At 59.9% G+C, this 54,985-nt stretch carries 60 protein-coding genes (1 of these 60 only partly in view); 23 read left to right on the top strand and 37 right to left on the bottom strand.

Annotated elements, in window-relative coordinates:
- Nucleotides 1-21: 21 nt before the first annotated feature.
- Both RE418_RS23495 and dps read right to left on the bottom strand, forming a co-directional pair.
- A complete protein-coding gene (locus RE418_RS23495; protein ID WP_049208895.1) occupies nt 22-288 on the bottom strand; it encodes a DksA/TraR family C4-type zinc finger protein in 267 nt (88 codons plus the stop codon).
- A gap of 142 nt (nt 289-430) precedes the next feature.
- A complete protein-coding gene (gene dps, locus RE418_RS23490) occupies nt 431-934 on the bottom strand; it encodes a DNA starvation/stationary phase protection protein Dps (protein ID WP_025302086.1) in 504 nt (167 codons plus the stop codon).
- Between the two features lie 356 nt (nt 935-1,290).
- On the opposite strand from dps, the gene RE418_RS23485 reads away from it, so the two are divergent.
- Nucleotides 1,291-1,842 carry an AAA family ATPase gene (locus RE418_RS23485; RefSeq protein ID WP_025302087.1) on the top strand — a complete coding sequence of 184 codons (552 nt, stop codon included), beginning with the start codon at nt 1,291-1,293 and terminating at the stop codon, nt 1,840-1,842.
- On the opposite strand, the gene nanQ is transcribed toward RE418_RS23485, so the two are convergent.
- Nucleotides 1,824-2,291, bottom strand: a complete 468-nt coding sequence (nanQ, locus tag RE418_RS23480; RefSeq protein WP_060432710.1) for an N-acetylneuraminate anomerase — start codon at nt 2,289-2,291, stop codon at nt 1,824-1,826. The genes RE418_RS23485 and nanQ overlap by 19 nt on opposite strands.
- 132 nt (nt 2,292-2,423) lie before the next feature.
- Nucleotides 2,424-3,311 carry a threonine/homoserine exporter RhtA gene (rhtA, locus tag RE418_RS23475; protein ID WP_025302089.1) on the bottom strand — a complete coding sequence of 296 codons (888 nt, stop codon included), beginning with the start codon at nt 3,309-3,311 and terminating at the stop codon, nt 2,424-2,426.
- Between the two features lie 399 nt (nt 3,312-3,710).
- Between rhtA and ompX the strand changes: the two genes are divergently transcribed.
- Nucleotides 3,711-4,229 (top strand): outer membrane protein OmpX, encoded by a 519-nt coding sequence (gene ompX, locus RE418_RS23470; RefSeq protein WP_019454480.1) that lies wholly within the window; start codon nt 3,711-3,713, stop codon nt 4,227-4,229.
- An 86-nt stretch (nt 4,230-4,315) separates the two neighbouring features.
- On the opposite strand, the gene RE418_RS23465 is transcribed toward ompX, so the two are convergent.
- Entirely contained in the window at nt 4,316-5,299 is a 984-nt protein-coding gene (locus RE418_RS23465; protein WP_089180682.1) for a nitrilase family protein, read from the bottom strand.
- 91 nt (nt 5,300-5,390) lie between these two features.
- Here RE418_RS23465 and RE418_RS23460 point away from each other — a divergent pair, with 91 nt between their 5' ends.
- A complete protein-coding gene (locus RE418_RS23460) occupies nt 5,391-6,263 on the top strand; it encodes a LysR family transcriptional regulator (protein WP_089180683.1) in 873 nt (290 codons plus the stop codon).
- A gap of 4 nt (nt 6,264-6,267) precedes the next feature.
- Here RE418_RS23460 and RE418_RS23455 read toward each other — a convergent pair whose 3' ends face one another.
- The 6 genes from RE418_RS23455 to ltnD all read right to left on the bottom strand — a co-directional run bounded on the left by RE418_RS23455 (nt 6,268) and on the right by ltnD (nt 11,920).
- Nucleotides 6,268-6,798 (bottom strand): GNAT family N-acetyltransferase, encoded by a 531-nt coding sequence (locus RE418_RS23455; protein WP_025302092.1) that lies wholly within the window; start codon nt 6,796-6,798, stop codon nt 6,268-6,270.
- A gap of 63 nt (nt 6,799-6,861) precedes the next feature.
- A complete protein-coding gene (locus tag RE418_RS23450; protein WP_048795956.1) occupies nt 6,862-8,232 on the bottom strand; it encodes a GntP family transporter in 1,371 nt (456 codons plus the stop codon).
- 105 nt (nt 8,233-8,337) lie between these two features.
- A complete protein-coding gene (otnI, locus tag RE418_RS23445; protein ID WP_025302094.1) occupies nt 8,338-9,114 on the bottom strand; it encodes a 2-oxo-tetronate isomerase in 777 nt (258 codons plus the stop codon).
- Nucleotides 9,115-9,117: 3 nt separating this feature from the next.
- Nucleotides 9,118-9,750, bottom strand: coding sequence for an aldolase (locus tag RE418_RS23440; protein WP_399675609.1), 633 nt, complete (start codon nt 9,748-9,750; stop codon nt 9,118-9,120).
- Nucleotides 9,747-11,006, bottom strand: a complete 1,260-nt coding sequence (gene otnK, locus RE418_RS23435) for a 3-oxo-tetronate kinase (protein ID WP_089180684.1) — start codon at nt 11,004-11,006, stop codon at nt 9,747-9,749. The genes RE418_RS23440 and otnK overlap by 4 nt, the downstream gene beginning before the upstream one ends.
- Nucleotides 11,006-11,920, bottom strand: coding sequence for an L-threonate dehydrogenase (ltnD, locus tag RE418_RS23430; protein WP_089180685.1), 915 nt, complete (start codon nt 11,918-11,920; stop codon nt 11,006-11,008). The genes otnK and ltnD overlap by 1 nt, the downstream gene beginning before the upstream one ends.
- 283 nt (nt 11,921-12,203) lie before the next feature.
- Between ltnD and ygbI the strand changes: the two genes are divergently transcribed.
- A complete protein-coding gene (gene ygbI, locus RE418_RS23425) occupies nt 12,204-12,974 on the top strand; it encodes a DNA-binding transcriptional repressor YgbI (RefSeq protein ID WP_025302098.1) in 771 nt (256 codons plus the stop codon).
- Between the two features lie 13 nt (nt 12,975-12,987).
- Here ygbI and RE418_RS23420 read toward each other — a convergent pair whose 3' ends face one another.
- The 4 genes from RE418_RS23420 to RE418_RS23405 form a co-directional block, all read right to left on the bottom strand.
- Nucleotides 12,988-13,182 (bottom strand): hypothetical protein, encoded by a 195-nt coding sequence (locus RE418_RS23420; RefSeq protein WP_154219752.1) that lies wholly within the window; start codon nt 13,180-13,182, stop codon nt 12,988-12,990.
- Between the two features lie 179 nt (nt 13,183-13,361).
- Entirely contained in the window at nt 13,362-14,129 is a 768-nt protein-coding gene (locus RE418_RS23415; protein WP_025302099.1) for a molybdopterin-dependent oxidoreductase, read from the bottom strand.
- On the bottom strand, nt 14,122-14,727 hold the full coding sequence (locus RE418_RS23410; protein WP_049203409.1) for a cytochrome b/b6 domain-containing protein: 606 nt from the start codon (nt 14,725-14,727) through the stop codon (nt 14,122-14,124). Before RE418_RS23410 ends, RE418_RS23415 begins: the two co-directional genes overlap by 8 nt.
- 13 nt (nt 14,728-14,740) lie before the next feature.
- Complete coding sequence (locus RE418_RS23405) at nt 14,741-15,367, bottom strand: hypothetical protein (RefSeq protein WP_089180686.1); 627 nt, start codon at nt 15,365-15,367, stop codon at nt 14,741-14,743.
- Between the two features lie 140 nt (nt 15,368-15,507).
- Between RE418_RS23405 and RE418_RS23400 the strand changes: the two genes are divergently transcribed.
- Nucleotides 15,508-16,179, top strand: coding sequence for a heavy metal response regulator transcription factor (locus tag RE418_RS23400; RefSeq protein ID WP_021504273.1), 672 nt, complete (start codon nt 15,508-15,510; stop codon nt 16,177-16,179).
- A complete protein-coding gene (locus RE418_RS23395; protein ID WP_089180687.1) occupies nt 16,176-17,594 on the top strand; it encodes a heavy metal sensor histidine kinase in 1,419 nt (472 codons plus the stop codon). The genes RE418_RS23400 and RE418_RS23395 overlap by 4 nt, the downstream gene beginning before the upstream one ends.
- Nucleotides 17,595-17,607: 13 nt before the next feature.
- On the opposite strand, the gene RE418_RS23390 is transcribed toward RE418_RS23395, so the two are convergent.
- Both RE418_RS23390 and RE418_RS23385 read right to left on the bottom strand, forming a co-directional pair.
- Entirely contained in the window at nt 17,608-19,074 is a 1,467-nt protein-coding gene (locus RE418_RS23390; protein ID WP_089180688.1) for an ATP-binding protein, read from the bottom strand.
- Nucleotides 19,075-19,077: 3 nt separating this feature from the next.
- Nucleotides 19,078-19,791, bottom strand: a complete 714-nt coding sequence (locus tag RE418_RS23385; RefSeq protein ID WP_043137136.1) for a response regulator transcription factor — start codon at nt 19,789-19,791, stop codon at nt 19,078-19,080.
- A 150-nt stretch (nt 19,792-19,941) separates the two neighbouring features.
- Between RE418_RS23385 and RE418_RS23380 the strand changes: the two genes are divergently transcribed.
- The 4 genes from RE418_RS23380 (at nt 19,942) to RE418_RS23365 (ending at nt 22,225) form a co-directional block, all read left to right on the top strand.
- Nucleotides 19,942-20,553, top strand: coding sequence for a cytochrome b/b6 domain-containing protein (locus tag RE418_RS23380; RefSeq protein WP_089180689.1), 612 nt, complete (start codon nt 19,942-19,944; stop codon nt 20,551-20,553).
- Nucleotides 20,554-20,563: 10 nt separating this feature from the next.
- Entirely contained in the window at nt 20,564-21,340 is a 777-nt protein-coding gene (locus RE418_RS23375; RefSeq protein ID WP_089180690.1) for a molybdopterin-dependent oxidoreductase, read from the top strand.
- Between the two features lie 59 nt (nt 21,341-21,399).
- Complete coding sequence (locus tag RE418_RS23370) at nt 21,400-21,690, top strand: pentapeptide MXKDX repeat protein (protein WP_025302107.1); 291 nt, start codon at nt 21,400-21,402, stop codon at nt 21,688-21,690.
- Between the two features lie 64 nt (nt 21,691-21,754).
- The gene (locus RE418_RS23365; RefSeq protein ID WP_004939115.1) at nt 21,755-22,225 is read left to right on the top strand and encodes a YkgB family protein; all 471 of its coding nucleotides are present in this window, start codon (nt 21,755-21,757) and stop codon (nt 22,223-22,225) included.
- A 44-nt stretch (nt 22,226-22,269) separates the two neighbouring features.
- Here the strand turns inward: RE418_RS23365 and RE418_RS23360 are convergent, their stop codons facing one another.
- Nucleotides 22,270-24,309, bottom strand: a complete 2,040-nt coding sequence (locus RE418_RS23360) for a choline transporter (protein ID WP_004939112.1) — start codon at nt 24,307-24,309, stop codon at nt 22,270-22,272.
- Between the two features lie 400 nt (nt 24,310-24,709).
- Between RE418_RS23360 and betI the strand changes: the two genes are divergently transcribed.
- The 3 genes from betI to betA all read left to right on the top strand — a co-directional run bounded on the left by betI (nt 24,710) and on the right by betA (nt 28,601).
- On the top strand, nt 24,710-25,312 hold the full coding sequence (gene betI, locus RE418_RS23355; RefSeq protein WP_025302109.1) for a transcriptional regulator BetI: 603 nt from the start codon (nt 24,710-24,712) through the stop codon (nt 25,310-25,312).
- A gap of 14 nt (nt 25,313-25,326) precedes the next feature.
- Nucleotides 25,327-26,799, top strand: coding sequence for a betaine-aldehyde dehydrogenase (gene betB / locus RE418_RS23350; protein ID WP_025302110.1), 1,473 nt, complete (start codon nt 25,327-25,329; stop codon nt 26,797-26,799).
- 134 nt (nt 26,800-26,933) lie between these two features.
- Nucleotides 26,934-28,601, top strand: a complete 1,668-nt coding sequence (gene betA / locus RE418_RS23345) for a choline dehydrogenase (protein WP_049295261.1) — start codon at nt 26,934-26,936, stop codon at nt 28,599-28,601.
- A 109-nt stretch (nt 28,602-28,710) separates the two neighbouring features.
- Here the strand turns inward: betA and RE418_RS23340 are convergent, their stop codons facing one another.
- The 3 genes from RE418_RS23340 to RE418_RS23330 form a co-directional block, all read right to left on the bottom strand.
- Nucleotides 28,711-30,336 carry an FMN-binding glutamate synthase family protein gene (locus tag RE418_RS23340; protein WP_089180692.1) on the bottom strand — a complete coding sequence of 542 codons (1,626 nt, stop codon included), beginning with the start codon at nt 30,334-30,336 and terminating at the stop codon, nt 28,711-28,713.
- Nucleotides 30,337-30,521: 185 nt separating this feature from the next.
- Nucleotides 30,522-31,112, bottom strand: a complete 591-nt coding sequence (locus RE418_RS23335) for a LuxR family transcriptional regulator (protein ID WP_004939094.1) — start codon at nt 31,110-31,112, stop codon at nt 30,522-30,524.
- A 21-nt stretch (nt 31,113-31,133) separates the two neighbouring features.
- The gene (locus RE418_RS23330) at nt 31,134-31,850 is read right to left on the bottom strand and encodes an EAL domain-containing protein (RefSeq protein WP_016928483.1); all 717 of its coding nucleotides are present in this window, start codon (nt 31,848-31,850) and stop codon (nt 31,134-31,136) included.
- Nucleotides 31,851-32,364: 514 nt separating this feature from the next.
- On the opposite strand from RE418_RS23330, the gene RE418_RS23325 reads away from it, so the two are divergent.
- Genes RE418_RS23325 through RE418_RS23310 form a run of 4 tightly spaced genes read left to right on the top strand, consistent with a single transcriptional unit; the run spans nt 32,365 to nt 37,331 of the window.
- On the top strand, nt 32,365-32,907 hold the full coding sequence (locus tag RE418_RS23325; protein WP_033647475.1) for a fimbrial protein: 543 nt from the start codon (nt 32,365-32,367) through the stop codon (nt 32,905-32,907).
- Between the two features lie 48 nt (nt 32,908-32,955).
- Nucleotides 32,956-33,642 carry a molecular chaperone gene (locus tag RE418_RS23320; RefSeq protein ID WP_033650575.1) on the top strand — a complete coding sequence of 229 codons (687 nt, stop codon included), beginning with the start codon at nt 32,956-32,958 and terminating at the stop codon, nt 33,640-33,642.
- Between the two features lie 12 nt (nt 33,643-33,654).
- A complete protein-coding gene (locus RE418_RS23315; RefSeq protein WP_043137171.1) occupies nt 33,655-36,249 on the top strand; it encodes a fimbria/pilus outer membrane usher protein in 2,595 nt (864 codons plus the stop codon).
- A gap of 14 nt (nt 36,250-36,263) precedes the next feature.
- On the top strand, nt 36,264-37,331 hold the full coding sequence (locus RE418_RS23310; protein ID WP_043137216.1) for a fimbrial protein: 1,068 nt from the start codon (nt 36,264-36,266) through the stop codon (nt 37,329-37,331).
- Nucleotides 37,332-37,406: 75 nt separating this feature from the next.
- Here the strand turns inward: RE418_RS23310 and RE418_RS23305 are convergent, their stop codons facing one another.
- The 5 genes from RE418_RS23305 to RE418_RS23285 all read right to left on the bottom strand — a co-directional run bounded on the left by RE418_RS23305 (nt 37,407) and on the right by RE418_RS23285 (nt 43,136).
- Complete coding sequence (locus tag RE418_RS23305) at nt 37,407-37,865, bottom strand: helix-turn-helix domain-containing protein (protein ID WP_025302117.1); 459 nt, start codon at nt 37,863-37,865, stop codon at nt 37,407-37,409.
- Nucleotides 37,866-38,070: 205 nt separating this feature from the next.
- Complete coding sequence (gene mqo / locus RE418_RS23300; protein WP_049203423.1) at nt 38,071-39,651, bottom strand: malate dehydrogenase (quinone); 1,581 nt, start codon at nt 39,649-39,651, stop codon at nt 38,071-38,073.
- Nucleotides 39,652-40,112: 461 nt separating this feature from the next.
- Entirely contained in the window at nt 40,113-41,540 is a 1,428-nt protein-coding gene (phoA, locus tag RE418_RS23295; RefSeq protein WP_089180693.1) for an alkaline phosphatase, read from the bottom strand.
- A 130-nt stretch (nt 41,541-41,670) separates the two neighbouring features.
- Nucleotides 41,671-42,378 carry a glutathione S-transferase N-terminal domain-containing protein gene (locus RE418_RS23290; protein ID WP_089180694.1) on the bottom strand — a complete coding sequence of 236 codons (708 nt, stop codon included), beginning with the start codon at nt 42,376-42,378 and terminating at the stop codon, nt 41,671-41,673.
- A gap of 74 nt (nt 42,379-42,452) precedes the next feature.
- Entirely contained in the window at nt 42,453-43,136 is a 684-nt protein-coding gene (locus RE418_RS23285) for a helix-turn-helix transcriptional regulator (protein ID WP_089180695.1), read from the bottom strand.
- Nucleotides 43,137-43,310: 174 nt separating this feature from the next.
- Here RE418_RS23285 and RE418_RS23280 point away from each other — a divergent pair, with 174 nt between their 5' ends.
- Nucleotides 43,311-43,658, top strand: coding sequence for an antibiotic biosynthesis monooxygenase (locus RE418_RS23280; RefSeq protein ID WP_025302122.1), 348 nt, complete (start codon nt 43,311-43,313; stop codon nt 43,656-43,658).
- 32 nt (nt 43,659-43,690) lie between these two features.
- On the opposite strand, the gene RE418_RS23275 is transcribed toward RE418_RS23280, so the two are convergent.
- Nucleotides 43,691-44,422, bottom strand: a complete 732-nt coding sequence (locus RE418_RS23275; RefSeq protein ID WP_025302123.1) for an isochorismatase family protein — start codon at nt 44,420-44,422, stop codon at nt 43,691-43,693.
- A 132-nt stretch (nt 44,423-44,554) separates the two neighbouring features.
- On the opposite strand from RE418_RS23275, the gene RE418_RS23270 reads away from it, so the two are divergent.
- Nucleotides 44,555-45,451 (top strand): LysR family transcriptional regulator, encoded by an 897-nt coding sequence (locus tag RE418_RS23270; protein WP_025302124.1) that lies wholly within the window; start codon nt 44,555-44,557, stop codon nt 45,449-45,451.
- A gap of 168 nt (nt 45,452-45,619) precedes the next feature.
- Entirely contained in the window at nt 45,620-46,117 is a 498-nt protein-coding gene (locus RE418_RS23265; protein WP_089180696.1) for an ATP-binding protein, read from the top strand.
- 32 nt (nt 46,118-46,149) lie between these two features.
- Here RE418_RS23265 and RE418_RS23260 read toward each other — a convergent pair whose 3' ends face one another.
- The 4 genes from RE418_RS23260 to RE418_RS23245 form a co-directional block, all read right to left on the bottom strand.
- Nucleotides 46,150-46,656: a GNAT family N-acetyltransferase gene (locus RE418_RS23260; protein ID WP_049208880.1), complete on the bottom strand. Its 507-nt coding sequence runs from the start codon at nt 46,654-46,656 to the stop codon at nt 46,150-46,152.
- Between the two features lie 62 nt (nt 46,657-46,718).
- Entirely contained in the window at nt 46,719-46,976 is a 258-nt protein-coding gene (locus RE418_RS23255; protein WP_004939031.1) for a YjhX family toxin, read from the bottom strand.
- Between the two features lie 233 nt (nt 46,977-47,209).
- Nucleotides 47,210-47,680: a cyanase gene (cynS, locus tag RE418_RS23250; RefSeq protein ID WP_043143404.1), complete on the bottom strand. Its 471-nt coding sequence runs from the start codon at nt 47,678-47,680 to the stop codon at nt 47,210-47,212.
- 19 nt (nt 47,681-47,699) lie between these two features.
- The gene (locus RE418_RS23245) at nt 47,700-48,353 is read right to left on the bottom strand and encodes a carbonic anhydrase (protein ID WP_049203432.1); all 654 of its coding nucleotides are present in this window, start codon (nt 48,351-48,353) and stop codon (nt 47,700-47,702) included.
- Between the two features lie 114 nt (nt 48,354-48,467).
- Here RE418_RS23245 and cynR point away from each other — a divergent pair, with 114 nt between their 5' ends.
- Nucleotides 48,468-49,418, top strand: a complete 951-nt coding sequence (cynR, locus tag RE418_RS23240) for a transcriptional regulator CynR (protein WP_043143408.1) — start codon at nt 48,468-48,470, stop codon at nt 49,416-49,418.
- Here cynR and RE418_RS23235 read toward each other — a convergent pair.
- A complete protein-coding gene (locus RE418_RS23235; RefSeq protein WP_089180697.1) occupies nt 49,342-49,773 on the bottom strand; it encodes a hypothetical protein in 432 nt (143 codons plus the stop codon). The two genes, cynR and RE418_RS23235, sit on opposite strands and share 77 nt — an antisense overlap.
- A gap of 91 nt (nt 49,774-49,864) precedes the next feature.
- Here RE418_RS23235 and RE418_RS23230 point away from each other — a divergent pair, with 91 nt between their 5' ends.
- Complete coding sequence (locus RE418_RS23230; RefSeq protein WP_072269809.1) at nt 49,865-50,776, top strand: S9 family peptidase; 912 nt, start codon at nt 49,865-49,867, stop codon at nt 50,774-50,776.
- Between the two features lie 86 nt (nt 50,777-50,862).
- Here RE418_RS23230 and RE418_RS23225 read toward each other — a convergent pair whose 3' ends face one another.
- The 3 genes from RE418_RS23225 to RE418_RS23215 are packed head-to-tail and all read right to left on the bottom strand — an operon-like array spanning nt 50,863 to nt 51,720.
- Nucleotides 50,863-51,078, bottom strand: a complete 216-nt coding sequence (locus tag RE418_RS23225) for a hypothetical protein (RefSeq protein ID WP_025302132.1) — start codon at nt 51,076-51,078, stop codon at nt 50,863-50,865.
- Entirely contained in the window at nt 51,075-51,494 is a 420-nt protein-coding gene (locus tag RE418_RS23220) for a hypothetical protein (protein WP_226905737.1), read from the bottom strand. The genes RE418_RS23225 and RE418_RS23220 overlap by 4 nt, the downstream gene beginning before the upstream one ends.
- Before the next feature lie 16 nt (nt 51,495-51,510).
- Nucleotides 51,511-51,720 carry a hypothetical protein gene (locus RE418_RS23215; RefSeq protein ID WP_226905738.1) on the bottom strand — a complete coding sequence of 70 codons (210 nt, stop codon included), beginning with the start codon at nt 51,718-51,720 and terminating at the stop codon, nt 51,511-51,513.
- 181 nt (nt 51,721-51,901) lie between these two features.
- Here RE418_RS23215 and RE418_RS23210 point away from each other — a divergent pair, with 181 nt between their 5' ends.
- Nucleotides 51,902-53,494: an ABC-F family ATPase gene (locus RE418_RS23210; protein WP_025302134.1), complete on the top strand. Its 1,593-nt coding sequence runs from the start codon at nt 51,902-51,904 to the stop codon at nt 53,492-53,494.
- Nucleotides 53,495-53,545: 51 nt separating this feature from the next.
- Here RE418_RS23210 and moeB read toward each other — a convergent pair whose 3' ends face one another.
- Both moeB and moeA read right to left on the bottom strand, forming a co-directional pair.
- A complete protein-coding gene (gene moeB / locus RE418_RS23205) occupies nt 53,546-54,301 on the bottom strand; it encodes a molybdopterin-synthase adenylyltransferase MoeB (protein ID WP_049295269.1) in 756 nt (251 codons plus the stop codon).
- Between the two features lie 2 nt (nt 54,302-54,303).
- On the bottom strand, nt 54,304-54,985 hold the 3' portion of the coding sequence (gene moeA, locus RE418_RS23200) for a molybdopterin molybdotransferase MoeA (RefSeq protein ID WP_089180698.1). The gene runs 557 nt beyond the window's last position; the window shows 682 of its 1,239 coding nt (coding positions 558-1,239); its start codon lies off the right edge, out of view; the stop codon is at nt 54,304-54,306.

Below are 54,985 nucleotides of genomic sequence, written 5' to 3'. Positions count from 1 at the left end.
GAAAAAGGGGAGCAGATAATGCTAACGCAACTGGCTGTCTTTGCTGCCGCGCCGGTTGTACAGGCTATTGGCCGCGTGTTTTTTGTCTTGTTCTGCCTGGCAGGCGAGACAAAAACGCACGCCTGTTAACGCCTTGCGGCGCGCCTCGGGGATCGGTTCTCCGCATTCCTGGCAATAGCGTTCGCTCTCGCCATGCCCGAGCGCATCACGCGCACGCTGCACCGCATCGTCGACGGTGGAGTCAATCTGATCTTGTACGGCGCCATCTGCCGCCCAGCCGCTGGCCATCATCACCTCCTAACAAGGGAACCCTACCGTTTAATATGGGCCGTTTTTTGCACAATTCAACGACCGCGCAAAAGAAAAAAGGCCGGGCGAAGCCCAGCCTGTTCTGCCCGGCACGACGGGCGGTCTGCAACGCGTTGCGGCGTTATTCGATATTGGATTCGATGAACCACAGGAACTTGTCCAGATCGCGCGATGCGGCGGTGAACATGTCGGCGGTGTCTTCATCTTCCACTTCGGTAATGGCCTTACGGATGTCATTCGCCACCGCGCCGTAGCGATCGGCCAGCGCTTTCAGGTGTTCTTGCACGCTGTGGATATTGGTCGGATAGCTTTTCAGCGGCGTCTGATCGTTAACGACCTGTACGGTGCCCAGCGCCACGCCGCCCAGTTGCACTACGCGCTCGGCGAAGGTGTCCTGATGCTCGATGATGGCGGTGCGGAAGCCGTCCAGCATTTCATGAACCGCGATGAAGTTCGCACCGCGCATGTTCCAGTGCGCCTGTTTGGTGATCAACGAAAGATCGATAAATTGCACGACCTGATGGTTCAGCGCCTTGATGGCGGCCAGTTTGACTTTTTCGTCCAGATCGTTACGGGTATACAGCAGATCAGAAGATTTCGTTTTCACCAGTTTAGCGGTACTCATATCAGATATCCTCTTGATTAGTCGTTGTCCTATTTCGTTACGGGATCAATTATAGCAGGGGTATTTATTTTTGCCGTACGAAAATGGCTATTGCACAAATAGGCTTGGTCTAATGTCAATATTTTAATTTGGTTTGTGTTTCTATGTAATGCAATGAATTTAATTGCTATTTTTATTTTTTTGTTATTGTTTTGGTTAGTGACGATTTATCCCTGTTATCTTATTTTCTGCGGATAGGCTGATTCGACTAAATATCCATATTGTTATCGTGCTGTTAATTGTAAGCCTATTCAGATTGATAGCCGTAATTGATGCGGTTAAAGTAAGGGAATTATCCCAGTTTTTATTGGCGAGTGATGAAAATTAACGTCGTCGGCACCAGCGGCAGCGGTAAAAGCACCCTGGCGCGTCAACTGGCGGAACGGCTTGACGTTCCCTATATCGAGATGGACAGCCTGTATTGGCGGCCCGAGTGGCAGGGTACGCCCGATGACGCGTTCCTGGCACGGTTAGAGCAGACGCTGGCCGAAGCGGGAGGAGGCTGGGTGCTGGACGGCAACTACAGCCGCACGCAACCGATTAAGTGGCGCGAAGTCGATTATATCCTGTGGTTGGACTACGGCTTCTGCCGCACGCTGTGGCAGGCCGTGCGCCGGGCGTGCCGACGCGCGGCCAGCAAACGTGAGCTGTGGCCGGGCACCGGCAATCGTGAAAGTTTCCGCCGTTCTTTCTTCAGCCGTGAGTCGATCGTGCTCTGGACGATCCGCACTTACTCGAAGAACCGGCGAAAATACCTGGCGGAGATGGCCCGTACCGATGTAGGGCGCCATTTCAAGCGCTTGCGCTCTCCCCGCCAGGCCGCCGATTTTCTACGGGCGCTGCCGCAGGGTCACAGCAGCAGGCGGTGATGGATCCTCACCACCGCTTTCTTAATGTGCTGCGGGCGCTGCCACAGGCAGCCGGTCTTGTGCGGTTCCATCTGGAAAAAGATCGCGAACATACCGTGCGTCATGTGCAGCGTTTGCGGGTGGCGTTTAATGTCCAGCAGCAGCAGATCGCTATTTTCCGCGTGGGGGTGTTCACGATGCCCGTTGCCCGCCAGGCCGTATTCGATTCGCTCTTCACCGCTGATCAGCAGATGCAGCGCGATGTATTCCTGATGCATTTCGGCGCGCTTTTCCGCCGCCGGCGCGGTGGTCAGCGTCATCACGTCCATAAAGATGTTGTCGCCGTCTATCGGGTGATGCCCCAGCGCCAGCTCGGGCAGGTCGCATCGGCGCAACTCGGTCAGGGTTGAAACCAGCGCCGGCGCGAGTCCGCGGCCGAAGCGTGGGTTGAACAGGCTGTTGTGAATCACTGTTATTCTCCATGTGAGCGAAAGTCCAAAGAGCCTGCGATACAGGCTAAGGGGAAGTATGCCGACTTGTCACGAGGAAAACAGTTAACCCGCCTGCATTCCGACGTTGCGGTCTGCAGGCGGGTCGGGCGATCAGGAAAGGCTTTCGAGGCGAGGTTTGGGGCGAATGGTGAGGGCGGAGCCCATGGAGGCGGCGATGATCGCCGCCAGCGCCAGCCATTGCACGCCGCTCAGGTGTTCGCCGAGGAACAGCATGCCGGATAACGCCGCCATCGCCGGTTCCAGGCTCATCAAGGTGCCGAAGGTGCGCGCCGGAATTTTGGGCAGCGCGATGATCTCCAGCGAATAAGGCAGCGCGGTGGAGAGGATGGCTACCGCCAGGGCTATCGGCAGAATCTCAACGTTGAACAGCACGCTGCCGGTTTGCCAGGCGCCGATCGGGCAGAACACCAACGCGGCGATCAGCGAGCCGAGCGCCACCGTGCCGGGGCCGTGATCGCCGCCGGCCTTCTGGCCGAAGATGATATAGACCGCCCAGCAGGCGCCGGCGCCGAGCGCGCAGGCGGCACCGAAGGGGTCTATCCCGCCCACGCCGTGGCCGAGCGGCAGCAGGAACCATAATCCGGCGATCGCCAATGCCACCCAGAGGAAGTCGATCGGCCGCCGCGAGGAGAACATGGCCACCGCGAGCGGGCCAGTAAACTCCAGCGCCACGGCGATGCCGAGCGGCACGGTGCGCAGCGACAGGTAGAACAGGTAATTCATCGCGCCGAGCGACAGGCCGTAAATCAGCAGCGGCAAGCGGCTACCGGCGGCGATGCGCATACGCCATGGGCGGAAGATAATGAACAGAATCAGGGTGCCGATGAAAAGACGCAGCGTCGTAATGCCTTCCGCACCCACGATCGGGAACAGGCTTTTGGCCAACGAGGCACCGCTCTGGATAGACACCATGGCGATGATTAACAGACAGATAGGCAGCAGCGCGGAGGGCGCTCTGCCGGAAGTAGATAACGACATCCTTAACGGGCCTTTTATGCGCCGTTCCTCAGCCTTGAGAAAACGGTCGAAACGGGGATGCGAGCAGTGTAAATGAAATGGCGAAAATCTGTCTGAGAAAAGCGCGCATCGCGGTGAAATCCACCGATCCTCGGATGAGATGGGGTGAATTTGGTCAAAAAGTGCGCTTTTTCTTAAGAATTATCTGGTATTAAATTGGTGATTTTTGTCACAGAAAGCCGTAGAATATGGCCGAAAATAGAGCGAAAAGAAGCAGATACACTGTTCTTGAAATCTTCTGTTACACGATATAAAGCATTAGACACTCATTTCAAGGCAGAGTTTCACGCTAATTTTTGTTATATTTTCAAAGCATGAACAAATGGATGTACTTAATAATAAAACGCGTTTGAGGTGGTTATGAAAAAAATTGCATGTCTTTCCGCAGTAGCAGCTTGCGTATTAGCAGTTAGCGCAGGTACCGCATTCGCTGGTCAGAGCACCGTATCCGCTGGCTATGCGCAGGGTGATTTCCAAGGCGTTGCTAACAAGGCCGACGGTTTCAACCTGAAATACCGTTACGAGTTCGACAACAACCCACTGGGCGTAATCGGTTCCTTTACCCACCTGGAAAAGGACGGTTCTCAGGACGGTTTCTACAACAAAGCTCAGTACAACTCTATCTCTGCCGGTCCAGCATACCGCATCAATGACTGGGCGAGCATCTACGGTCTGGTTGGCCTGGGTTACGGTAAATTCACTACCAACGCTCAGAACGGTACTTCTCGTCACGATACCGCTGACTACGGCTTCACCTACGGTGCCGGTCTGCAGTTCAACCCAATCGAGAACGTTGCCCTGGATGTCGGTTACGAGCAGAACCGCATTCGTAGCGTTGACGTTGGCACCTGGAACGTTGGCGTAGGCTACCGCTTCTAAGTGTGTTCGTGCCTGAGGGCATGAACCTGCGGCAGCTTTTGTCGCACCGATAAAAAATCCGCCTCCGGGCGGATTTTTTTTATCTGTTATCGGCTGCCGCGCCCCGTCGGCTGTGTCGAAAAGCGCGCGCTGCGGGCATCGCGTTCATAGCCTTGCGGTTCGGTCAACAACCCGTACAGCTCGGGGCGGCGTCCGTAAATCCAGCGGCGGCCGGTGCTGAGCGGGATCAGCGTCAGATCGAGATCGGCGCTGACCAGCCGGTCTTCCGCCGCCCAGGTCTCCGCTACGATGCGGCCGTAAGGATCGAGGATCATCGCGTTGCCGGTGCGTATTTCATCGTCATCTCGGCCCACGCCGTTGCTGAACAGCAAGAACAGCCCGTTGTCGTGAGCGCGCGACGGCAGCCAGCGCATTAGCCAGCCGCGGCCGTGTTCGCCGCGAAAGGCGGCTTCTATCGCCTGCGGATCTTCCACCCGCCGCTGCCACAGCGCCTGCGGGATCGGCTTCATGCCGTGCGGGCTGCGCGAATGGGTGCCGCCGGTCTGGTGCGGGGCGATCAGCACGTCCGCGCCCAGCAGCGCCGTTGCGCGCACATTCTCCACCAGATTGTTGTCCCAGCAGATCAATACGCCCACGCGTACGCCCCAGGGGGTATCGAACACCGTATAGCGGTCGCCGCTGGCGATAGCCGGGTGCTCGAAGGCGTGCAGTTTGCGGTGCACATGCAGTTCGCCGTCCGGCAGACAAACGGCATAGGCGTTGTAACACCGGCCATCATCGCCCAGCTCGATCAGCCCGACGCCAATCGCCATGCTGTAACGCTCAGCCAGCGGGCGAATGCGCGCCAGCGAGGGGCTGCTCACGATCGGCTCCGCCAGCGCCCGCACTTCGGCGTCGGACAGATGGCGCACGTGCCAATAGCCGGTGACGCACATTTCCGGGAAGGCCAGCAGCTGTACCTGCTGCTCGGCCGCCTGAGCGATAAAGCGCTCCATGGTCGACAGGTTGTAATTTTTATCGTTGGCGCGATGCTGGAATTGCACCGTGGCGGCGCGTAATGAGATGGTCATGGTGTCTCTCCGGTTAGGGTCTGCGTTGATTACAGCAGGCGAATTGATTACTGTATAATCAATTAAATTCCCTATTCGATAACTTAATGGAATGGATATAAAACAACTGCGCGCCCTGGTGGCGCTGGCCGAGCAGGGCAACTATCGTCAGGCGGCGAGCCGGCTATGCATCAGCCAACCGGCGCTGAGCAAGCAAATTCAGGCGCTGGAAACCCAGCTCGGCGTTCGATTGTTCGAGCGTGGCCGACAGGGGGCGGTGCTCACCGCCGGCGGGCAGCGGCTCTACCCGGAGGCGCAGGTGCTGGTGGCGCAGTACCAGCAGTTTCAGCAGCGCGCTCGGCGGGTGGCGCTCGGGGAAGCGGGGCGGCTGTCGCTGGGATTTGGCCTTTCCAGCTTTCATCTGGCGCCGCAGCTGGTGGCCGCCTTTCGCCAACGGTTTCCCGAGGTGGCGATCGGCCTGGAAGACTTGCCGTCCGAACGGCAGTATCAGCTGTTGCTGCAGGGAGAGTTGCAGGCGGGGTTCGTGCGCTTGCCGGTCAATACGCCGCTGTGCGGCGTCGCGTTGTTGAGCGATCGGTTGGTGCTGGCTGCGCCGGGCGCGCTGGCGCTGCGCACCGACGATCTGATGGCGCGTTTCAATCTGCTGCCGCTGTTGCAATTGACGCCGAAACGCGGGCGCGGGCTGAGCGATCAGTCGCTGCGGTTTATCGCCGCTCACCGGTTGACGCCGAACGTGGTGCAGCAGGCCGGTGATATCCAAACGTTGTTGGCGCTGGTCGCCGCCGGCGTCGGCGTCGCGCTGCTGCCGCACAGCATCACGCATATCGCGCCGGCCGGCATCGACATTTTACCGCTGAGCGGCGAGGAGACGGAGTGGCAGGTCGGTATCGCCTGGGATCCGCAGCGCACCGACGCGCTGCGGGACAACTTCATTCAGACGGCGTTGGTGGTGCAACGCGCTTAGGCATTCAAAGCGGGCAATGCATCACCACGATCGGGCTCTGGTGATACTCGCTGCGGTGGCTTTCGCTGAAGCCGACCTTTTTCGCCAACGCCAGCGAAGCCTGGTTTTCAGGCGAGATGATGCAGACGGTTTTTTCCCCCGGCAGGTGCGTTTTCCCCCAGGCCAGCGCCGCCCGCAGCGCCTCGGTGGCATAGCCTTTGCCGTGCGCCGAACTCACCAGCGTCCAGCCCATCTCCGGCGCATCGAGCGCTGGGGTGATGTCGCGCAGGAAGTCGGAGAAGCCGATGCTGCCGAGATACTCGCCGCTCTGTTTGTCACGCACCGCCCAATACCCGTACCCCAACAGCGCCCAGTGGCCGACGTAGCGCATCAGGCGCCCCCAGGAGTCTTCTCGGTCGCGCGGGGTGCCGCCGATATAGCGTACCACCAGCGGATCGGCCCACAGAGCGGCCAGCGAGTCGAAGTCGTCCAGCGTGTGTGCGTCCAGCCGCAGGCGTTCGGTGACAAGCGTTGGCGCGGTGTTGATTACGGTCATGTTGCTGCTCCTGCACAGGGTGAAAGGCGATGAAAAACAACGGCGTTCAGTATGCCAGAGAAATCACACCGCCAGCCACAATAGCCAGGTGAACAGAAAGCCGCTCAGACCGAGCAGGGTGGTCAGCACCGTCCAGGTCTTCAGGCCATCGGCCACCGACAGCCCCAAATAGCGCGTGACGATCCAAAAACCGGAGTCGTTGACGTGGGAAAGCCCCAGCCCGCCAAAACAGGTCGCCAACGTCACCAGCACCAACTGCAGCTGATTCAGCCCGCTGACCGCTTCCGACAACAGGCCACCGGTGGTCAGGATCGCCACGGTGGCGGAACCCTGTGAAGCGCGCAGCGCCAGCGAAATGATAAAGGCGGCGGGTACCAGCGGCAGGCCGATGGCCGTCAGTACTTCGGCCAGCGCCTTGCCGACGCCGGATTCCACCAGCACCTTGCCGAACACGCCGCCCGCGCCAGTCACCAGGATCACCACCGCGGCGGTCGGCAGCGCGGCGCCCATCACGTCGCTGGCGTGTTGCAGGCTCCAGCCGCGGCGCAGCGCCAGGAAATAGAAGGCCAGCAGCAGGGCTATCATCAGCGCCACCGCCGGCGAGCCCAGCAGAGACAGCGCATCGCGCAGCGCCGAACCTGCCGGCAACAGCGTGGCGGAGACGGTGCCGAGCATGATGATGGCGATCGGGATGACGATCAGCGCCGCCACCAGGCCGGCGCCAGGCGGGTTGATGCGATCGCTGAGGGGCGCTTGCCCTTCCGGACGCGGCTCCGGCGCCGCCAGCTGCAGCTGTTCCAGCACCTCTATCGATAATGGATAGGTTTTGCGGTTGAGGTAGTTGGCGGCGAAATAGCCGATCACGCCGACCGGGATACAGATCGCGAGGCCGATGATGGTCAGCCAACCGATGTCGGCGTTGAGCAAGCCGGCGGCAGCGACCGGGCCGGGGTGTGGCGGTAGCGCGACGTGTACCGTCAACATCACGCCGGCCATCGGCAGGCCGAACTTCAGCGGTGACACTTTGGCGACCTTGGCGAAGCCGTAAATAATCGGCGCCAGAATGATAAAGCCGACGTCGAAGAACACCGGAATGCCGAGGATAAATGCAGCGAGGGTCAGCGCGGCGACGGTATGTTTCGGCCCCAGCCCCTGGCTGAAGCGCTGCGCCAGCGACTCGGCGCCGCCTGAGTGTTCGATCATGCGCCCGAGCATCGCCCCCAGACCGATGATGATGGTCACCGAGCCGAGCACGCCGCCCATCCCGGCGGTCATTACTTTCATCACTTCACCGGTCGGAATGCCGCTGGCCAACGCCACCAGCAGACTGACCACCAACAGCGCGACAAAGGGCTGCACCTTCGCCTTAATCACCATCAATAACAGCAGCACCACGCCGAGTACGGCAATCAGCAACAGCAGAGAGGTAGACATGAAAAAGCCTTTCGTTGGGTAAGCGTTGGGCACCGCGATCGCCGCGTGGCGATACGGGTGCGTTTCATTGTTATAAAATCGATTTCCTGGTGTCGGCGTGCGGCTTTAGCGGTAAGGCTTCAGCCAGCCGAGCCCGGCGGCGGTGTCGCCGCGCGGGCGGTATTCGCAACCGATCCAGCCCTGATAGCCGAGCGCATCCAGCTTGTCGAACAGCCACGGGTAATTCAGTTCGCCCTCGTCAGGCTCATGGCGATCCGGCACCGAGGCTATCTGGATATGCGCGTAGCGCCCGGCCAGCGTCTCCAGCAGCCCGCTGATATTGCCGTCCACCAACTGCGCGTGGAAAAAGTCGAACTGAATGAACACGTTCGGTCTTTCGATCGCCGCCACCGCTTCCGCCGCCTGATGTTGACTGGCGAACAGGTAGTCGGGCTTGACCGGCGGGCTGAGCGCTTCGATCAGCACCTTGACGCCGTGCGGGGCGAAGGCGTCGGCGGCATAGCGCGCATTGGCGATAAAGGTGTCGAGATAACGCTGTCGATCAGCGCCCGCGGGCACTACGCCGGCCATCAGGTGCACGCAGGGGCAGGAAAGGGCGATGGCGTAGGCCAGCGCGCGATCGATATCGGCGCGCGCATCCCGCTCGCGGCCCGGCAGCGCCGCCAGCCCCCACTCGCCGGTGGCGGCATCACCGGGCGCGGTGTTGAACAGCACCTGTTGCAGGCCGTGTTCGCGCAGCTTCTCGGCCAACAGCTCCGCGGGATGCTCGTAAGGGAACAGGAATTCCACCGCGTTGAAGCCCTGTGCGGCAGCGGCGGCGAAGCGATCGAGGAATGGCACCTCAGTAAACATCATCGACAAATTGGCGGCAAATTTAGGCATGGTTCAGCTCCGTAATTCGGCAATTTCATCATCGGTCAAATAGCGGATCGGACGATCGCCGAGGGTGAAGATCAGTCGCGCCGCATCTTCCATCTCTTCGGCATTGTCCGCCGCCGCTCGCAGGTCTTTACCGGTCACCACCGGCCCGTGGTTGGCCAGCAAAAAGGCACGGTGGGTCGGCGCCAGGCGGGCCAGATCCTGTGCCAGCCTTTCGTCGCCGGGCCGGTAGTAAGGCACCACCGGCACCTTGCCGACGCGCATCACCACATAGGGGGTGAACGGTTTGATGGCGTTGTCGGCGTCCAGCCCCTGCAGGCAAGAGAGCGCCGTGAGGTAGGTGCAATGCAAGTGCACGACCGCTTTGCATTCCGGGTTGTTCAGATAGAGCGCCCGATGAAAGCTGATCTCTTTCGACGGCTTGTCGCCGGAGAGCCAGTCGCCGTTCAGGCTCACTTTAGACAGGCGGTCGGCCTGCAACTCGCCGAAACAGGAGCCGGTCGGCGTCGCCAGCAGCGCGCCGTCCGGCAGCAACAGCGAGAGGTTGCCGGCGGAGCCGGTGGCGTAGCCGCGTTGGAAAAACGAGGCGCCCAGGCGCACCATCTCTTCACGCGCCTGCTGTTCAATCGTCATGCTCATACCGGGAACTCCGTTTGCGCGCGTGAGAAGAAGGCTTCATCGCCAAAATTGCCTGATTTCAACGCCAGGGAAATGGCCCGATCGCTGGCGCGCACCCAGGGAACGCCGGGGGAAATGCTGGGGCCGATATGGAAGCCGCGAATGCCCAGCGCCTGCGTGACCACGCCGGAGGTTTCGCCGCCGGCGACGATAAAGCGGCTGAACCCCAACTGATGCAGTTGCACCACCAGTTCGGCGAACAAGGCTTCTACCGCTTCGCTGGCGGCGGCGCCATGCCGTTGTTGCGTTTGCTGCAGCGACTCCGGCGATGCAGTGGCGTAGATCAGCGGGGCAAGCGCTTCCCCGGTATGGCGCTGCGCCCAATGCGCCAACTCGGCGGCGTAGGCCGCTCGCGCCTGCGGATCGAGACAGCGGCCGATATCGATGGCCTGCGCCGCCGCGCGTTCACGGTAGTGCGCCACCTGCCGGTTGGTCATCACAGAACACGAGCCCGACAGCACCGCCGCTTTTTCCCCCTGCGGCGCACCGGCCGCCTCTGCCGAACGTTCGCCATTCTGCGCCCATTGACGCGCCAGGCCGATCGCCAGGCCCGAACCGCCGGTCACCAGCTTCATCGTTTTCAACGCTTCACCCTGGGTGAGCAGATGCCGTTCGTTGAGCGTATCCAGCACTGCGTAGCGCACGCCGTCCTGCGCCAATTGCTGCAGCTTCTCGCTGACCGCCTCGGCGCCGCGATCCATTTCTGCCGCCGTCACCAGCCCACAGCGTCCGGTGGCCTGGGATTCCATCAGGCGAAGCAGGTTGCTGTCAGTCATTGGCGTGACCGGGTGATGACGCATGCCGGATTCAGACAACAGCTGTTCCCCGACAAACAGGTGGCCCTGATAGACCGTGCGGCCGTTTACCGGCAACGCCGGTGAGACAACCGTGAAATTTTCTCCCAGCGCGGCGAGCAGAGCATCGGTCACCGGGCCGATATTGCCCTGTGCGGTGCTGTCGAAGGTGGAGCAGTACTTGAAGTAGAACTGACGGCAGTCCTGTTCTTGCAGCCAGGCCAGCGCCTGCAACGACTGTTCGATCGCCTGCTCTGCCGGGCAGGAACGCGATTTCAGGCTAATGACCGCCGCCTGTGCGTTTATTTGCGTTTCGTCTTGCGGCACGCCATTCAGCTGCACCGTCGGCAGGCCATTTTGCACCAGAAAACTGGCGATGTCGGTCGCGCCGGTAAAGTCATCCGCGATTACGCCAAGCAGCATCAGAGCGCCTCCTTTTTTTGCGGCAAATCGATGCCGGCAAAGATTTTGATTACCGCACTGTCGTCTTCTTTACCGTAGCCGGCGTTGCTGGCGGCGGTAAACATGGTGAAGGCGGTGGAGGCCAGCGGCAGCGGGAAATGCAGCGCCTTGGCGGTATCCGCCACCAGCCCCAGATCCTTGACGAAGATATCCACCGCCGATTTGGGCGTATAGTCGCCGTCGACCACGTGGCGCATGCGATTTTCGAACATCCAGGAGTTGCCGGCGGCGTGGGTGACCACGTCGTACATCACGTCCAGCGGGATGCCGGCGCGGGCGGCCAGCGCCATGGCTTCCGCGCCGGCGGCGATGTGTACGCCAGCCAACAGCTGGTGGATGATTTTTACCGTCGCGCCAAGGCCGATCGTTTCGCCGATGCGGTAAACCTTGCCGGCGATGGCGTCCAGCACGGGTTGCAGGCGCTCGAAGGTGGCGTCTGCGCCGGCGGCCATCACCGTCATCTGGCCTTCCTCTGCCTTGGCCGCTCCGCCGGAAACCGGCGCATCCAGCATCGGCAGCCCGTAGTCCAGCAGCCGTTGCTCGATCTGTTTGGCGTCATCGGCGGAAATGGTCGAACAGACCATCACCGCGGTGCCTGGCTTGAGCTTTGGCGCCAGGCCTTGTTCGCCGAACAGGATCTGCTTCACCTGGGCGGCGTTCACCACCAGCAGCAGCACGGCGTCCAACTCGGCGGCGAAGTCGCACGCGCTGGAGGACGTTTGCTTAGCGCCGGCCTGTTGCAGCGCCGCCAGTGCCTGCGGATTCAGGTCCGCCCCGTAGGTGGTCAATCCGGCGCGGAGGCACGAGCGCGCCGCGCCCATGCCCATCGCCCCCAGCCCGATGACGCAAACGGCATAATTCCCTGGGTGTGTCATACTGCACTCCTGTTAATTTTAGTGATAATTTGTTTTGTTGTGTTAAATGTAAGCGCTTAGTGGCCGTTTATCCGCGATCGATATCACAATAATTAACAATGTGTGAAACGAATTTTTCGGGTGATTTCTGGTCCGTATCAACATTACTATTATGTTTTTAAATAAGATTATGTTTACCTGACCTAACTGCGCTCGCCGTCACGCCGCGAAAAATTAGGGCTATCGGCGAACGAAAATTGACGTAAAATCACAATTATTATCACCGCAGCAACGAGAGGGAACCGTGATACCTGTAGAACGCCATCAACAAATTCTTGCGCTGGTATCCGAACGCGGCGTCGTCAGCATTGCCGAGCTGACCGAACGGCTGGGGGTGTCGCACATGACAATCCGCCGCGATTTGCAAAAGCTGGAGGAACAGGGCGCGGTGCAGTCGGTCTCGGGCGGCGTGCAGGCGCCTGAGCGGGTGGCAAGCGAACCTTCGCACCAGGCCAAAGAAGGGATGTTCAGCCGGCAGAAAATCGCCATTGGCCGGCTGGCGGCGCGGCAAATTCCCGCCAACAGCTGTATTTATCTGGATGCCGGTACCACCACGCTGGCGCTGGCGAAACAGATCGGTGAACGTGAAGATTTGACGGTGGTGACCAACGACTTTGTCATCGCCGGGTTCCTGATAGAGCATAGCCAGTGCCGAATCATCCACACCGGCGGCACCGTGTGCCGGGAAAACCGTTCCTGCGTTGGCGAAGCGGCGGCGCAGGCGCTGCGCGGTCTGTTTATCGATCTGGCGTTTATCTCCGCCTCTTCGTGGAGCATGCGCGGCCTGTCGACGCCGAACGAAGACAAGGTGATGGTGAAGAAGGCCATCGTCGAGGCCAGCCGCCGCCGCATTCTGCTCAGCGATACGTCCAAATACGGCAAGGTCGCGACCTACCTGGCGCTGCCGATTGCTGCCTTTGACGCTGTCATTACCGACGAGGGGTTGCCCGCCGCCGCGCGGGAGGCCATTGAGCAAGCGGGGATTGCATTGCTGACGGCGGGAGAAGAAGAATAAGGACGAACCGGAATCAGGATGAAAGTTCGGTATCGATGCTACGTGCGGGCGGTTCACTGGCTTCAACGCCGCCGCGTTCACGCCATTCGCGGCGCCTTTGTTCAGCCCATTCTTCGTGGAAGGCTTGCATCTCTTTTTGGTGCCGTTCCTTCATGCTCATAGGGATTGGGTGGGATTCTGCCGTTAACAGGCGGGATTTCGATGACATATAATCCGTCCTCAATAAGCGCTTGGTTGTACAAATAATGTACGCGATGCGCGTGTTTTTTCAAGAGCGAGTCGTAAATTCTGGCTAACGCTGGCCTGAGCGGTACGCTGAAAACCAATAATCGCAGCGGAGAAGATCCTCCAGCCGCCGATGAAAGTTGTGCGCAGCGCCGCGCAAAACTAAATGCCGCTGAACCAGTTGTAGCCCTGATCTTCCCAATACCCGCCTGGATTGACGTCGCTGACGAAGATCGCGGCGATATGTTTGGCGTTTTTGAACCCCAGTTTGGTCGGCACGCGCAGCCGCAACGGGTAGCCATAGTCAGCCGGCAGCGCCTTGCCGCCGAAATCCAGCGCCAAGATGGTCTGCGGGTGCAGCGCGGTGGCCATGTCGAGGCTGGCGTAGTAACGATCGGCGCATTTGAAGCCGACGTAACCGGCATTCAGATCCGCGCCGACGTGCTGCAGAAAGGTGCGCAGCGGCACGCCTCCCCATTGACCAATGGCGCTCCAGCCCTCAATGCAGATCAGACGCGTGATCTGGCTTTGCTGCGGCAGCCGCTGCAGCTGTTCCAGCGTCCAGGGCGCTTTTTTCTCCACTTTCCCCGCGACTTCAAGCCGGTAGCCGGCGAGATCGATCTCGGGGACGTTGTATTCCGGGTAAAACGCGTTGAAGGGGAAAGGGTGGGTGATCTGGTCCGGCCGGTAAGTTTGCGCCAGCCGCTGGCCGCTGAACAGCCAGGCCTGCACCCGGTCGTTCCAGCGTGACATGGCCCACAGCACCTTATCCACCCGATCGCCGTCTTGCAGGTTGCAACCGGTGAGCATGGCGATGCCGCCCAGTGTCAGCCCGGAGCGCAACATCAGGCGGCGCTGCAGATTGACCAGCTGCTTTTTTTGGTCCGGTTCCAGTTTTGGCGCGGTTGCCCGCGGTTTTTTCTCATTCATGTTTGCCACCCGTTATCATCGCCCACAGGGTTTTGGGCACGACAGCCACCATAAAGACGTGGATCGCCACAAACAGGCCAATGCCGGCCATGGCGAAGAAATGCACGTAGCGCGCGAAATCGAAGCCGCCAAACAGGGCGACCAATCCCTGCAGCTGAACCGGCTTCCAAATCGCCAGGCCGGACAGCACCAGTAATAGCCCCAGCGCCAGTACGCCGAGGTACATCAGTTTCTGAATGGCGTTATAGCGGCCATGCCGGTGGCGCAGGCGCAGCGTCAACGCCAGCCAGATATCCTGCCGCAGCGCGCCGAGGCGAAGCGGCAACAGATCGCGGCGAAAATGACCGCTGAACAGGCTCCACAACAGATAGCAGACGGCGTTGAGCGCCAATAGCCACATCACCGCCAAATGCCAACCAATCGCGCCGCCCAGCCAACCGCCCAGCGTCATCTGCGGCGGAAAGCGGAAATCGAACAGCGGCGAGGCGTTGTAGATTTCCCAACCGCTCATGAACATGCACACCATGGCGAACAGGTTGATCCAATGAGTGATTCGAACCGGCCAGCGATGCACCGGCGGCGACGCGTTGGTCTTCATGGCTTTCCTCCGGTTACATCGGCGGCACAGTGCCGTCTTTGCCGGCGGAAATGCGGGTGGCGATGCGTTCGCCCTTATCGTCGGCGGCGGAGAACAGCACGATGTGCACGCCCGGTTTCAGCTGGCTCAGATCGCCCGGATCCAGCGTCACGATCGGCACGTCTTCCGGCACGACGACGGTTTTCTGCTGGTTGCCGTAGGTGACGGTCAGGGTGCGGCCGTTGGATTTCACCAGTTTACCGACGGTGCCGTTGGTCATGGTGTCCACTTTGCCGTCGGCGGATTCCCAGGCCGAGTGCCCTTCGCCGGTGCCGCGCAGGCTGGCGGCGAACACGTGCACTTCCAGCGCTTTGAGCGTGCCGTCCGGCTGCGGCACGGCGGCGGTGCCGATAAAGCTGTCCGGTTTGATATCGTCCAGCGTGGCTTTGGAAACGCTGAGCACTTTGGTCTGATCGTTCAGCTTGACGCTGAGTGTCTCGCCCTTGCGGTCGGTCAGCTGCAGATTGCCGTCGGCAACCTGCGTGATGGTGCCGCGCAGCGGCGCAATCACCTTGCCCGGCGGTTGGGCGGCGGCGGCCAATCCGCTGGAAAGCAGTAACGTGGACAACAGTAAACCGGCTATACAATGACGGGTAATCATAACGTTCTCCTGAAATGAGTTTGCCGGTTAAGCATGGTTGACCTACTGGGTCAGCGCCATGGCCGTTTGATGACATTAATGTCATCAAGTTTGTCCGCCGAAGCTGCTAGTATTTTTGCAGACGTAACGAGGTGGTGAGCATGCGAATACTGGTAGTTGAAGACGATATCGGCACAGGGGATTACCTGAAGAAAGGGCTGGGGGAAGCGGGCTACGGCGTCGATTTGGCGCGCACCGGCACCGACGGGCTGTTTCGCGCGTTGGAGCAGGACTACGATGCGATCGTGCTCGATGTGATGCTGCCGGGGCTGGACGGTTGGCAGATCATCGAGGTATTGCGCAAGAAAAGCGACGTGCCGATCCTGTTTCTCACCGCCCGTGATGGCGTGCAGGATCGCATCCACGGCCTGGAGCTGGGCGCGGACGACTATCTTATCAAGCCGTTTTCCTTTACCGAGCTGGTGCTGCGTTTACGCACCTTGCTGCGCCGCGGGCCGGCGCGCGAAGCCGATCATTACGCTATCGCCGATCTGCAGCTGGACGTGCTGCGCCGCCGGGCGGTGCGCCAGGATCAGGTGATCCCGTTGACCAACAAGGAATTCATGCTGCTGCACCTGCTGGTGCGGCGCGAGGGCGAAGTGCTGTCGCGTACGCAGATCGCCTCTCAGGTGTGGGACATGAATTTTGACAGCGACACCAATGTGGTTGACGTGGCGATCAAACGCCTGCGCGCCAAAATCGACCGGCCGTTCGACGTCAAGCTGATCCACAGCGTGCGCGGCATCGGCTATGTCTGCGAGCCACGCTCGTGAGCGGGCGCACGTCACGTCGGCCGGTGTCGCTGACGCTGCGCACCGCTACGCTGTTCGCGCTGGTGGCCGCGTTGGTGGTGAGCGGGACAGGCGGGTATCTGTTTAGCGCCATGCGCCAGGAAATGACGCTGCGCAGCGATCTGCAGGTGACCGGGCGCGTAGAGTATTTCCGCCATTTACTGGGGCAGCGCTTTCCTTTGGCGCGCCTGACTGCCAATAACGGCCTGTTTGAAAACATGCTGGGCAATGAACAGGACGTGCTGATTTTCCAAATCCCGGGGCAAAAACCGCTCATCAACGTGAACTCCGCCAGGGTGGCCCTGCCGCCGATCGCGCCGACGCCGCCTGAACAGGCGCAGACGTTGGCCGCCATACGCGGCGGAGAAACGGCGCAGGGGGTGCCGCTGCGCGCCGCTTCGGCGATGGTGCGTCTGGAAGACGGCAGCCTGTTGCAGATCTCCGCCGCGCACGTGATGGCCAACGAGCAGAAGATGCTGGCGCGTTACCTGTGGCGCATCGTCGCGGCGGTCGCGGTGGCTTTCCTGCTGATTGCGCTGCTGGGCTATGGGGTCATGCGGCGGGGATTGAAGCCGTTATGGCGCATGGCGGCGCAGGCGTCGCAGATTGCGCCCAATACGCTGTCGACACGCCTCAGCGAGCAGGGGGCGCCGAAGGAGTTGCAGCAGCTGACCCGTTCGTTCAATGCGATGCTCGATCGGTTGAATGAAGGCTATCAGCGGCTGACGCAATTTTCCGCCGATCTGGCCCATGAGATCCGCACGCCGGTAGGGGCGTTGATGGGCCAGTGCCAGGTGGCGCTTTACCAGCCCCGCAGCGTGGAGGAGTACGAAACCCTGCTGTCGAACAATATGGATGAGCTGGAGCGCATTTCCCGCATGGTGGAAAACATTCTGTTTCTGGCGCGCGCCGGCGAGGCGCAGTCTGCGCTGAACTACAGCCGCCTGGATGTGGCGCTGGAGCTGCGGCGGGTGGCGGATTATTTCGAAGGGCTGGCGGAAGAACGCGGCATTGCGTTGAGCTGCGAAGGGGAAGGCGCGCTGGAGGCGGACGCGATGTTGTTCCAGCGGGCGCTGAGCAACCTGGTGGCCAACGCGGTGCGTTATGCCGACGAAAACAGCCTGATCGTCCTGCGGGCTGAACGGCGCGCCGATGCCTGGTGGGTGCAGGTCATCAATCAGGGGCCGCCGATCGCGCCGGCACAGTTGGAAAAACTGTTCGATCGTTTCTATCGCGCCGATCCCGCACGCAGCGCCGGCAATCATGCCAGTGGGCTGGGGCTGTCTATCGTGCGCGCCATCATGACGCTGCACGGCGGTGAGGTGCGCGCCGAATGTATCGGGCGCGCGCCTGTCGCCAACATCCTCTTCAGCCTGCGGTTCCCGATCGCACAATAACCGTTGTGCCGTGTTAACGCGGCGGAATGGCGAAGCGGAAGCAGGCGCCGCTTTGCGCTTGTTCGATCAGCTGAATATCGCTGTCGTGCAGCTGCAGAATACGCCGCACGATCATCAACCCCAGTCCGCCGGAAGGGCGCCGGGCGCCGCTCAGGACAGACGGGCGCACGAACAGATCGGCGCGCAGCGTCTGCGGAATGCCGGGGCCGCTGTCGCTGACCTGCACCATTACCTGGTCTTCCTGCCGCCACAGCCGCACGCCGATGTCGCCGCCGGGCGGCGTATGGCGAATGGCGTTGTCCAACAGGTTGGTCAGCACCCGCTCAATCATGCTGAGATCGGCGAACACCGGCGGAATGCCGGGAGCGATGTCGGCGTGCAGCCGCTGGTTGCGCGCCTCTGCCGCCAGCTCGAACTTCTGGAACACGTCCTGCAACAGCTCGCTGAGGGAGAAGGGCTCTTTCTGCGGCTTCACCACGCCATACTCTAATCGAGCCAGCTCGAACAGCTCCTGCGCCAGCTTGCCCACCTTGCGGCTTTGCGCCAGCGCGATCTCCAGATAGCGCCGCCGATCGGCTTCGCTCAGGGTGGCGGCCTTAACCGACAGCGTCTCCAGATAGCCGTGCAGCGAAGTGAGCGGGGTGCGCAGATCGTGCGAGACGTTGGCGATGAATTCACGCCGCAGCCGATCCTGCTGCGCCAGCGTTTGCCATTGTTCGGCCAGGCGCTGCGCCATGCGGTGGAAGGCCTGTTGCAGCTGGCTGACTTCGTCGCGCCCGGCCCGTACCGCCGGCAGCGCCGCGTAGGCCTGCACCGCTTCGATGCCGCCGCTGTCCAGCGCGCTGACCTGCCGGGTCAGGCGACGGATCGGGCGCGTTACCCAATAAAACGCGAAACCGCCGGCCAGCAGGCTGAACAGCACCATCAACCCAGAAGTCCACAGCGCCATCCTGACCGCCGAGTTGAACTGGGCGTTGCTGGCCAGCGCCGTGTACTCTTCGCCGAGCAAGACCACGTACAGATAGCCTTCGACCCGGCCGTCGACCTTCAGCGGCGCGACGCTGAACACCTTGCGCCCGTCCGCGCTGCGCGGATCGTCGCCATACACCGGCATCTGCGCGCCATCGAGCAGCGCCTGCAGCGGCGCCAGCGCGACCCGCTGCCGCTTCAGATGCCCGGCCGGCGCGGCATTGCCGATAATCGCGCCCTGTTTGTCGAGCAGGTAAACCTCCACGCTGGGGTTCACCGCCATCAGCTGGTCGAATAGGGTATGCACCGCCTGCGGATCCGGCCCGTTCACTCCCTGCAGCGGATTGCTGTCGGCGATATGCTGCGCCAGGTTGCCTGACAGGCGCTGGATCACTGCCTGGCTGTACTGGGTGCTGCTGCGTACCTGCATCCAGCCGGAAAAGGCGCAGCCGATGACGATCAGCAGCGTGAAGATCAGCGTGAGGCGTTGCGCTAACGTAAGGTTTTTCATGGCTCACTCATGCGGCGTGGCCGCGAATTTATAGCCCATGCCCCACACCGTGAGGATGCGCTCGGGTTCCGCCGGATTGCGCTCGATCTTGATGCGCAGCCGGTTGATATGGGTGTTGACGGTGTGCTCATACCCTTCGTGCTGATAGCCCCAGACCTGATTCAACAGGCTGAGGCGCGAGAACACCTGGCCCGGATGGCGGGCGAAAAAGTACAGCAGGTCGAATTCGCGCGGCGTCAGCTCGACCGGCTGCTGATGCAGGTGCACTTCGCGGGCGATGGGGTCGATGGTCAGATCGTTGAAGCTGAGCACGCCGGCGTCCATGCGCAGGTTGCGGCTCATCGCCTCCTGGCGGCGAAACAGCGCCTTGACTCGAGCCACCAGCTCCAGCATGGAGAAGGGTTTGGCCAGATAGTCATCGGCGCCCAGCTCCAGCCCCAGCACGCGGTGCACCTCGCTGGAGCGCGCGCTGGTGATGATGATCGGCGTGTAGCGCGTCATGGTGCGCGCCCGGCGGCAAATCTCCAATCCGTCCACGCCCGGCAGCATCAGATCGAGGATGAGGGCATCCCAGCCGCCCTGTTCCAGCATCGCCATGCCCTGATTGCCGTCGGCGGCGTGGCTGATGGCGTAACCCTCGTCACGCAGATGCAGCTGCAGCAGCTCGGCGATGTCGCCGTCGTCCTCGACGATCAAAATTCGTTTTGGCTTGTCCATTCTCATTACCGCTGATTGCCCGATCCTCTCTGAAGTCTACACAACCCCCACCGGTGGAGTTATCACATTTTATTTAACTTTGCGTGAGGTCTTGGGGAACAAATCCGGGGAATACTCGACTCATCGCATCGTTAGCTGGCAGGAATCGTTATGAGCCTCACTCTCACTCCGGAACAACGACAGACCGTACATCCGCTGTGGCTGCGGTTGACGCATTGGCTGAATGCGCTGGCGATGCTGATCATGGTGACCAGCGGCTGGCGCATCTACAACGCTTCGCCGCTGTTCAACTTCAGCTTTTTCAACGAGCTGACGCTCGGGGGCTGGTTGGGCGGCGCGCTGCAGTGGCACTTTGCCGGCATGTGGCTGTTTGGCATCAACGGGCTGTGCTACCTGCTGCTGAACCTCACCAGCGGGCGCTTCAAACGCAAGTATTGGCCGCTCAGTCCGAAACAGTTTCTCGCCGATATAGGCGCGGCGCTGCGCGGCAGGCTGCAGCATGCCGATCTGCGCCACTACAACATGGTGCAGCGCGTGGCCTATCTGTCGGTGATGATCCTCGGCGTGCTGAGCGCGCTGTCCGGGCTGGTGCTGTGGAAATCGGTGCAGTTTCCGCTGCTGCGCACGCTGCTCGGTGGCTATGAGGTGGCGCGTTATATCCACTTTTTCGCCATGTCGGCGCTGGTGGCCTTCGTCGCGATCCACCTGGTGATGGTGGCGCTGGTGCCGCGGACGCTGCTGGCTATGCTGCGCGGACGTTAAGGAGTTCACGATGAAAAAGGATAAACAGATCATGACGATCGGCGAAGGGCAGGCGATCGTCAAAGAAGCGCAGCGGCTGTTGAGCGCGCCTTCGCGCCGCCGCTTTTTGCGCAATGGTCTGACGCTGGGCGGCATCGCCATGCTCACCGGCTGCGATCTCAGCGACAACGCCAACGTCGAGCAGGCGCTAAGCCGCATGTCGCGCCTCAATGATCGGGTGCAGGGCTGGCTGTTCAACGGCGATCGCCTGGCGCCGGTCTACCCGGAATTGATGATCACCCGGCCGTTCCCGTTCAACGCCTTTTACGCCGAGGAGGACGCGCCGGATATCAACGGCGACGACTATCGGCTGGAAGTGGCGGGGTTGGTGCAGGACAAGCGCGCCTGGAGCCTGCCGCAGCTGCATCGGATGGCGCAGGTCAGCCAGGTGACGCGCCATATTTGCGTTGAGGGTTGGAGCGCCATCGGCAAGTGGGGCGGTGTGCCGTTCGCTACCTTTCTCAAGGCGATCGGCGCGGATCTGAGCGCCCGCTACGTCAGCTTCAAATGCGCCGATGACTACTACACCAGCATCGACATGGCCACCGCGCTGCATCCGCAGACGATTATCGCGCTGACCTACGACGGCCAGATCTTGCCGCGTAAGTACGGCTATCCGATGAAGCTGCGCATGCCGACCAAGCTGGGCTACAAGAATCCGAAGCACATTCAGGTGATCGAGGTCACCAACCGCTTCCCGGGCGGTTACTGGGAAGATCAGGGTTACAACTGGTTTGGCGGCAGCTGAGGCGGCCGCCGGCCATTCTCCGGCACTCCGGTGCCTTTGACATGACGGAAGGAAATACCATGAAAAAGTTATTCGCAATGATGATGTGCAGCGCGCTGATGCTGGGTGTGGCCGGCGCCAACGCCGCGGACGGCATGAGCAAAGACGCGATGAAAAAGGACGGCATGAGCCAGATGTCGCACGACGGCATGGCGAAAGATGGGATGAAGAAAGAGTGCATGGGCAAGGACTGCATGAAGAAAGACAAAATGGGCAAAGACGCCATGAAAAAAGAGGGTATGGCGAAAGACGGTATGGCCAAAGACGGTATGAAGAAAGACGAGATGAAAAAGGACGCGATGGGGCACTAAGCCGCCGCACCCCGCGGTCGCAAGCGGCAAACCGCGGCGGCCGCGGGCAACATAAGGAGAGAGGATGATGCTGGCGACATGGCTGCGGCGCTTTCGGCGCTCGAACGGGGACGTTATCTTTATGCGTGCGGCGTTGGTGGTGATCTTCGCCGCCTTCGGCTACGCCAAATGGTTTGATTACGAAGCGCAGGGGTTAGTGCCTCTGATCGGCAACAGCCCGCTGCTGAGCTGGATGCATCAGGCGTTCGGCATTCGCGGCGCCAGTTATGCATTGGGCGTCGCCGAATGGAGCTTCGGTTTACTGTTGCTGGCGGGGTTCTGGTCGCGGCGGCTGGGTTTGCTGGGGGCGATCGGATCGACGGTGACCTACCTGACCACGCTGACGCTGATCTTTTCCACGCCGGGTGCCTGGGAGCCCTCCGCCGGCGGTTTTCCCGCCATGGCCGGGGCCACCAGTTTTTTAATCAAGGATCTGGTGTTGCTGGCCGGCTCCCTGGTGCTGCTGAAGGCCGATTTGCCGGCTGAGCAGGCATAAAAAAGGGCGTAGCCTGGCTACGCCCTCTGGTTATTTCTCGACCGTCACATATCCGGGAAGGTCAGGGTGCCCCCCGGCGCCTCGCGATGAATGTGCAGGAAGTTCAGGTGCTTCTCGTACTGGTCGAGAATGTCACCAATCACCTGTTCCTTGCTGTAGTCCATCAGGTCGTTGCCCTGGGTGCCTTCCATCAGGAAGGTTTCCAGCCGGTAGTAGTGCGATTTACCGGAGCGGGCGCGGTAGGTGAAGCCCGGCACCGAGTAGCGCATCGGCCAGATCTGATAGATGAAGTTCTGTTCCTCGCCCAGGTGCACCAGCAGTTCCAGGTGGTTCAGGCGCTCGTCTTCGGTCGGCGGCACTTCGCTGAACTCCACTTTCGCGCCGCGCAACTCCAGCTCGCGCGCCACGTCCTGCATCGCCGGGCGGCAGACCTTATCCAGCATTTTCTGCGTGTACTGCGTGCCCGGGTAGTTCATCACCCGCGACAGACGCTGTTTCCAATTGAGCACATCGTGGCTGGAGACCGGCACCGGCGCCAGGGTGCTGAGCGCGCTGGCCTTGCGGTAGTCTTCCACCCGCAGCGATTTATACAGCCCGGCCATCACGAAGAAGATCACGAAGCTGAACGGCAGGCCCATGATCACCGTGGTTTTCTGCAGCGCCGGTACGCCGTCGGTCATCAGCATGCCGATGGTCAGCAGGCCGATGGCCACCGACCAGAAAATCCGCAGCCAGTTCGGTGCATCATTATTGATATCGGCCAGGCGCGAGGTGAAGTTACCCAGCACCAGCGAGCCAGAGTCCGCCGAGGTGACGTAGAACAGCAGGCCGGTGATGGTGGCCACCGAGGCGCTGAAGGTGAAGCCGGGGTATTGCGCCAGCAGGCTGTAGAAGCCGCGTTCCGGGAACTGCATCACTTCCTGAGCAAACTCGGCGTTGCCGTGGATGATCTGGTACAGCGCGCTGTTGCCGAAGATAGACAGCCACAGCAGGGTAAACACGAACGGTATGATCAGCGTGCCGACCACGAACTGACGAATGGTGCGCCCGCGCGAGATGCGCGCCAGGAACAGGCCGACGAACGGCGACCACGCCACCCACCAGGCCCAGAAGAACAGCGTCCAGTTGTTCATCCACTCCACCGGCCGATCGAAGGCGAAGCTGTTGAGCGTCATGCCCATAAAGCGGTTGACGTAATCGCCGACGTTGAGCACCAGCGCGTTGAGCAGGAACTCGGTGTCGCCGAAGAACAGCACGAACAGGATCAGGCCCAGCGCCAGCAGCACGTTTAGCTCGGACAGGATGCGGATGCCCTTGTTGACGCCGGAAGTCACCGAGATGGTGGCCATAATCACCGACAGCAGGATCAGCGAGCCCTGCACCGTCAGGTTTTCTGGGATCTCGAACAGCACCTTAAGGCCGTAGTTGAGCTGCACCACGCCGATGCCCAGCGTGGTGGCGATGCCGAAGATGGTGCCGAGCACCGCGGCGATGTCCACGCTGTGGCCGATCGGGCCGTTGATGCGCTTACCGAAGATCGGGTACAGCGCCGAGCGGATGGTCAGCGGCAGATTGTAGCGATAGCTGAAGTAGCCGAGGGCGATGCCCATCAGCGCATACATCGACCAGCCGGTCAGGCCGTAGTGGAACAGCGTCCAGACCATCGCCTGGCGCGCGGCCTCCAGCGTTTGCGCGTCGCCTTCCGGCGGCATCATGTACTGGGTCACCGGCTCGGCGACCGAGAAGAACATCAGGTCGATGCCGATGCCGGCGGCGAACAGCATCGCCGCCCAACTCATCAGGCTGAACTCCGGTTTGGACTGTTCCGGCCCGAGCTTGATGGAACCGAAGCGCGAGGCGGCGATAAACACCACGAACACGATGTACAGCGTCGCCGCCAGCAGGTAGTACCAACCGAAGGTGGTCGACACCCAATTCAGCGTGCGGGTGATCCACTGCCCTGAGAAGTCGGTGAAAAAGATGGTCATCAGCGAGAAGGCCAGGATCAGCCCCGCCGAGGTGAAGAAAACCACAGGGTTGAGGCGGTCCTGCTGCGGTTTGGAGGAGGTTTCGCGTGTTGTCATCGTCATCCTCTGAACTGAGTAAAATCGTGCCGCTCCGCATTTCGGGGCGCGTTGGCGCCGCCGGAAAACGGGCGAATGAAGGCGGCGACCATCCCCATGGGAATGGCCTGAAAAACGCCGCTTTCGCCTGTTGCTGAAGCACCGGAGCGCTTCGTGGCGGGAACCGCTTACAGCCACTGATTTTGGTCAGATTCGTTAATTACCTCACAAAAATCAGCCAGTTCCACAACCAGATAGTACAAATTTTTAACTAGGCGGCAATAAAATATATGCAATTTTTATTGAACGTTCAATCAAAAAAAAGTTTAATAGTCCTCATGATGACCTGAATCACGGGCGAAACGGCAGTGAAATTTGCCCGCTGAGATAAGGCCGAAGTCGGTTTTGTGAGAGTCGAAATATGCCAAAGGTAGGAATGCAGCCAATCAGAAGGCAGCAGTTGATTGATGCCACGCTCGCCGCGGTAAACGAAGTGGGAATGCATGACGCCACCATCGCGCAGATCGCGCGGCGGGCCGGCGTTTCCAACGGCATCATCAGCCATTATTTCAAGGACAAGAACGGCCTGCTGGAAGCCACGATGCGCTATCTGATCAGCCATCTGGGCGAGGCGGTGAAGCTGCGGTTGCAGGCGCTGACCGATAACAGCCCGGCGGCGCGGCTGCAGGCGATCGTCGCCGGCAACTTCGACGACAGCCAGATCAACAGCGCGGCGATGAAGACCTGGCTGGCCTTTTGGGCCAGCAGCCTGCACCAGCCGCAGCTCAACCGGCTGCAACAGGTGAACGGCCGCCGGCTTTATTCCAACCTGTGCGCCGAGTTTCGCCGCGTTATGCCGCAGCCGCAGGCGCGGTTGGCGGCCAAGGGGCTGGCGGCACTGATCGATGGGCTGTGGCTGCGCAGCGCGCTGCGCGGCTCGGCGTTCAATCAGTCGCAGGCGTTGACGCTCACGACCGAATACATCACGTTCCAACTCCGGGGGCAAACGCCGCCCGGAGGCTAACTCAAGGAGATCCTATGTCCCGTTTTGGCTTGCAGAAGCTCTATATTCATGGCGCCTATGTAGACAGCACCGCTGGAAAAACCTTCAACGCCATTAACCCGGCGAACGGCGAAGTTCTGGCTGAAGTCCAGTCCGCCGGCGCTGAAGACGTCGATCGTGCGGTGGCCAGCGCGGCCAGCGGGCAGAAGGTGTGGGCGGCGATGACGGCGATGGCGCGTTCGCGCATCCTGCGTCGCGCGGTGGATATTCTGCGCGAGCGTAACGATGAACTGGCGGCGCTGGAAACGCTGGATACCGGCAAAGCGATGTCGGAAACCACCGCGGTGGATATCGTCACTGGCGCTGACGTGCTGGAGTACTACGCCGGCCTGATCCCGGCCATTGAAGGCGAGCAGATCCCGCTGCGCGACACTTCGTTCGTTTACACCCGCCGCGAACCGCTGGGCGTGGTGGCCGGCATCGGCGCCTGGAACTACCCGATTCAAATCGCGCTGTGGAAGTCCGCGCCGGCGCTGGCGGCGGGTAACGCGATGATCTTCAAGCCGAGTGAAGTTACGTCGTTGACGGCGTTGAAGCTGGCGGAAATCTACACCGAAGCCGGCCTGCCGGACGGCGTGTTCAACGTGGTGACCGGCAGCGGTGCGGAGGTGGGGCAGTACCTGACCGATCATCCGGGCATTGCCAAAGTCTCTTTCACCGGCGGGGTGAAAACCGGCAAGAAGGTGATGGCCAACGCGTCGGGTTCGACGCTGAAGGAAGTCACCATGGAGCTGGGCGGCAAGTCGCCGCTGATTATCTTCGACGACGCCGATCTGGATCGCGCCGCCGATATCGCCATGATGGCCAACTTCTACAGCTCCGGCCAGGTGTGCACCAACGGCACCCGCGTCTTTGTGCCGGCGGCGCTGCAGGCGCAGTTTGAGGCGAAGATCCTCGAACGCGTGAAGCGCATTCGCCTCGGCGATCCGACCGATCCGCAGACCAACTTCGGGCCGCTGGTCAGCTTCGCGCACATGGAGTCGGTGCTGCGCTTTATCGAAAGCGGCAAGAACAGCGGCGCGCGCCTGCTGTGCGGCGGCGAACGCGTCACCCATGGCGAATTCGGCAAGGGCGCTTATGTGGCGCCGACGGTATTCAGCGACTGCCGCGACGAGATGGAAATCGTGCGCGAGGAGATCTTCGGGCCGGTGATGAGCATTCTCAGCTACCAGAGTGAAGAGGAAGTGGTGCGCCGCGCCAATGATACCACCTTCGGCCTGGCCGCGGGTGTGGTGACCCACGATCTGGCCCGCGCACACCGCGTGATTCATCAGTTGGAAGCCGGCATTTGCTGGATCAACACCTGGGGCGAGTCGGCGGCGGAAATGCCGGTCGGCGGCTATAAGCAGTCCGGCGTCGGCCGCGAAAACGGCCTGACCACGCTGGAGCACTACACCCAGATCAAATCGGTGCAGGTCGAGCTGGGCGAATACGCCTCGGTATTCTGATCTTCCCGTCGCCTTTCGAGCCGCAGCCGCGTTGGCTGCGGCCGACACTCCTCGAGAGCCAAATACACCGCCTGCTTCGGATCAGCGCTTCGCGTTTTCGCATCGTGCAGGCCTATAAAGTAAGGAGATAATGAATGGAATTTGACTACATCATTATCGGTGCCGGTTCCGCCGGCAACGTGTTAGCCACCCGATTGACCGAGGACGCCGACGTCAGCGTGCTGCTGCTGGAAGCCGGCGGCCCGGATTACCGGATGGATTTCCGTACTCAGATGCCGGCCGCGCTGGCGTTTCCGCTGCAGGGCCGCCGCTATAACTGGGCGTATGAAACCGATCCTGAGCCGCACATGAACAACCGCCGAATGGAATGCGGCCGCGGCAAAGGGCTGGGCGGTTCGTCCCTGATCAACGGCATGTGTTATATTCGCGGCAACGCGATGGATTTCGACAACTGGGCCAAGGCGCCGGGTCTGGAAGACTGGACCTATCTGGACTGCCTGCCGTATTTCCGCAAGGCGGAAACGCGCGATATCGGCCCGAACGATTACCACGGCGGCGATGGCCCGGTGAGCGTCACCACGCCGAAGGCCGGTAACAACGAACTGTTCCACGCCATGGTGGAAGCCGGCGTGCAGGCGGGCTATCCGCGCACCGACGATCTGAACGGTTACCAGCAGGAAGGCTTCGGCCCGATGGATCGCACCGTGACCCCGAAAGGGCGCCGCGCCAGCACCGCCCGCGGTTATCTGGATCAGGCGCGTTCGCGGCCGAACCTGAAAATCGTCACCCATGCGCTGACCGACCATATCGTGTTCGACGGCAAGCGTGCGGTGGGCGTCAAGTATTTGCAGGGCGACAGCAATCAGCTGACTCACGCCACAGCGCGCCGCGAAGTGCTGCTGTGCGCCGGCGCCATCGCCTCGCCGCAAATTCTGCAGCGTTCGGGCGTCGGCCCGGCGGCGCTGCTGAAAAGCCTGGACATCAACGTGGTGCACGATCTGCCGGGCGTCGGAGAAAACCTGCAGGACCACCTGGAGATGTACCTGCAATACGCCTGCAAGAAACCGGTGTCGCTGTACCCGGCGCTGCAATGGTTTAACCAGCCGAAGATCGGTGCGGAGTGGCTGTTCAACGGCACCGGCGTCGGCGCCAGCAACCAGTTCGAGGCCGGCGGCTTCATCCGCAGCCGCGCAGAGTTCGCCTGGCCGAACATTCAGTATCACTTCCTGCCGGTGGCGATTAACTATAACGGCAGCAACGCGGTGAAAGAGCACGGCTTCCAGGCGCACGTCGGCTCGATGCGTTCGCCGAGCCGCGGCCGGGTGCAGGTGAAATCGAAAGATCCGCGTCAGCACCCGAGCATTCTGTTCAACTACATGGCGACTGAACAGGATTGGCAGGAGTTCCGCGACGCTATCCGCATCACGCGCGAAATCATGGCGCAGCCGGCCCTGGACGAATACCGTGGCCGCGAGATAAGCCCAGGGCCGGACGTGCAGACCGACGAACAGCTGGACGCCTTTGTGCGCGAGCACGCCGAAACCGCCTTCCACCCGTCCTGCTCGTGCAAGATGGGCGAGGATGAGATGGCGGTGGTCGACGGCCAGGGCCGGGTGCACGGCATGGAAGGATTGCGGGTGGTAGATGCGTCGATTATGCCGCTGATCATCACCGGCAACCTGAACGCCACCACCATCATGATCGCCGAGAAGATCGCCGATCGCATTCGCCAGCGTGCGCCGCTGCCGCGCAGCACCGCCGACTACTACGTCGCCGGCGATGCGCCGGTGCGCAAGCAGTAACCGACACGCCCTCTCGCCGTTGAGGGGGAGGGCCGCCGTAGCAAGCAACCCCTCTCCATATGCTCTTCCCCAAGGCGAGGGGGCAACTCTCTTTTTATCCCTTATCCCATCATGCCGCCGGCAGCGAGATCGCCTGATCGAAACTGTTGGGCGTCGCCATGCGCCACATGCGGGCGTAGAACTCGCTTTTGATCTCCGGCTGCAGCAGCGCGCCCGGCTCCAGGTAGTAATAGATATCGGCATACACCTTGATTTCGGTCGGCGTGATGCGGCGCAGCATATGGTGCGAGGTCAGCTGCTCCGGGCGGCTGACGCCGGCCGCCGCCAGCATGTCCGCCAGCGCTTTCACCGTATTTTGATGGAAGTGATAGACGCGCTCCGCCTTGTTCGGCACCACCAACGCCTTCTGACGCAGCGGATCTTGCGTCGCGACGCCGGTCGGGCAGTGGTTGGTGTGGCAGCTTTGCGACTGGATGCAGCCGACGGCGAACATAAAGCCGCGCGCCGAGTTCACCCAGTCGGCGCCGAGCACCAGCACGCTGGCGATGTCAAAGGCGCTGATGATCTTGCCGCTGGCGCCAATCTTGATTTGGTCGCGCAGGCCGCAGCCCACCAGCGTGTTATGCACGAACAGCAGCCCTTCGCGCAGCGGCATGCCCATATAGTTGGAGAGTTCGAGCGGCGCGGCGCCGGTGCCGCCTTCCTTGCCGTCCACCACGATAAAGTCCGGCAGAATGCGGGTGTGCAGCATCGCCTTGACGATGGCGACGAACTCCCACGGGTGGCCGATGCACAGCTTGAAACCGACCGGTTTGCCACCTGACAGCTCGCGCAGCTGTTGGATGAACTGCATCATTTCCAGCGGGGTGGTGAAGGCGCTGTGCGAGGCCGGCGAGATGCAATCCATGCCTTCCGGCACGCCGCGGGTGGCGGCGATTTCCGCATCCACCTTCTTCGCCGGCAGAATGCCGCCGTGGCCGGGTTTAGCGCCCTGGCTGAGCTTGATTTCAATCATTTTCACCTGCGGGCTTTGCGCCTGTTCGGCAAAGGGGCGCGGATCGAAATGGCCGTCGGCGGTGCGGCAGCCGAAATAGCCGCTGCCCAGCTCCCACACCAGATCGCCGTTGTTTTCGCGGTGATAGCGGCTGATGCTGCCCTCGCCGGTGTCGTGGTAGAAGTTGCCTTTGGCCGCGCCGAGGTTGAGCGCGCGGATGGCGTTGGCGGAGAGCGCGCCGAAGCTCATCGCCGAAATGTTGAAGATTGACGCGGAGTAGGGCTGGCGGCAGTCGGCGCCGCCGATGGTGACGCGAAAACTGGTCGGATCGGCGGCTTCCACCGGCCGCATGGAATGGCCGATGCACTCATAGCCGGTTTGGTACACATCCAGCAGGGTGCCGAACGGCTTGTCGCCCATCTCGTTTTTCGCCCGGCGATACACCAGCGTGCGCTGGGTGCGCGAAAACGGGATTTCTTCATTGTCCTGCTCGAGGAAATACTGGCGCAGTTCCGGGCGGATGAACTCGAAGAAGAAGCGCAAGCGGCCGATGATCGGGTAGTTGCGGCAAATGGCGTGGCGTTGCTGCGTGAGATCGTAGATACCCAGCACCATCAGGCAACCGCAGGCCAGGGCCGGCAGCCAGAACCACGGATGATTGTGCATCATGATCAAGAAAACCAGGGTGAGCAAGATGCTCAGCACAAAGCAGGTATAGCGGCTGAATAAGGACGACTTCATAACATCTCCTGATGTTTATTTTAATCCACACGACATGACTCACGGATAATCCGTGTGCAAATCGTAACCAACAGGAGGGGATGTTGTGTGTCTGTTGCTGCTTTGTCGCCAGTTGTTACATTAATTTAACGTGACGGAAGGGGGGCGGGTTGCCGCGCGGCGAACCGCGCAACAAGCCTGGGTATTTATTTGCCGGCGACGAAGATGGTGCTCATGCTGCGCAGCCGCAGTTTTTTCATCGCGCTGTATTTCTGCGAGAAGATGGTTTTCGGGTGCGTGCCGCGCTTTTCCGCAATGTGCAGCAGGCTGTCGCCACGCAGCAGGTTGAAGATCACGTCGCTTTCCGCCGGACTGAGCTCGCGGGTTTTCTGCACCCGGATACCGCCCGGTTCCTTGCTTTCCAGCAGCCGCTGGATTTTTTCCTGCAGCGAATAAAGCGGAATGCGGGTGGAGACCAACTCGACGGAAATCCCCAGGATCGACAACAGTTTCACTACCCGCTCGTCGTCATAAAACACCAGCAGGCGCGTCTTGCTGTTGTACTGCTGATGCAGGGACACCAGGCTTTCGATCACGTTGACGCTCTGTTCCAGGTTTTGCGAGGTGAAAATCAGCGCAATATCGTGCTTGGTGATCTTCTCTGCTTTGGCGCCGCCGTGCATGAAATCGGAAAACAGGCGGATATCGTACGCGCCGTAGTGTTTCTTTAGCAGCACCGACAGGCCAACATAGCTGTACTTACACTCACTAATCACAAGAACGTTGTTTTTAGACATAGGGCAAACACCAATACCGAGTTAAAAGTATTCAGCTGTAAGAAGCGAGTTCAAATCCTTGATGCTGGATTCCTTCCACAGCTTTCCCTGCAGTGCGTAATATGGCATTTCATCCAGCCATTTCTTGTGTTCGGGAGTTTCAACTCCTTCGATAATTACCTTGTAATGATTAAGGTAAAAAAAGCGCAGTAACGCGCGCATCAAGCCCTCGCCGCCGGACTTTTTCATGAAGTCCCAAAGCAGAAAACGGTCGAGCTTAACGAAGCGGAACTGGCTGTTGTACAACGCGGAAAAACCCGCATAGCCAGAACCAAAATCATCGAGCCAAAATGAATAACTATTCAATGACGGATCGCCGTGCACGCGATCTTTCACCAGCCGGGTTGAATTCTCGCTGATCTCAAAATGAATACAGCGCAGGGCATTAATTCTTTCGGCAAAGTGAGTATTCGCCAGCGATTGCAGGGAATAATCGTCAACATTCAAAGTGGCTATCACTTGGTTTTCATGAAACCAGTGTTTGTATTTATCGATCAGATTGATCTGATCCATCAAAATCTCAATCCGGGTTGCGCTGTCGGCGTGACGAAAGAACTGTTCAGGAGAAAAATGGGCGTATTCGCTATTAAACGTAAAGCGAGACAGACATTCAACGGCCAGCAATTGTCCCGATTTCGCGAACATTGGCTGAAAAACATAATTAATGCCGTTATTTTTCTCTCTGAAAGAACCGCTCATTTCCCAATCCTTGGATTGATATTTAACTTGTTGATTTTAAATGCTTAAAAAGAAAGTTACTCCAAGTTTATTGGTAAATTTCTTATTTAAAACGTCAGAATGGCCGAAGCGTGTCGACAGACCATTTAACGCGTAATTCGTGCCAAATTCCAAACGTCTCAATCTGTTACTAAATGTAAATATTCGGGATAATATTCTGATTTTCAGGCCTTAATGCAAAATCTTGAACTCTGCAGCTTTCCCAAACACAGATTATTCCTATTCATATGAATCGTCAACATCGATCGATAGGTATCCGCCGATAGTTTATTCCTATCAAGAGGGGCCTTATGAATGTTTTAAACGATTTAACATTAAGAATATGCTTAGTCTATATTTCGTCCGGCAATGAGTTCATCGAGGCAACGCTCCTTTTCAGCAAGGGAGTGCTATCGCTGAGTGTATGCTCAGTGGCGGCAATATATATATAAGCCCGCCACTGAATCGATTATTTTATTGTTCTATGGAGCTGGAAATGAAAAAAGTATTATTGCCTTTGGCTGCCCTGGTATTGTCTGCAACTGCTTCCAACGCAATGGCAGCAAACGGCACTGTTAAATTCACCGGTGAAATCAAACAGTCTACCTGCCAGGTAACTAGCGATACTCAAAATAAAGAAGTTTACCTGGGTACTTACCCAACTTCTGCTTTCCCAACTGTGGGTTCTAAATCCGCTTCTAAAGCTTTCCAGATCTCTCTGGAAAAATGTGATGCCGGCGATTACAGCCTGCGCTTCGACGGTAACACCGTTGCCGGCAACCCAGACCTGCTGTCCGTAAGCAACGTTGGCGGCACCGGCGCTGCAGCTACCGGCGTGGGTATCGAAATCACCGATAACAACGGCAAGCCATTCGCTATCGGCGACGGTTCCAACATCAACGACGACGTAGCGAAAGTCACCATCGCTGCTGACGGTAAAGCGACCTTCAACCTGCAGGCTCGTTACCGTTCATTCGATAGCAACGTAACTGCAGGTCTGGCTAACGCCACCAGCCCGTTCACTATCGAATACAAATAATCGTCTTTCAGGACACATACGGCCAAGGATGGCCCATAGAGGAAACCGATGAAAAAGTTCTTTGCTGCTCTGCTGATGCTGGGCACCTTTAACAGCTACGCCGGTATCCAGGTAGATGCCACTCGCGTGATCTATAAAGGCGATGACAAATCCGCCTCTCTGCCAATTCATAACGATGCTTCAGAAGCTTATATGGTGCAGACCTGGCTGGACACCGGCGATAGAAACCAAGTGCCGAAAAATCTGCCTGTCGTTGTCGTTCCACCGATTCTGAAATTGGACGCTGCCAAAACCGCGGTTTTGCGCTTTATCTATTCCGGTAATGGCTTACCTCAGGATAAAGAAACCCTGCTGTGGATTAACGTGCAGGAAATTCCACCGGCGCCGAAGCAAGAAAACGTGCTGCAGGTTGCGGTGCGTACCCGAATCAAACTTTTTTACCGGCCGGTGGCGTTGAAAACGACGCTGGACGAGCAAGTACAAAACTTGCGTTGGCAGCGTGAAGGTTCACGTCTGCAAGTGATTAACGATGGCCCGCTGCATATTACCTTTGGGGCGCTGCATTTGAAAAACAGCGCGGGCAAGACCGTGGATGTGGACGCCAACATGGTGAGCCCGAAAGATCGCTTATCGATCAACATCCCGGCGGGCGTCAGCGTCGGCAACAAGATTGCTTTCAGTTATATCAACGATTTTGGCGGTAGAACGGAAGTCAAGGACGTTCCAGTACAATAAGAGAGACAGGGAATGGCAAATCAACGAAAAGTAGCAGGCGGAACGACGCGGCTGACGCAGCTGATCCGTATTGCAATCATTGCCGCCAGCGCACCGATGTTATGGAGTGAAACGGCGCTGGCAGAGTTTAACATGTCGTTTATTCACGGCGATGAAAACCTGAGCAACGCGGAAGCGGTCGCTCAGGGCGATGCTTTGCAACCGGGCGTTTACCCATTCGACATCTACGTCAACCTGACTCAGGTCGATCACAAAGATGTTACTTTTCGTCAGGTTAAAGGTCAGACCGCGTCTCAACCCTGCTTGAAAGTTGAAGACCTGCGCAACTACGGCATCAAACTGCCGGAAACGCTGCAGGCCGGCAGCTGCGTTGATCTGCCTGCGTTGGTTAAAGACGCCACCGTCAGCTATGACGCGGCGGTGCAGCAGATCAATATTTCCGTGCCTCAGACCATGATGGATCTGAGTGCCATCGGCGCGATCCCGCCAAGCATGTACGATGAAGGCATCAACGCGCTGTTCGCCAACTATAACTTCAACTACAACAAGAACAGCTATCGCCGAGATGACGCCGACGACAGCGAGTACATGTTCCTCGCGTTGAACAGTGGCCTCAACCTAGGCAGATGGCGCCTGCGCAACAACTCCACCTGGGACAAACAGAGTGGCAGCAGCAGCAACTGGACCAACGTCTCTTCCTGGGCCGAGACCGACATCGTGCCATGGCGCAGCCGTTTGGTGATGGGGCAGGCGAGCACCAACAACAGCGTGTTCAACAGCTTCCAGTTCCGCGGGGTACAACTCTCTAGCGTTGACGACATGCTGCCGGACAGCCTGCGCGGTTATGCGCCGGTAGTGCGCGGCGTGGCGGCGACCAACGCCCGCGTCGAGATCCGCCAGAACGGTTACGTCATTTATAGCACCAACGTCGCGCCGGGTCCGTTCGAGATTCACGACGTCTATCCGCATACCAATAACGGTGACCTGCAGGTGACCGTGAACGAGGCCGACGGTTCGCATAAAACGTTCAGCGTCGCCTACTCCTCCGTGGCCAACATGCTGCGCGAAGGTATTTGGAACTTCCAGCTGACCGCCGGTAAATACCACAACGGTAACGGCGGCTATCAGCCGAAACTGATTCAGGGTACTGCGGCATACGGCATGAACTATGGCCTGACGCCGTTCGGTGGCGCTATCATCGCCGAGCACTACCGTTCCGCTGCCGTGGGTATCGGTAAGAGCCTGGGATCATGGGGTGCCATCTCCGTGGATGGTTCTATTTCCGATACCGAGCTGGCGAACGGCGATCGCAAGCAGGGACAGAGCTTCCGTTTCCTGTACTCCAAGTCGCTCAACCAGATGGGTACCAACTTCCAGTTGGCGGGCTATCGCTACGCGACGTCCGGTTACTATGATCTCAGCGATGCGGTCCAGGAGCGCAACAGCTGGCGTAACGGCATTTATGCCAATGATTACTGGGATCCGAACGATCTGCAGCCGGGTCAGCCTTCCTGGAGCAACAACCAGAAACGCACCCGATACACCGCGCGTTACGGCAACAAACGCGAGCGCGTCGAGCTGTCGCTTAGCCAGCAGCTGTGGGCGGGGGCTAGCCTGTACGCCAACGTCAGCCACCAGAACTACTGGGGCGTGTCCGGCAACGATCGCACGATTCAGCTGGGTTACAACGACGGCTTCAAACGTATTTCCTACGGCGTGTATCTGCAGGATACGCGCGGTCAGTACGGTTATTCCGATCGCAGCGTGAACTTCACGATGTCGATCCCGTTGGATTGGGGCCAGAGCAATAACTCGACCACCGCCAACTTCAGCGCGGCGCACAGCAAACAGAGCGGCGACAGTTACTCGACCGGCATCAGCGGCACCATGCTGGATGACCGTCGCATGAACTACTCGGTTTCCACCGGGCATACGCAGTCCTCCGGTCAGAGCAGCAACCTGAACCTGGGCTACAGTAGCAGCATCGGTAACATCGACGGTAGCTATGCCTACAGTTCGAAATACCGCCAGGAAGGGCTGGGCCTTTCCGGTGGTCTGCTGGTGCACTCCGGCGGCGCGACCCTGACTCAGCCGTTGCAGAACACTATCTTGCTGGTGGAGGCGAAAGACGCCAAAGGCGTGCGTCTGGAAAACCAGCCGGGCGTGACCATCGACCGCTTCGGTTACGCGGTGGTGCCGTCGGCCAACCCGTACCGCTACAACTATGTCGCGCTGCGTACCGAAGACTTCGGCCCGGGGCTGGATGTGCCGGTGGCCAGTAAGCAAGTGGTGCCGACCGAGAAATCGGTGGTGAAGGTGAGCTTCGATACCTTCAAGGGCGTCAGCCTGTTGATTCACGCTCGTCTGGGTGATAACGGTTATCCGGCCATCGGCGCCGGCGTGTTCAACGAGTCCGGCCGCAACAGCGGCACCGTGGGTCTGGAGGGCGCAACCTATGTTTCCGGCGTGAAAGCGGGTGAAAAACTGACGATCAAATGGGGTCCGAAAGCCGATCAGCAATGCGTACTGCCGATTCCGGCGGACGTGGGCGACAAACAAGCGGCCATGGGATATCAGGAACTGACCCTGCAATGCCAAAAACTGTAAGGTACACCATGAACTTGAGCAAATTAGCACGTAACACACTTCTGTCGGTGGTGGGGCTGGCGGGGTTGGCGATGGCGCAACAGGCGGCGGCGATGCAATGCCGCTTCGGCAACTCGACCGGCAGTAGTAGACCAACCGGCAGCGTGACGCAGGATATCGACGTCGGCCGCCCGATCGTGCTGGCCGCTAGCGACTTCGTCAAAGGCAACCTGATTTGGCGTTCGCAGAACTTTACCTCCACCTTTACCTGCTGGGATACGGATAACTACCCGCGCGGAGAGAACGCTTACATCTATTGGAACCCGCAGAACTCGTTCGGCGCACTGGACAAGTCGTTGGAGATTGGGGTGTCGATCAATGGGCGTGATTATGATGCGATCAACCTGAAGCAAAGCTCCAACCGGCCAACCGGCCCTGATTTGGGGCCGGGCACCAAACCGGGTAGTAACAGAAGAAAAGCCGATCCTCAGGCGGTGACTGCCACCTATTCGGTGTATATCAAAGCCACCGGGGTGAAACCGCCGGCGGGTAACTTCCCGCCGTTGGCGCGTGCTTCGCTGTTCCAGATCGATGGTGAGTTGGGGCTGAACGCCACCAAAGACAGTAACTTTAACGCCTACATCAAGGGGCTGGACAAGATCCGCGTGATCCAGTGCAACCCGCAGATCACCGTGTTGGCCAACAACGGCGCCAGCGTCGATTTCGGCGTGCTAACCAGCTCCAGCGCCAAAATCGGTACTATCGCCAAGCAGGTGCCGTTTGATATCAAGGCTACCTTGAGCGGCGGCGAATGTGCCGGCCAATCTCTGCAGGCCAGTTTCAGCAGCACCAACGCGGATCCGAATGATAATACGCAGATCTTGCCGACGACAGATCCGGGTGTGGCGATCTTCCTGACGCAGCAGCGCGACACCAGTAAAAAACCGATCCCACTGCAAACCAACGTGGATTTCGGCGGCGTGCTGCAGGATAAGCAGAACGAAGTGAAAGAGACCTTTATCGCCAATCTCAAGTGGACAAAAAATACGCCGAAGACCGGGGTGTTCAACGCCACTGCCAACGTCGACGTCACTTTCAAATAATCCGCAGTTTCGTCAATAAAAAAGGGCTCAGTTCGTGAAGAACCGAGCCCTTTTCTGTGCCTTATACCGCGCTGGTTAACGCAGCCCCATCCAGCTGGTGCAAACGCCTTCCGGCGGTTTGCCGGCGTACCAGCGTGGCAGCGTGGGGGCATCATGGTGCGATTCAGCCTGCGCCTCTATCGGCTGTGCCGGCCACTCCGCAACATCCCAGCGGGTGGTACGGCGATACACCGCCGGGGTTTTACCGAACTGTTTCTTGAAGGCGCGTGAGAACGAAGGCTGAGAATCGAAATGGTATTGCAGGGCGATATCCAGGATCGGACGCGGGGTGGAGCGCAGCGCCTGCGCCGCCTGCGACAGGCGCCGCTCGCGGATATAGCTGCCGAGCGCGTGGCCGGTGGTGCTGCGGAACATGCGCTGCAGGTGCCATTTGGAGTAGCCCGACTTGGCGGCGACGTTATCCAGCAGCAGCGGTTGGTCCAGATGAGTTTCAATCCAGTCTAGTAAATCGTGAATGATATTGACGCGATCCATGGTTTTAGTTCTCCCGCAAAAACGACATTCAGGTCACAGTGACTTAGCTTAATTATCCAAGAATATACTTTGATAATAGGCGTGAGTACGCCGTTACGCAAGGGTAAACCGGGGGTAAAAAGGTGGCCAAAAATGCTCTTTGAACGGCAGGGGGATAAAAGAAAGGCCGCATAAAGCGGCCTTATCAGGAGGAAGCGATGGAAAATCAGTTAGTTTCCGGTTTCACTTCAATGTAGTTCAGACCCAGCACGCTGCTGGTGTAACCGCGGATCTTGTTGGTCATCTCGATATCGCCGTTCAGCTTATGGCCGTAAGACGGGATGATCTCTTTCAGCTTGCTCTGCCATTCCGGCGTCGCCACTTTGTCTTTGAACACGGTTTCCATCAGATGCAGCATGATCGGCGCAGCGGTAGAAGCGCCCGGCGAAGCACCCAGCAGAGCGGCGATGCTGCCGTCTTCAGAGCTGACGACTTCGGTGCCGAACTGCAGCACGCCGCCTTTATCCGCGTCTTTCTTGATGATCTGTACGCGCTGGCCTGCGGTCCACAGCTTCCAGTCTGCCTGCTTGGCGTCCGGGAAGTACTCTTTCAACGCGGCGAAGCGATCGTCGTCGTTCATCATCAGCTGGCCGACCAGGTATTTCACCAGATCGAAGTTATCCAGACCGACGTGGGTCATCGGCATCAGGTTCGAGGTGCTCAGCGAGTGCATCAGATCGAACAGCGAACCGTTCTTCAGGAACTTGCTGGAGAAGGTGGCGAACGGCCCGAACAGCAGCACGCGCTTGCCGTCCAGCATGCGGGTATCCAGGTGCGGCACGGACATCGGCGGCGAACCTACGCTGGCCAGGCCATACACTTTGGCCAGGTGCTGGTTGGCGATCTCCGGATTGGTGGTGACCAGGAACTGGCCGCCGACCGGGAAGCCGCCGTAGCCGTCGGCTTCTGGGATGCCGGATTTCTGCAGCAGGGTCAGGGACGCGCCGCCTGCGCCGATGAACACGAACTTGGCGTTAACGGTGGTTTCTTTACCGTCGCGGTTCAGATCGGCAACGGTCACGCTCCAGGTTTGGTCGGCGTTGCGCTTAATGTCGCGCACTTCGTGGCTCAGGTTCAGCTTGAACTTGTCGCTGGCGCTCAGCGCGTCAACCAACTGGTGGGTGATCACGCCGAAGTTGACGTCGGTACCCAGCGGCATGCGGGTCGCGGCGATTTTCTGCGCCGGATCGCGGCCGTTCATCACCAGCGGCGCCCACTGCTTGATTTGCGCAGGGTCTTCGGAATATTCCATGCCGCGGAACAGGGTGCTGTGCTGCAGCGCCGCGTAGCGTTTACGCAGGAAGTTGACGTTGTCGTCACCCCACACGAAGCTCATGTGCGGCACGCTGTTAATGAAGGATTTCGGATCTTTCAGGACAGCGTTTTTCACCTGATAAGACCAGAATTGGCGAGAGATTTCGAAAGACTCGTTGACCTTCACCGCCTTGCTGATGTCGATGGTGCCATCGGCTTTTTCCGGCGTGTAGTTCATTTCGCTAAAGGCGGAGTGGCCGGTACCGGCGTTGTTCCAGCCGTTGGAGCTCTCTTCTGCTACGCCGTTCATGCGCTCATACATGTCGATGGTCCAGGTCGGCTCCAGCTCATGCAGATAGGTACCCAAGGTGGCGCTCATGATGCCGCCGCCGATCAACACCACGTCGACGGTTTTATTCTTCTCTTCAGCCGCCGCCTGCTGCGTAACGCTAAACAGGCTGAGACTGAAAATCAGGACGAGTAATTTTCTCATTGAATTAAATCTCTTGTGTGTAAATTCTACTCATTGCAGGTGAAAGAATTTAGCGGGAGTTACCCTGGAAAATAATGAAGCCGACCGCCCGGCGTGAGCCGATAGGCAGCGATAATGCCTTTTTGTTAATAGGGTATTTAACGAAAAGTGAACTATTGCAGGCCGTCCGGATGCAAATTGATCGGTTCACGTTACTGGCGGGGTATTATTGTTTGCGAGAATGTTAAAAACTACTTTTGTAACTAAAAAAAATGAATATAAGCAAAAATAGGACGGTTGCTGTCGCAGGAATAAACAGAGAGGGAAGAAAGGCCGTATAACCGCGTTATTTTCAGGGGTTAATTGTCGCGCAATTAAACGTTATTTCGTTATCACACAATAATTGCGGTTAAATTGCAAATACCTATCGGTAACCAATAATAAATGGCCGCCGTGGCGAGCGGCCATCGTTCAGCCGGCGGTTACTTGATGCCCATCGCATCGCGCATGGTGAAGAACAGATCGGTCTGATCGGTCAATCCCACCACGTTGGCGGCGTGCGGGCCGTAGGCCGCGACGCGCAACTGAGTGCCGGTATGCCCCTGCGACTCTTCTTCCGAGTTGCCGTAGCTGAGGGTCATCGGTGCGCCGTCTTTGGTGGTCAGTATCTGGGTCAGGCCCGGCGCTTTGGCGTTGGCGGCGACGATCTGGCTGGAGTGCGCGTGGTCGGCGGTGACGATCACCAGCGTGTTGCCGTCGGCGCGGGCGAAGGCCAGCGCTTTTTGCACCGCTTCGTCCAGATCGACGGTTTCACCAATCTGCCCGCACGGATTGGCGGCGTGATCCTGCTTATCGATCGACGCCCCCTCGACCTGCAGGAAGAAGCCGTTCGGGTTGTCTTTCAGCAGCGCGATCGCTTTGTCGGTCATCGCCGCCAGCGTTGGCGTGGCCGCGGTGCGCGCCGGGTTGTTTTCACAGGTTACCGCCGGCTTGTCGAGGTTGCCGTGATAGCTGGCTTTCGGCCCCAGCCAGCGCACCGGCATGTTGCCGTCGGCGAACAGGCCCAGCAGCGGTTTTTGCTGATTGGCCAGGGTAACGGCCTGCAGTTCATCTGCGTTGCTCACCCACTGATAACCCTGTGCCGCCGCCTGGTCCTTCAGCGATTTTCCTTGCCATTCGCCGCTTTTCGCCAACTGGTTGAAGGACTTCGCACCGCCTCCCAGCGTGACGTCGGCACGGGTTTTCAGCAGTTGCTCGGTGATCGAGCCGCGGCCGCCGTTTTCCAGCGCGTTAGCGGCACATTTCTCGCTGGTTTCTTCCGGGCCGTAGCATTTGCGCGAGGTGACGTGCGACACCAGCGCCGCCGGCGTGGCGTCCTGCAGTTCGGCGGTGGAGACGTTGCCGGTGGCCTTGCCGGCCGCCTTGGCGATCTCCAGCAGCGTTGGCTGGTCTTTGCCGTTCACGTCCACGCCGAGCGCACCGTTATAGGTTTTCACCCCGGTGGCCCAGGCGGTGGCCGAGGCGGCGGAGTCGGTCACGTAATCCGGCTTGTGGGTTTTCTTGTCCAGCGAGTAGTGGGTGTATTGCCCGGTCAGCGGCAGGGCGTCGATGCCCTTGAAGTAACCGCCTGCGCCTTCAGCGTAGTTGCGCGCGGCGGTGATCTCGGAATCCCCCATGCCGTCGCCGATCAGCAGGATCACGTTTTTCACCGTTTTGTCCGACAGCGACGCCTTCAGCGCGGCGGTCTGATCGCCGGCCAGGCGACGGGCGCCGCCCGGCTCGGTGAGGGGGCCGCGCGCGGCGCGCTCGGTCAGGCCATCGGCATTGGCCGAGGTTTCCGCCGCGATGGCGGAGGAACAGAGCAGGGCGGACAGCACGGCGCCGGCGATCAGGGATACAGCAGGTTGCATGGGTAAGCTCCTTGTCGTAATACAACAATGTAAATAACATCAAATTGTTACGAAAGGAGAGTAGAGCAGGGGGATGACAATTTTATGACAATGAAAGACGGGACGGTCCGACGGCCATCCCGTGTGACGATCAGGCCGCGCGCGCCGGGATAGCGAGCCCACGCTGCACCGCCGGCCGCGCTAAACCGCGCTCCAGCCACTGCGCGACGCGCGGGAAACTGTCGAACTCCACCAGATCGCGCGCCTCATAGAAGCCGATCAGGTTACGCACCCAGCCCAGCAGCGAGATATCGGCGATGGTGTAGTCTGCGCCCATGATCCAGTCACGGCCCTCCAGGCGCGTTTCCAACACACCAAGCAGGCGTTTCGATTCGTTTTTGTAACGCTCCAGCGGCCGCTTGTCTTCATATTCGCGCCCGGCGAATTTATGGAAGAAACCGAGCTGGCCGAACATCGGGCCGACGGCGGCCATCTGGAAGAACACCCACTGAATGGTTTCATAACGCTGGGCTGGATCCTGCGGCAGGAAGCGGCCGCTCTTTTCCGCCAGGTAGAGCAGAATGGCGCCGGATTCGAACAGCGGCAGCGGCCGGCCGCCGGGGCCGTCGGGATCGATGATCGCCGGGATCTTGCCGTTCGGATTCAGCGCCAGGAATTCCGGCGTCCAGGTTTCGTTGTTGCCGATGTCGATTAGGCGCGCTTCATAAGGCAGGCCGATCTCTTCCAGCATGATGGAGACTTTGACGCCGTTCGGCGTCGGCAGAGAGTAGAGCTGCAGCCATTCCGGATGCTGAGCCGGCCAGCGTTTGACGATCGGGAATTGGGTGGAATCGAGCATGGAAACTCCTCGGGTTGGCGGGGTCGCTTAAGCGTACCCCTAGAGTATTGCAGTAAAACTACCCTGTCGCCGGGTTACACCGTGAGGTCAAAATGTGCGGCCAGCGCTTTTTTACCGGCGGGGGTCAGCTGCAGCTCGCGGCTGTCGAGCCGGCGAAGGATCCAGCCGCGTTGGATAAAGGCGGCCAACAGCGCGGCGCCCAGCGCGCCGCCGAGGTGAGATCGGCGCTCGCTCCAGTCCAGACAGCCGCAGGCGAAGCGGCGGCGAGTGGGCGCGGGGGAGCAATCGACGCCCAGCCGCGTCAGCGCGGCCTGACCGGCGTCGCTTAATCGGTAGTCTTCTTCACCGGTCAGCCAGTTCAGCGCATGCAGCCGATCGTGCAGCTTCACCGCTACCTCGCCCGCCATATGGTCGTAGCAGGTGCGGGCATATTGCAGCGTGGTGGGCGTGCTGCTTTTCACCGACGGGCGCGGTACGCCCGCCAGCGCCATCAAGCCTTCCAGCGCTGCGGCCACCGGTTGCCCGGCCAGCCGGAAATAGCGGTAGCGCCCCTGTTTGACGCAGGCGATCAGCCGCTGCTCCAGCAGTTTCGCCAGATGCGCGCTGGCGGTGGACGGGGCGACCTCGACCGCCGCGCTGAGCTCGGTGGCGGTGTAGGCGCGCCCGTCCATCAACAGGCACAGCATGCGCACCCGGGTGCGGTCGGCGATGGCGGCGCTCAGCGCCGCTAAACGATCTTCAATGTCGATGTTATGCATACTTCGAGGTTAGACGAAGTATGACTGCGCGTCCATCGCTAACCTGTGGTTATCGCACTCTGGTGCAGTGCGTCTGCGTTCGCTGGATATTGATGAGCGGGCGTTGGAATCGGTGCGGTGGCGCCATTCTTACCATGCGTGCGTACCGGAATTTTACCGTGAGAGGAGACGATAATGATCGCCGTGATTTTTGAACTGCAGGCCGCTGATGGGCAGCGTGATACCTATCTGGCGCTGGCGGCGGAGCTGAAGCCGCTGCTGGCGCAGATCGACGGATTCATTTCCATCGAGCGCTTTCAAAGCCTGGCCGATCCTGCGCGCCTGCTGTCGCTCTCCTTCTGGCGCGACGAGGCGGCGGTGCAGCAGTGGCGCAATCTCGAGCAGCATCGCGCGGCACAGGCGCGCGGCCGTGGCGAGGTGCTGGCGCAGTACCGGCTGCGGGTGGCGGAGGTGGTGCGGGATTACGGGCTGGAGAGACGCGACCAGGCGCCGCAGGATAGCCGTTGCTATCACCGCACCTGAAAAAAGCCCGCTGACGGCGGGCTTTCACCCGTTTATTTCGCTTCGCTGCCCACCTTCATCGCCCCGGCGTAGCGGGCGCCCATTCCCCAGGCGGCGCCGTGGTCGCGGGCGATCTGCAATACGCCCCCCGCCGTGGCCTTGCGGCTCCAGTCCTGCTGCCATTCCAGCATCAACGCCACCCAGTTGATAGGGGTGGCGCCTGCTTGTACCAGGCGCTGCATGGCGTTGTTTTGACTATCTGGCGTAATGTCGCCGGTGACGTCCGACAATATGTAGACCTCATACCCCTCGCCCAGAGCGGACAGCGCCGGCAGCATCACGCAGCTGGCGGTCCACAGCCCGCCGATGATGATTTTCTTGCGGCCGGATTGTTTGATCAGATCCACCACGCGCCGATCCTGCCAGACGTTGATGGCGGTGCGATCGTACACCTGCAGATCCGGGCGTGCCTGCGTCACCTGCTGGAATACCGGCCCGGCGAAGCTTTTGGCGTTGGCCGAGGCCAGAATGGTCGGCACGTTGAACACCTTGGCGGCCTTGGCGATGCCGGCGGCGTTATTCACCAGGTTGGTTTGATCGATAGAGGAAATGGTCATGCCGAACATGTCCTGCAGATCGACCAGCAGCAACAGGCTGTTGTCGGCGGTCAGCGGTTGCACATAACCCGCCTGGCGGCTATCGGCGGCGGGGGATTGCGCCAGCGCGGCGACGGGGGCGGTGGCGGCGCTCAGGCCGAGCATCAGGGCGATTAGGGTCTTTTTCATTATTAACTCCATGATTATCAGTAGATTAAATTCATGTCCCACTCAGGGAAGCGGTTGAATGAAGTCTACTGATATTTATTTGGTTAATAATCTATGGTTTATTGAATTAATAATTAACCTGAAGGACGTAATATGGACGTGCTACTGACGATGCGCGCCTTTCGCCGCGTGGTTGAGCGCAACAGTTTCTATAAGGCGGCGGAGGATCTGGCGATCACGCCGGCGGCATTGAGCAAGCAGATTAAGCAGTTGGAAAGTCGGTTGGGGACGCTGTTGCTGGTGCGCACCACCCGCAGCATGAGCCTGACCGAAGCCGGGCAGCTCTATTACCAGGAAGCCTGCCGGTTGCTTGGCGAGTTCGACGCGCTGGAGCAGACGGTTGCCGCCAGCGCGCAGCAGGTCTCCGGCACGCTGCGGGTCAATGCGCCGCTCTCGTTCGGCCTGACGGTGCTGTCGCCGCTGCTGCCGCCGTTTATGCAACGTTATCCGCAGCTGCAGGTGGAACTGACGCTGGACGACAGGGTATTGGACGTGGTGGCGGCCGGTTTCGATATTTCCTTGCGCATTCGCCGCCGACTGCCGGATTCTTCCCTCAGCGCCCGGGCGCTGGGTGACGTGCACCAGCGAATTTGCGCCGCGCCCGGCTATTTGGCGCAGCACGGCGTGCCGCAAACGCCCAATGAATTGCCGCGGCACAGCTGTCTGGCCTATTCCCTGGCGGAAAAACCGGGGCAGTGGCAGTTCACCGCCGGCGAGGAGAGCCTGAGCGTGACGTTCACTCCCCGGCTGATCGCCAACAACAGCCTGATGCTGCGAGATATGCTGGTGGCGGGACTGGGCATCGGTTCGCTGCCGTCGTTTGTGGCGGATCCCGAGATTGCTGCCGGCAGACTGGTGCAGCTGTTCCCTGAACAGATTGCCGACGTGCATCAGGTCTTCGCGGTTTACCCGACGCGCCGGCATGTGCAGCAGAAAGTGAGTTTATTCACCGAGTTTGTGCGAGAACAGGGATTGATGACGGCGAATTGACAACGGTGCACGGTTGTCATATTTATTAGCTATGAAAAAATCCTACCGCCCATTCGCGCAAATTATTATCACCCTTCTCCAAAGGGTGGGATAGCGCGTGTGTCGCCAATAAAAACCCGCCGGCAGGCGGGTTTTTTTATCCCCTTCCGGCAACGACCGGAGAACGTCATGCAAACCCACCCTGCAGTTTTACACCTGATGTGCGGCAAGGCCGGCGCAGGCAAATCGACGCTGGCGCAGAGTTTGGCGCAGCAACCGCAAACGCTGTTGCTGAGCGAAGATGCGTGGCTGGCGACGCTGTATGAACAGGAGATGGCCAGTCTGCAAGACTACGCGCGCTGTTCCGACCGGTTGCGGCGGGCGCTGGGCGGGCACCTCGTTCAGCTGCTGCGCGGCGGTTGGTCCGTGGCGCTCGATTTTCCGATGAATACGCCGGACAGGCGGCGCTGGGCCAAAGCCTTGGCGGAGGAGGCCGGCGTCGCACACTGCCTGCACTTTCTCGATGTCAGCCATGCGCAGTGCCTGAGCCGGATAACGCTGAGAAATGCGCGCGGCGAGCACCCGTTTGCCCTGAGCGAAGCGGAGTTTGAGCGCCTGGCGCAGTACTTTGTTCCCCCGGCGGAAGAGGAAGGGATGACCGTCTTGCGTTATGGCGAACGGGACTGAAAACCGGCGCCATGACGGCGCCGGCAACGGGGTCAGGCTTCGGCGTTAAACGCGTTGTGGAAGGTGACCTCCGCGCACGGCAGCGAGCCCTGGAAGGCGATGGCGCGGAAGTAGTCTTGCGGCACGCCCGGCAGGGCCAGCGCGCACTGCGCCTGGAAGCCGAAACGGCCGTAATAGTTCGGATCGCCCAGCACTACGCAGCCTGCGGCGCCGCGTTCCTGCAGCTCGGCCAGCAGCCGGCGGATCAGCCGGCTACCGATCCCCTGGCTCTGATAGGCCGGCAGCACCGACACCGGCGCCAGCCCGTACCACCCGGCGGCGCCGTTGCTGAGCACGATCGGCGAGACGGACGCGTGCCCGATCGGTGTGCCATTGTGCTCGGCGACCAGCGACAGGGTGAGAGCGCCTGCCGCGCGCAGCGCGCTGACGATAAACTGCTCGGTGTGGCTGCTGTGTTCGGCATGCAGGAACGCGGCGGCGGTCAGGGTGGTGATGGCGCCGACGTCGGCCGGCGTTTCGTGGCGTAACGTGATGTTCATGGTTGTATCCTGATTAAATAAGGCTGTGCCAACCGGGCTGCCTGCCCGGCCGGCATCGATGATTAACGGTTATCCAGCTGCGCCCGCACGGCCTTGAGCCCGGCAAAGGTGACGCGATAAGGGCGCCCCTGGCGAGAGAGGATCAGGCGTTTGGTTTTGAGCTTGGTGAAGACGGCTAGCGAGCAGTCGGCCAGGCCGAGCCCTTCGCGGGTGTAGCATTCGACGTGGGTGACGCGACCGGCGTCGTTGCGGGTGAAGGCGATATAGCCGCCTTTGGCCAACACGTGCAGCACGCGTTGTTCCGCTTTGGAAATGTTCATGTTGGGAGATCCTGTAATAACCCCAGATACGCGCATCCCCGCGCAAACGCGCGTCGGATACGTCAGAGTCCCTCGCCATACGGCAAGGAAGCGACTATCGGGTGGTTACAATCTCCAACATACAGGCCTCGGGCAGTGAAAAACGCCAGGGCGGCGTTTAAGCGCAGTTAATGTAGCCAATGGCCGGTTGGCTGTCAATTTGCCGGCAGCGCGGGCCGCCGGCGAAAGGCCAATTAGAAAGGCTTGGTTGGCAGGTATTTGCCGTCCAGGGTGATCACCGCGCGTTCGCCGCCGTCCGGATCGGCGACCTTCTTGATATCCAGCTTGAAGTTGATGGCGCTGATGATGCCGTCGCCAAACTGCTCGTGCACCAGCGCTTTCAGCGTGGAACCGTAAACCTGCAGCATTTCATAGAAGCGATAAATGGTCGGATCGGTTGGCACGCCGCCGGGAATGCTGCCGCGCAGCGGGATGGTTTGCAGCAGCAGCACCGCTTCTTCGTCCAGCCCCAGCTTGGCCGCTACCGTGCGCGCCGCCGGTTCCGGCAGCGCATGCTGCCCCAGCAGGGCGGCGGTGACAAACGCCAGGCTGAGACCGGTGTCCTCGGCCAGCGCTTCGAACGTCAGATTATGGCGGATCTTGGCGGCCATGATGGTGTCGGTGAGCGCTTCGCGCGGGGCGGCGTTGTGCAGAGAGTGTGTCATGTTGACTCCTTTTGTGGGCTTAAAAACGGGCGATCGCCGGGGTGGCGGTCACCTCGGGATGGGTGGCGAGCGGCACGAAGCGGCGGGTTTCGCCGTCCAGCGCCTCGATAGCGCCGCTGGCGATGTCATAGACCCAGCCGTGCAGCGCCAGGCGGCCCTGATCCAGCGCCAGGGCGACGGAAGGGTGCGTTTTGATGTTGTTGAGCTGGGCGATGACGTTTTCGCGCACCATCGATGCGACCCGGGCTGCGTCGGAGGCGTGCGGATAAGCCTGGTTGACCGCCTTGGCGGAATCGGCGTAACGCAGCCAGCCGGCGACCGTCGGCAGGTGATCCAGACACTGGCAGGTGGCGATGGCGGTCATCGCGCCGCAGTCGGAATGGCCGCAGATCACGATGTCTTCTACGCCCAGCGCAGCGACGGCGTACTCGACCGAGGCGGTCACCCCGCCGGGTTCGGGGCCAAAAGAAGGCACGATGTTACCGGCGTTGCGGATCACGAACAGATCGCCCGGCTCGCGCTGGGTGACCAGCTCCGGCACCAGGCGGCTGTCGGAACATGAGATAAACAGGGTGCGCGGGTTTTGGCGGGTCGCCAACTGCTGAAACAGCGCCGTGCGTTCAACAAAGGCTTCGCGCTGGAACTTCAGGAAGCCTTCAATCACCTCTTTCATCCGTTTCTCCATTGGGTGTCGTTATGCGATGGCGGCATGATGAACGCTTCTGGCTATAGGGTCTAAGACCCATTTATAATGCTGGCTATAGGTTTTACTAATAGCTGGGGCGCTATGCTGCTGCGACACATCCGTTATTTTCTGGCCGTTGCCGAACAGGGCAACTTCACCCGCGCCGCCGAAGCGTTGCACGTCTCGCAACCGACGTTGTCCCAGCAGATCAAGCAGTTGGAAGACGCACTGGGAGCGCCGTTGTTCGATCGCAGTGGCAGAGCCGTGCGCCTGACCGACGCCGGTGAGGCGTGGATGCGCTATGCGCGGCTGGCGCTGCAGGATTTGGACGCCGGCGCGCGGGCGATCCATGACGTGGCGACGCTGGCGCGCGGCCATTTGCGGCTGGCGATGACGCCAACCTTCACCGCCTATCTGGTGGGGCCGACGATCGATGCGTTCTATCGCCGCTACCCGGGGATTACCCTGAGCATTGAGGAGATGGCGCAAGAGCGGATCGAGGCGCTGCTGGCGCAGGATCGGCTGGACCTGGGGATCGCCTTCGAGATGGCGCAGTCGGCGGAGGTAGAAGCCACGCCGTTGTTCAGCGAGACGCTGGAGCTGATGGTCGGCGCCGATCATCCCCTGGCGGCGCATCGCCGTCCGCTGAGGCTGGCGGAGTGGCAACATCTGCCGCTGGCTTTGCTGAGTGGCGACTTCGCCACGCGGCAGTTTATCGATCGCTACTGCACACAGTTGGGATTTCGGCCGCAGGTGGCGGTGGAGGCCAATGCGCTGGGCGCCATCGTCGAGATCGTGCGGCGCGGGCAGCTTGCCACGCTGCTGCCAGCCGCCATTGCGCGCGAGAACCGGCAGTTGAAAAAAGTGGCGTTGGCCAACGCCATGCCGGTGCGACAGGCGGTATGGCTGCAGCGCAAAGGCGCTTACCGCAGCGCCGCCGCGCAGGCGTTTATCGCCGTTTTGCAGCAACAGGGCGTTACGCCAACGCACTCCAGCGCTGCGTCATCCCCAGCAGATGCACCAGCCCGAAGCCGAGGCAAATCAGCGAGCTGACGACGATAAAACGCTGGCTGCGGCCAGTATCACGCAGGGCGAAAGGGCCGGCGACGCCGCGCAGCAGGTAGATAAAGGTGATGATAAACAGCGCGGGCCGCAGCAGCGGCAGCGGCGCGATCAGGCCCGCGCCGGACAGCGCGTACAGCGCCCAAATAAACAGAACCAGCGCGATACCGGCGGTGACGACGGCCGGGAACTTTTTACCCGCTTCCGCCGCCTTAATGAAGCGATCGCCGGCGCCGCACAGCCGATAGCCGCGCGGCCCGGCGGCGATCACCCAAATATGCAGCAGGGCGGCGATGGTGCTCAGCGTGGCGCCGATCAGCAGTGCGGTGTTATAGAGGTGTGGCACGGTAAGGCTTCCCTGTCAGAAACGTGATTGGCATGAAGCGTAGACCAGAAAAGACGAATTAACCGAACGCAACAGGGAAGAGGAGCAAGTGATGAGAGTGGCGACAGGCATGCTGAGCGTATTGGCGCTGTGGAGCGGGCTGGCGATGGCGCAATCTGCAGCGCTGACGCTGCCGCGGGAGGATGGTTCGAGTATTCATTACTATCTGGACGCTGCGGTGCCCGGGCAATCGTCGGCGGCGCTGTTGGTGATCCTGCAAGGTTCGGATTGCAACAGCGTGCGGCATATCCGCCTGGTCACGCCGATGCGGCAGGTGTTACCCGCCGCAGACCTGCTGACGGTGGAGAAATACGGCATCGACGACACCTTGCCGTACCGCGAAGAGGTGCCGCGGCAGGATTGCCCGGACGCTTTCGTGCAGCATGATACGCCGCAGCGGCGGGTGAGCGATGTCACCCAGGTGCTGCAGGCGGTGAGTGCGCGCAACGGCTATCAAAAGGTCGCGGTGCTGGGGGGCAGCGAAGGGGCGGTGATCGCCAATCTGGTGACGGCCTCCTCGGGCCTGGTTGACGCCACCCTGGCGTTCAGCGGCGGCGGACGCTGGTTTATTGACGATGTGCGCCACAGCGTGGCCGACGCGCCAAAAGAAGAGAAAGCCGGGCTGAACGCATTTTTACAGCAGGTGCTGACGGCGCCGCCGTTCCCCCTGAACGCCAGCGATCATGGCTATGCCTGGTGGCATGGCATGCTGAACATCGATCAGCTTGCCACCCTGCGCAGCATCAAGACGCCGGTGCTGATCGTGCAGGGTGACCAGGATCGCGCCGTTTCGCCGGGAGCGGTCGGGAAAATGATCGCCGAGCTGCGGGCCGACGGCAAAACGAATATCACTTACCTGAATTATCCGGCTTTAGACCATGTGATGCGGCGCGAAAATGGCGAGAGTGAAATGACGCGGGTGGTGGCGGATATGCGCGCGTGGCTGGAGAAGCAGCTGCGCTGAGCGTCGGTATTAGGACAAACTATGTAATAATTGACGCGAGTTTCTTTGGACTGAGTGATCTGCTGCTCAATTGAACACAATGTTATTTAATCAGGGCTTCCGTCGTGTATTTTTTTAACCGCAAACCTGAAAATGAAATACCCTAAGAAAATTCCAGCTATGGAGGTCGCAACCCACAGATACTTAAAACTATCGTCGGAATAAAACATGAACCAGACAATGGCTAACAGCGAGAGGGCCACAACGCCGCACCCAATGCCCTGAATAATTCTGGATAAAGCCGCCAGCATAAAGTTCTTCATACGTTAACCTTTGCAAAAAAGTACTGACAAATTTGGCTGAATTTCTTTCGATCTCTTTCCCAAACCGAGACGGCATCCTCGAATGGTCGGACTTTGTTTTCTAACAGAAAGTACAGCAGATCGAGGTTTCCCAGGCGTCTGAGTTGATCATACATCCGTGAGTTTCTTGCCCTCAAGTCGCGTGATGTATAGACAGAGCGCGATATGCTTACCCCAGCGGTGAGAATTGAGCCAACGGCAACACCGGAGACAAGCCGTGGGATGATTTGTTTAGAGAATATATATCCCATGTTTGCGGTGGCTAACTGATTAAAGGCGAATTTGCCGATGAGTTTGCCTGATGTTCTTATGGTCATGTCCTTAACATCTTCAAACTTGACCTTACTGGCGAAGTTTTCGATGAAGATATGAGCCACTTTCTCGATGCTTGCTTTATTGGCCAGGCCTGACTTGATTGAGTCTGATAAATCGCTCTTTATCTTGCGAGTTTAACCATCTGTTTTCAGTATCAATATAGTCGTAGCCCAGGTAGTAGAAATCGACCGGTACGCTGATAAAACCTTGTGCAAACCCGCGCACTAAATTGCTGTCAATGTTTACGGCATCCGCCATGTCGTTGGCTATCTGCTTTACGCTTTTCATAGAAATCCTTTTCAATATGAACCGCCGAATCTAGCAGACTTTTTGTACGCAAGCCAATGCCCACCGGCAAACGGCACCAGCCTGACGCTCAAAATGTCACCGAAACTTCCCGCGATCTCTGCACCCCGTTGTGGCATAATGCGCGCCAAATCACATTCCCTATGTATAAAGAGCGAGCGCTGTGTTAAGCACTAACAACATCACCATGCAGTTCGGCAGTAAGCCGTTGTTTGAAAACATCTCTGTTAAATTCGGCGGCGGCAACCGTTACGGCCTGATCGGCGCCAACGGCTGCGGCAAGTCCACCTTTATGAAAATCCTCGGCGGCGATCTGGTGCCGAGCGGCGGCAACGTGTTCCTCGATCCGAACGAGCGCCTGGGTAAACTGCGTCAGGATCAGTTCGCCTTCGAGCAGTACAGCGTGCTGGACACCGTGATCATGGGTCACACCGAACTGTGGGCGGTGAAGGAAGAGCGCGACCGCATCTACGCATTGGCGGAGATGAGCGAAGAAGACGGCTATAAAGTAGCCGACCTGGAAGTGGCCTACGGCGAAATGGACGGTTATACCGCCGAAGCGCGTGCCGGCGAACTGCTGCTTGGCGTGGGCATTCCGGTGGAACAGCACTATGGCCCGATGAGCGAAATCGCGCCAGGCTTCAAGCTGCGCGTGTTGCTGGCGCAGGCGCTGTTCTCCGATCCGGAAATCCTGTTGCTCGACGAACCAACCAACAACCTGGACATCGACACCATTCGTTGGCTGGAGCAGGTGCTGAACGAACGCAACAGCACCATGATCATCATCTCGCACGACCGTCACTTCCTGAACATGGTCTGCACCCACATGGCGGATCTGGACTACGGCGAGCTGCGCGTCTACCCGGGCAACTACGACGAATACATGACCGCCGCCACCCAGGCGCGTGAGCGTTTGATGGCGGACAACGCTAAGAAGAAAGCGCAGATCAGCGAGCTGCAATCGTTCGTCAGCCGCTTTAGCGCCAACGCCTCCAAATCCAAGCAGGCCACCTCGCGCGCCCGCCAGATCGACAAGATCCAGCTGGAAGAGGTGAAAGCCTCCAGCCGCCAGAACCCGTTCATCCGTTTCGAGCAGGACAAAAAGCTGTTCCGTAACGCATTGGAAGTGGAAGCGCTCACCAAGGGCTTCGACGAAGGCCCGCTGTTCAACAAGCTGAACCTGATGGTGGAAGTGGGCGAGAAGGTCGCGGTGCTGGGTGCCAACGGCATCGGTAAAACCACCCTGCTGAAAACGCTGGTGGGCGACGCGCAGCCGGACAGCGGCACCGTGAAGTGGTCGGAAAATGCCCGTATCGGTTATTACGCGCAGGATCACGAATACGAGTTCGACGACACCCTGACCGTGTTCGACTGGATGAGCCAGTGGAAGCAGGAAAAAGACGACGAGCAGGCGGTGCGCAGTGTGCTGGGCCGTTTGCTGTTCAGCCAGGACGACATCAAAAAGCGCGTGAAGGTGCTATCCGGTGGTGAGAAGGGCCGCATGCTGTTCGGCAAGCTGATGATGCAGCGCCCGAATATTCTGGTGATGGACGAACCGACCAACCACCTGGATATGGAATCCATCGAATCGCTGAACATGGCGCTGGAGATGTACGAAGGCACGCTGATCTTCGTCTCCCACGACCGTGAGTTCGTCAGCTCGCTGGCGACCCGGATTCTGGAAATCACCCCGAACAAGGTGATCGACTTTACCGGCAACTACGAAGACTATCTGCGCAGCCAGGGCATCGTGTAACCCTCGCGGTAACGCATCAGGGCGGGAATTATCCCGCCCTTTTTTTATCCGTCACGCCCCGCCGCACACTTCGCAGTGTGGATCCTTCGGCAGCTTCATCTCGCGGAACTGCATGCTCATCGCATCGAACATCAACAGCTTGCCGCGCAGCGGCTGACCATAGTCGGCCAGCAGCTTGATGGCTTCCATCGCCTGCAGGGTACCGATAGTACCGACCAGCGGGGCCATCACGCCCGCTTCGACGCAGGTGAGGGCGCTGTCGCCGAACAGCCGGCTCAGGCAGCGGTAGCAGGGCTCGCCCGGCTGATAGGTGAATACGCTGAGCTGGCCTTCCATACGGATCGCCGCGCCGGAAACCAGCGGCTTGCGCTGTGCGTGGCACAGGCGATTCAGGGCGTCGCGCGCCGCCACGTTGTCGGTGCAGTCGAGCACCAGATCGCAGGCGGCGATCTCTGCCGCGATCGCGTCATCTTCCAGACGGCCGTCGATGGCGTCGATGCGAATATGCGGATTGATGGCGCTCAGTTCCTGCCTGGCGGAGGCGACTTTGCTCTGGCCGATGCGATCGTCGCGGTGCAGGATCTGGCGCTGCAGGTTGGAGAGCGAGACGGTGTCGAAATCCACCAGCACCAGATGGCCGACGCCGGCCGCCGCCAGATATGGCGCGGCGGCGCAGCCCAGCCCGCCCAGCCCGGCGATCAGCACGCGGGCGGCCTTCAGCTTCTCCTGGCCGTCGAAGTCAAAGCCGCGCAGCACGATCTGGCGGTTGTAGCGCAGCGCTTCGGCGTCGGTCAATTCCGGCAGCATGTTCAGCTCCTCAGCAGGGCGTTGAACGGCTCGATCTCCACCGTTTCGCCTACCGCCACCGAACCGCGTTCGCGCTCCAGCACGATGAAACAGTTGCCCTGGCTGTAGGAGCTGAAGACGTGCGAGCCCTGGTGGCCGGTGGTGCTGACCTCCAGTTCGCCCGCGGCGTTGCTGCTGAACACCCCGCGCTGGAAATCGAGGCGGCCCGGCGATTTCTTCAGCGGGGTTAGCGCCCGTGCGCGCAGGCGCGGCGGCAGGCGCCAGTCACTGTGACCGGCCAGCTTCGCCAGCAGCGGTTGCACCAGTTGGTAGAAGGTCAGGGCGGCGGAAACCGGGTTGCCCGGCAGGCCGCAGAACCAGGCGTGGCCCAGTTTGCCGAAGGCGAACGGTTTGCCGGGTTTGATCGCCAGCTTCCAGAAGCTGACCTGGCCCAGTTCGTCGAGCATCTGTTTGGTGTAGTCGGCCTCGCCGACCGAGACGCCGCCGCTGCTGATCACTACGTCGGCCTGGCTGTCCGCCTGTGTGAAGGCGTCGCGCAGCGCATCGCGATCGTCGCGGATAATGCCGAGATCGAGCACTTCGCAGCCCATCTGCTCCAGCATCAGGCGCACCGCGAAGCGGTTGGTATCATAGATTTGGCCCGCCTGCAGCGGCTGGCCGACCGGCTGCAGCTCGTCGCCGGTG

This window comes from Serratia sp. szju (assembly GCF_044594185.1).
GTDB classification, from domain to species: domain Bacteria; phylum Pseudomonadota; class Gammaproteobacteria; order Enterobacterales; family Enterobacteriaceae; genus Serratia; species Serratia bockelmannii.
The sequence above is the reverse complement of the archived record's forward strand: the minus strand, read 5'-3'. Positions and strand labels throughout refer to the sequence as shown.

What these genes read in the sequence shown, in the direction of transcription:
- RE418_RS23375 (WP_089180690.1), top strand. Translation starts at nt 20,564, where the DNA reads ATGAAAAAGGATAAACAGATCATGACGATCGGCGAAGGGCAGGCGATC.
- RE418_RS23495 (WP_049208895.1), bottom strand. Translation starts at nt 288, where the DNA reads ATGGCCAGCGGCTGGGCGGCAGATGGCGCCGTACAAGATCAGATTGAC.
- RE418_RS23280 (WP_025302122.1), top strand. Translation starts at nt 43,311, where the DNA reads ATGATCGCCGTGATTTTTGAACTGCAGGCCGCTGATGGGCAGCGTGAT.
- otnK (WP_089180684.1), bottom strand. Translation starts at nt 11,006, where the DNA reads ATGCTGCTTGGCGTAATCGCGGATGACTTTACCGGCGCGACCGACATC.
- RE418_RS23370 (WP_025302107.1), top strand. Translation starts at nt 21,400, where the DNA reads ATGAAAAAGTTATTCGCAATGATGATGTGCAGCGCGCTGATGCTGGGT.
- phoA (WP_089180693.1), bottom strand. Translation starts at nt 41,540, where the DNA reads ATGCAACCTGCTGTATCCCTGATCGCCGGCGCCGTGCTGTCCGCCCTG.
- cynR (WP_043143408.1), top strand. Translation starts at nt 48,468, where the DNA reads ATGCTGCTGCGACACATCCGTTATTTTCTGGCCGTTGCCGAACAGGGC.
- rhtA (WP_025302089.1), bottom strand. Translation starts at nt 3,311, where the DNA reads ATGTCGTTATCTACTTCCGGCAGAGCGCCCTCCGCGCTGCTGCCTATC.
- RE418_RS23225 (WP_025302132.1), bottom strand. Translation starts at nt 51,078, where the DNA reads ATGAAGAACTTTATGCTGGCGGCTTTATCCAGAATTATTCAGGGCATT.
- cynS (WP_043143404.1), bottom strand. Translation starts at nt 47,680, where the DNA reads ATGACACACTCTCTGCACAACGCCGCCCCGCGCGAAGCGCTCACCGAC.
- RE418_RS23260 (WP_049208880.1), bottom strand. Translation starts at nt 46,656, where the DNA reads ATGAACATCACGTTACGCCACGAAACGCCGGCCGACGTCGGCGCCATC.
- RE418_RS23420 (WP_154219752.1), bottom strand. Translation starts at nt 13,182, where the DNA reads ATGTCATCGAAATCCCGCCTGTTAACGGCAGAATCCCACCCAATCCCT.
- RE418_RS23215 (WP_226905738.1), bottom strand. Translation starts at nt 51,720, where the DNA reads ATGAAAAGCGTAAAGCAGATAGCCAACGACATGGCGGATGCCGTAAAC.
- RE418_RS23245 (WP_049203432.1), bottom strand. Translation starts at nt 48,353, where the DNA reads ATGAAAGAGGTGATTGAAGGCTTCCTGAAGTTCCAGCGCGAAGCCTTT.
- RE418_RS23230 (WP_072269809.1), top strand. Translation starts at nt 49,865, where the DNA reads ATGAGAGTGGCGACAGGCATGCTGAGCGTATTGGCGCTGTGGAGCGGG.
- RE418_RS23305 (WP_025302117.1), bottom strand. Translation starts at nt 37,865, where the DNA reads ATGGATCGCGTCAATATCATTCACGATTTACTAGACTGGATTGAAACT.
- RE418_RS23415 (WP_025302099.1), bottom strand. Translation starts at nt 14,129, where the DNA reads ATGAATGAGAAAAAACCGCGGGCAACCGCGCCAAAACTGGAACCGGAC.
- RE418_RS23290 (WP_089180694.1), bottom strand. Translation starts at nt 42,378, where the DNA reads ATGCTCGATTCCACCCAATTCCCGATCGTCAAACGCTGGCCGGCTCAG.
- moeB (WP_049295269.1), bottom strand. Translation starts at nt 54,301, where the DNA reads ATGCTGCCGGAATTGACCGACGCCGAAGCGCTGCGCTACAACCGCCAG.
- RE418_RS23335 (WP_004939094.1), bottom strand. Translation starts at nt 31,112, where the DNA reads ATGTCTAAAAACAACGTTCTTGTGATTAGTGAGTGTAAGTACAGCTAT.
- RE418_RS23405 (WP_089180686.1), bottom strand. Translation starts at nt 15,367, where the DNA reads ATGATTACCCGTCATTGTATAGCCGGTTTACTGTTGTCCACGTTACTG.
- RE418_RS23460 (WP_089180683.1), top strand. Translation starts at nt 5,391, where the DNA reads ATGGATATAAAACAACTGCGCGCCCTGGTGGCGCTGGCCGAGCAGGGC.
- RE418_RS23265 (WP_089180696.1), top strand. Translation starts at nt 45,620, where the DNA reads ATGCAAACCCACCCTGCAGTTTTACACCTGATGTGCGGCAAGGCCGGC.
- betA (WP_049295261.1), top strand. Translation starts at nt 26,934, where the DNA reads ATGGAATTTGACTACATCATTATCGGTGCCGGTTCCGCCGGCAACGTG.
- RE418_RS23270 (WP_025302124.1), top strand. Translation starts at nt 44,555, where the DNA reads ATGGACGTGCTACTGACGATGCGCGCCTTTCGCCGCGTGGTTGAGCGC.
- ompX (WP_019454480.1), top strand. Translation starts at nt 3,711, where the DNA reads ATGAAAAAAATTGCATGTCTTTCCGCAGTAGCAGCTTGCGTATTAGCA.
- betB (WP_025302110.1), top strand. Translation starts at nt 25,327, where the DNA reads ATGTCCCGTTTTGGCTTGCAGAAGCTCTATATTCATGGCGCCTATGTA.
- RE418_RS23390 (WP_089180688.1), bottom strand. Translation starts at nt 19,074, where the DNA reads ATGAAAAACCTTACGTTAGCGCAACGCCTCACGCTGATCTTCACGCTG.
- RE418_RS23255 (WP_004939031.1), bottom strand. Translation starts at nt 46,976, where the DNA reads ATGAACATTTCCAAAGCGGAACAACGCGTGCTGCACGTGTTGGCCAAA.
- RE418_RS23330 (WP_016928483.1), bottom strand. Translation starts at nt 31,850, where the DNA reads ATGAGCGGTTCTTTCAGAGAGAAAAATAACGGCATTAATTATGTTTTT.
- RE418_RS23365 (WP_004939115.1), top strand. Translation starts at nt 21,755, where the DNA reads ATGATGCTGGCGACATGGCTGCGGCGCTTTCGGCGCTCGAACGGGGAC.
- betI (WP_025302109.1), top strand. Translation starts at nt 24,710, where the DNA reads ATGCCAAAGGTAGGAATGCAGCCAATCAGAAGGCAGCAGTTGATTGAT.
- mqo (WP_049203423.1), bottom strand. Translation starts at nt 39,651, where the DNA reads ATGAGAAAATTACTCGTCCTGATTTTCAGTCTCAGCCTGTTTAGCGTT.
- dps (WP_025302086.1), bottom strand. Translation starts at nt 934, where the DNA reads ATGAGTACCGCTAAACTGGTGAAAACGAAATCTTCTGATCTGCTGTAT.
- ltnD (WP_089180685.1), bottom strand. Translation starts at nt 11,920, where the DNA reads ATGACACACCCAGGGAATTATGCCGTTTGCGTCATCGGGCTGGGGGCG.
- RE418_RS23315 (WP_043137171.1), top strand. Translation starts at nt 33,655, where the DNA reads ATGGCAAATCAACGAAAAGTAGCAGGCGGAACGACGCGGCTGACGCAG.
- RE418_RS23385 (WP_043137136.1), bottom strand. Translation starts at nt 19,791, where the DNA reads ATGGACAAGCCAAAACGAATTTTGATCGTCGAGGACGACGGCGACATC.
- RE418_RS23455 (WP_025302092.1), bottom strand. Translation starts at nt 6,798, where the DNA reads ATGACCGTAATCAACACCGCGCCAACGCTTGTCACCGAACGCCTGCGG.
- RE418_RS23325 (WP_033647475.1), top strand. Translation starts at nt 32,365, where the DNA reads ATGAAAAAAGTATTATTGCCTTTGGCTGCCCTGGTATTGTCTGCAACT.
- RE418_RS23485 (WP_025302087.1), top strand. Translation starts at nt 1,291, where the DNA reads ATGAAAATTAACGTCGTCGGCACCAGCGGCAGCGGTAAAAGCACCCTG.
- RE418_RS23380 (WP_089180689.1), top strand. Translation starts at nt 19,942, where the DNA reads ATGAGCCTCACTCTCACTCCGGAACAACGACAGACCGTACATCCGCTG.
- RE418_RS23400 (WP_021504273.1), top strand. Translation starts at nt 15,508, where the DNA reads ATGCGAATACTGGTAGTTGAAGACGATATCGGCACAGGGGATTACCTG.
- RE418_RS23440 (WP_399675609.1), bottom strand. Translation starts at nt 9,750, where the DNA reads ATGAGCATGACGATTGAACAGCAGGCGCGTGAAGAGATGGTGCGCCTG.
- RE418_RS23465 (WP_089180682.1), bottom strand. Translation starts at nt 5,299, where the DNA reads ATGACCATCTCATTACGCGCCGCCACGGTGCAATTCCAGCATCGCGCC.
- RE418_RS23360 (WP_004939112.1), bottom strand. Translation starts at nt 24,309, where the DNA reads ATGACAACACGCGAAACCTCCTCCAAACCGCAGCAGGACCGCCTCAAC.
- RE418_RS23340 (WP_089180692.1), bottom strand. Translation starts at nt 30,336, where the DNA reads ATGAAGTCGTCCTTATTCAGCCGCTATACCTGCTTTGTGCTGAGCATC.
- RE418_RS23285 (WP_089180695.1), bottom strand. Translation starts at nt 43,136, where the DNA reads ATGCATAACATCGACATTGAAGATCGTTTAGCGGCGCTGAGCGCCGCC.
- RE418_RS23410 (WP_049203409.1), bottom strand. Translation starts at nt 14,727, where the DNA reads ATGAAGACCAACGCGTCGCCGCCGGTGCATCGCTGGCCGGTTCGAATC.
- otnI (WP_025302094.1), bottom strand. Translation starts at nt 9,114, where the DNA reads ATGCCTAAATTTGCCGCCAATTTGTCGATGATGTTTACTGAGGTGCCA.
- RE418_RS23450 (WP_048795956.1), bottom strand. Translation starts at nt 8,232, where the DNA reads ATGTCTACCTCTCTGCTGTTGCTGATTGCCGTACTCGGCGTGGTGCTG.
- RE418_RS23275 (WP_025302123.1), bottom strand. Translation starts at nt 44,422, where the DNA reads ATGAAAAAGACCCTAATCGCCCTGATGCTCGGCCTGAGCGCCGCCACC.
- RE418_RS23320 (WP_033650575.1), top strand. Translation starts at nt 32,956, where the DNA reads ATGAAAAAGTTCTTTGCTGCTCTGCTGATGCTGGGCACCTTTAACAGC.